Annotated in this window: 67 protein-coding genes and 2 tRNA genes (1 of these 69 cut by a window edge); 33 read left to right on the top strand and 36 right to left on the bottom strand. The window is 37.7% G+C overall.

Annotation, left to right across the window (positions count from 1 at the left end; genetic code table 11):
• From C6988_RS02085 to C6988_RS02050, 8 genes are all read left to right on the top strand, one after another.
• On the top strand, window positions 1–1144 hold the 3' portion of the coding sequence (locus tag C6988_RS02085; protein ID WP_182133073.1) for an aspartate aminotransferase family protein. It extends 32 nt beyond the left edge of the window; the window shows 1144 of its 1176 coding nt (coding positions 33–1176); the start codon falls outside the window, past its left edge; the stop codon is at window positions 1142–1144.
• A complete protein-coding gene (gene lysM, locus C6988_RS02080; RefSeq protein ID WP_182133071.1) occupies window positions 1137–1556 on the top strand; it encodes an HTH-type transcriptional regulator LysM in 420 nt (139 codons plus the stop codon). The genes C6988_RS02085 and lysM overlap by 8 nt, the downstream gene beginning before the upstream one ends.
• Before the next feature lie 115 nt (window positions 1557–1671).
• The gene (locus C6988_RS02075) at window positions 1672–2838 is read left to right on the top strand and encodes a LeuA family protein (RefSeq protein WP_182133069.1); all 1167 of its coding nucleotides are present in this window, start codon (window positions 1672–1674) and stop codon (window positions 2836–2838) included.
• 23 nt (window positions 2839–2861) lie between these two features.
• Entirely contained in the window at window positions 2862–3029 is a 168-nt protein-coding gene (locus C6988_RS02070) for an alpha-aminoadipate/glutamate carrier protein LysW (protein WP_182133067.1), read from the top strand.
• The gene (lysX, locus tag C6988_RS02065; RefSeq protein WP_182133287.1) at window positions 3026–3874 is read left to right on the top strand and encodes a lysine biosynthesis protein LysX; all 849 of its coding nucleotides are present in this window, start codon (window positions 3026–3028) and stop codon (window positions 3872–3874) included. The genes C6988_RS02070 and lysX overlap by 4 nt, the downstream gene beginning before the upstream one ends.
• Before the next feature lie 2 nt (window positions 3875–3876).
• Window positions 3877–5004 carry a M20/M25/M40 family metallo-hydrolase gene (locus C6988_RS02060; RefSeq protein WP_182133065.1) on the top strand — a complete coding sequence of 376 codons (1128 nt, stop codon included), beginning with the start codon at window positions 3877–3879 and terminating at the stop codon, window positions 5002–5004.
• Window positions 5004–6041, top strand: a complete 1038-nt coding sequence (gene dph5, locus C6988_RS02055; RefSeq protein WP_182133063.1) for a diphthine synthase — start codon at window positions 5004–5006, stop codon at window positions 6039–6041. The genes C6988_RS02060 and dph5 overlap by 1 nt, the downstream gene beginning before the upstream one ends.
• Before the next feature lie 42 nt (window positions 6042–6083).
• Window positions 6084–6701: an FAD synthase family protein gene (locus C6988_RS02050; protein WP_182133061.1), complete on the top strand. Its 618-nt coding sequence runs from the start codon at window positions 6084–6086 to the stop codon at window positions 6699–6701.
• 113 nt (window positions 6702–6814) lie between these two features.
• On the opposite strand, the gene C6988_RS02045 is transcribed toward C6988_RS02050, so the two are convergent.
• The 7 genes from C6988_RS02045 to C6988_RS02015 all read right to left on the bottom strand — a co-directional run bounded on the left by C6988_RS02045 (window position 6815) and on the right by C6988_RS02015 (window position 13424).
• Complete coding sequence (locus C6988_RS02045; RefSeq protein WP_255464142.1) at window positions 6815–7315, bottom strand: acyl-CoA thioesterase; 501 nt, start codon at window positions 7313–7315, stop codon at window positions 6815–6817.
• A gap of 30 nt (window positions 7316–7345) precedes the next feature.
• Window positions 7346–8032: a DUF120 domain-containing protein gene (locus C6988_RS02040; protein WP_182133059.1), complete on the bottom strand. Its 687-nt coding sequence runs from the start codon at window positions 8030–8032 to the stop codon at window positions 7346–7348.
• 8 nt (window positions 8033–8040) lie between these two features.
• Window positions 8041–9183, bottom strand: coding sequence for a DNA primase DnaG (dnaG, locus tag C6988_RS02035; protein WP_182133057.1), 1143 nt, complete (start codon window positions 9181–9183; stop codon window positions 8041–8043).
• Window positions 9184–9342: 159 nt separating this feature from the next.
• On the bottom strand, window positions 9343–9693 hold the full coding sequence (gene erpA, locus C6988_RS02030; protein ID WP_182133055.1) for an iron-sulfur cluster insertion protein ErpA: 351 nt from the start codon (window positions 9691–9693) through the stop codon (window positions 9343–9345).
• Between the two features lie 88 nt (window positions 9694–9781).
• A complete protein-coding gene (locus tag C6988_RS02025; RefSeq protein WP_182133053.1) occupies window positions 9782–10543 on the bottom strand; it encodes an enoyl-CoA hydratase/isomerase family protein in 762 nt (253 codons plus the stop codon).
• A 37-nt stretch (window positions 10544–10580) separates the two neighbouring features.
• Window positions 10581–12698, bottom strand: a complete 2118-nt coding sequence (locus C6988_RS02020) for a 3-hydroxypropionate--CoA ligase (RefSeq protein WP_182133051.1) — start codon at window positions 12696–12698, stop codon at window positions 10581–10583.
• 42 nt (window positions 12699–12740) lie between these two features.
• Complete coding sequence (locus C6988_RS02015) at window positions 12741–13424, bottom strand: type 1 glutamine amidotransferase (RefSeq protein ID WP_182133049.1); 684 nt, start codon at window positions 13422–13424, stop codon at window positions 12741–12743.
• 50 nt (window positions 13425–13474) lie between these two features.
• Here C6988_RS02015 and C6988_RS02010 point away from each other — a divergent pair, with 50 nt between their 5' ends.
• Window positions 13475–13852 carry a toprim domain-containing protein gene (locus C6988_RS02010; RefSeq protein WP_182133047.1) on the top strand — a complete coding sequence of 126 codons (378 nt, stop codon included), beginning with the start codon at window positions 13475–13477 and terminating at the stop codon, window positions 13850–13852.
• Window positions 13853–13857: 5 nt separating this feature from the next.
• On the opposite strand, the gene C6988_RS02005 is transcribed toward C6988_RS02010, so the two are convergent.
• Entirely contained in the window at window positions 13858–15132 is a 1275-nt protein-coding gene (locus tag C6988_RS02005; RefSeq protein WP_182133045.1) for a Glu/Leu/Phe/Val family dehydrogenase, read from the bottom strand.
• A gap of 97 nt (window positions 15133–15229) precedes the next feature.
• Window positions 15230–15616, bottom strand: coding sequence for an ArsR/SmtB family transcription factor (locus C6988_RS02000; protein ID WP_182133043.1), 387 nt, complete (start codon window positions 15614–15616; stop codon window positions 15230–15232).
• Between the two features lie 130 nt (window positions 15617–15746).
• Between C6988_RS02000 and C6988_RS01995 the strand changes: the two genes are divergently transcribed.
• The 4 genes from C6988_RS01995 to C6988_RS01980 are packed head-to-tail and all read left to right on the top strand — an operon-like array spanning window position 15747 to window position 18756.
• Window positions 15747–16472, top strand: a complete 726-nt coding sequence (locus C6988_RS01995; protein WP_182133041.1) for an archaeal proteasome endopeptidase complex subunit alpha — start codon at window positions 15747–15749, stop codon at window positions 16470–16472.
• A 59-nt stretch (window positions 16473–16531) separates the two neighbouring features.
• On the top strand, window positions 16532–17224 hold the full coding sequence (locus tag C6988_RS01990) for a class I SAM-dependent methyltransferase (protein ID WP_182133039.1): 693 nt from the start codon (window positions 16532–16534) through the stop codon (window positions 17222–17224).
• Window positions 17221–18378, top strand: a complete 1158-nt coding sequence (locus tag C6988_RS01985; protein WP_182133037.1) for an MFS transporter — start codon at window positions 17221–17223, stop codon at window positions 18376–18378. Before C6988_RS01990 ends, C6988_RS01985 begins: the two co-directional genes overlap by 4 nt.
• A 24-nt stretch (window positions 18379–18402) precedes the next feature.
• A complete protein-coding gene (locus C6988_RS01980) occupies window positions 18403–18756 on the top strand; it encodes a Sec-independent protein translocase subunit TatA/TatB (RefSeq protein WP_182133035.1) in 354 nt (117 codons plus the stop codon).
• A gap of 2 nt (window positions 18757–18758) precedes the next feature.
• Here the strand turns inward: C6988_RS01980 and C6988_RS01975 are convergent, their stop codons facing one another.
• Both C6988_RS01975 and C6988_RS01970 read right to left on the bottom strand, forming a co-directional pair.
• Window positions 18759–19568 carry a DNA-methyltransferase gene (locus tag C6988_RS01975; RefSeq protein WP_182133033.1) on the bottom strand — a complete coding sequence of 270 codons (810 nt, stop codon included), beginning with the start codon at window positions 19566–19568 and terminating at the stop codon, window positions 18759–18761.
• Window positions 19569–19604: 36 nt separating this feature from the next.
• Window positions 19605–19799, bottom strand: coding sequence for a hypothetical protein (locus tag C6988_RS01970; RefSeq protein WP_182133031.1), 195 nt, complete (start codon window positions 19797–19799; stop codon window positions 19605–19607).
• 198 nt (window positions 19800–19997) lie between these two features.
• Between C6988_RS01970 and C6988_RS01965 the strand changes: the two genes are divergently transcribed.
• From C6988_RS01965 to C6988_RS01940, 6 genes are all read left to right on the top strand, one after another.
• Window positions 19998–22511, top strand: a complete 2514-nt coding sequence (locus C6988_RS01965; RefSeq protein ID WP_182133029.1) for a DEAD/DEAH box helicase — start codon at window positions 19998–20000, stop codon at window positions 22509–22511.
• A gap of 254 nt (window positions 22512–22765) precedes the next feature.
• Complete coding sequence (locus C6988_RS01960; RefSeq protein ID WP_182133025.1) at window positions 22766–24079, top strand: PQQ-dependent sugar dehydrogenase; 1314 nt, start codon at window positions 22766–22768, stop codon at window positions 24077–24079.
• Between the two features lie 12 nt (window positions 24080–24091).
• The gene (locus tag C6988_RS01955) at window positions 24092–24922 is read left to right on the top strand and encodes an SDR family oxidoreductase (RefSeq protein ID WP_182133023.1); all 831 of its coding nucleotides are present in this window, start codon (window positions 24092–24094) and stop codon (window positions 24920–24922) included.
• Window positions 24923–24992: 70 nt separating this feature from the next.
• The gene (locus C6988_RS01950; RefSeq protein WP_182133021.1) at window positions 24993–26561 is read left to right on the top strand and encodes a DNA topoisomerase I; all 1569 of its coding nucleotides are present in this window, start codon (window positions 24993–24995) and stop codon (window positions 26559–26561) included.
• Window positions 26562–26605: 44 nt separating this feature from the next.
• Window positions 26606–26794 carry a C2H2-type zinc finger protein gene (locus C6988_RS01945; protein ID WP_182133019.1) on the top strand — a complete coding sequence of 63 codons (189 nt, stop codon included), beginning with the start codon at window positions 26606–26608 and terminating at the stop codon, window positions 26792–26794.
• Between the two features lie 62 nt (window positions 26795–26856).
• On the top strand, window positions 26857–27657 hold the full coding sequence (locus tag C6988_RS01940; RefSeq protein WP_182133017.1) for a PEFG-CTERM sorting domain-containing protein: 801 nt from the start codon (window positions 26857–26859) through the stop codon (window positions 27655–27657).
• A gap of 276 nt (window positions 27658–27933) precedes the next feature.
• Here the strand turns inward: C6988_RS01940 and C6988_RS01935 are convergent, their stop codons facing one another.
• Window positions 27934–28536 (bottom strand): plastocyanin, encoded by a 603-nt coding sequence (locus C6988_RS01935; RefSeq protein ID WP_182133015.1) that lies wholly within the window; start codon window positions 28534–28536, stop codon window positions 27934–27936.
• A gap of 200 nt (window positions 28537–28736) precedes the next feature.
• Between C6988_RS01935 and C6988_RS01930 the strand changes: the two genes are divergently transcribed.
• The 6 genes from C6988_RS01930 (at window position 28737) to C6988_RS01905 (ending at window position 32304) form a co-directional block, all read left to right on the top strand.
• Window positions 28737–29057 (top strand): hypothetical protein, encoded by a 321-nt coding sequence (locus C6988_RS01930; protein WP_182133304.1) that lies wholly within the window; start codon window positions 28737–28739, stop codon window positions 29055–29057.
• A 144-nt stretch (window positions 29058–29201) separates the two neighbouring features.
• Window positions 29202–29918 carry an archaellin/type IV pilin N-terminal domain-containing protein gene (locus C6988_RS01925; protein ID WP_255464140.1) on the top strand — a complete coding sequence of 239 codons (717 nt, stop codon included), beginning with the start codon at window positions 29202–29204 and terminating at the stop codon, window positions 29916–29918.
• Window positions 29919–30053: 135 nt separating this feature from the next.
• On the top strand, window positions 30054–30263 hold the full coding sequence (locus tag C6988_RS01920) for a hypothetical protein (protein ID WP_182133013.1): 210 nt from the start codon (window positions 30054–30056) through the stop codon (window positions 30261–30263).
• Between the two features lie 40 nt (window positions 30264–30303).
• Window positions 30304–30681: a nuclear transport factor 2 family protein gene (locus tag C6988_RS01915; protein WP_255464139.1), complete on the top strand. Its 378-nt coding sequence runs from the start codon at window positions 30304–30306 to the stop codon at window positions 30679–30681.
• 70 nt (window positions 30682–30751) lie between these two features.
• Window positions 30752–30846, top strand: a tRNA-Met gene (locus tag C6988_RS01910).
• A 312-nt stretch (window positions 30847–31158) separates the two neighbouring features.
• On the top strand, window positions 31159–32304 hold the full coding sequence (locus C6988_RS01905; RefSeq protein ID WP_182133009.1) for an NAD(P)-dependent malic enzyme: 1146 nt from the start codon (window positions 31159–31161) through the stop codon (window positions 32302–32304).
• On the opposite strand, the gene C6988_RS01900 is transcribed toward C6988_RS01905, so the two are convergent.
• Both C6988_RS01900 and C6988_RS01895 read right to left on the bottom strand, forming a co-directional pair.
• Window positions 32305–33108, bottom strand: coding sequence for a TrmB family transcriptional regulator (locus C6988_RS01900; protein WP_182133007.1), 804 nt, complete (start codon window positions 33106–33108; stop codon window positions 32305–32307).
• Window position 33109: 1 nt separating this feature from the next.
• The gene (locus C6988_RS01895) at window positions 33110–33526 is read right to left on the bottom strand and encodes a response regulator (protein ID WP_182133005.1); all 417 of its coding nucleotides are present in this window, start codon (window positions 33524–33526) and stop codon (window positions 33110–33112) included.
• A 159-nt stretch (window positions 33527–33685) separates the two neighbouring features.
• Between C6988_RS01895 and C6988_RS01890 the strand changes: the two genes are divergently transcribed.
• Genes C6988_RS01890 through C6988_RS01880 form a run of 3 tightly spaced genes read left to right on the top strand, consistent with a single transcriptional unit; the run spans window position 33686 to window position 35810 of the window.
• On the top strand, window positions 33686–34228 hold the full coding sequence (locus tag C6988_RS01890; protein ID WP_182133003.1) for a hypothetical protein: 543 nt from the start codon (window positions 33686–33688) through the stop codon (window positions 34226–34228).
• Between the two features lie 32 nt (window positions 34229–34260).
• On the top strand, window positions 34261–34911 hold the full coding sequence (locus tag C6988_RS01885; RefSeq protein ID WP_182133001.1) for a hypothetical protein: 651 nt from the start codon (window positions 34261–34263) through the stop codon (window positions 34909–34911).
• Between the two features lie 26 nt (window positions 34912–34937).
• Window positions 34938–35810 carry a proline dehydrogenase family protein gene (locus C6988_RS01880; RefSeq protein WP_255464138.1) on the top strand — a complete coding sequence of 291 codons (873 nt, stop codon included), beginning with the start codon at window positions 34938–34940 and terminating at the stop codon, window positions 35808–35810.
• Here C6988_RS01880 and C6988_RS01875 read toward each other — a convergent pair.
• From C6988_RS01875 to C6988_RS01845, 7 genes are all read right to left on the bottom strand, one after another.
• A complete protein-coding gene (locus C6988_RS01875; protein WP_182132999.1) occupies window positions 35792–37363 on the bottom strand; it encodes an aldehyde dehydrogenase family protein in 1572 nt (523 codons plus the stop codon). The two genes, C6988_RS01880 and C6988_RS01875, sit on opposite strands and share 19 nt — an antisense overlap.
• The gene (gene speB / locus C6988_RS01870; RefSeq protein ID WP_182132997.1) at window positions 37360–38211 is read right to left on the bottom strand and encodes an agmatinase; all 852 of its coding nucleotides are present in this window, start codon (window positions 38209–38211) and stop codon (window positions 37360–37362) included. Before speB ends, C6988_RS01875 begins: the two co-directional genes overlap by 4 nt.
• 43 nt (window positions 38212–38254) lie before the next feature.
• Window positions 38255–39220: a thiamine pyrophosphate-dependent enzyme gene (locus C6988_RS01865; RefSeq protein ID WP_182132995.1), complete on the bottom strand. Its 966-nt coding sequence runs from the start codon at window positions 39218–39220 to the stop codon at window positions 38255–38257.
• Window positions 39221–39222: 2 nt separating this feature from the next.
• Complete coding sequence (locus tag C6988_RS01860) at window positions 39223–39378, bottom strand: hypothetical protein (RefSeq protein WP_182132993.1); 156 nt, start codon at window positions 39376–39378, stop codon at window positions 39223–39225.
• A gap of 4 nt (window positions 39379–39382) precedes the next feature.
• Window positions 39383–39622, bottom strand: coding sequence for an Lrp/AsnC ligand binding domain-containing protein (locus tag C6988_RS01855; RefSeq protein WP_182132991.1), 240 nt, complete (start codon window positions 39620–39622; stop codon window positions 39383–39385).
• A 169-nt stretch (window positions 39623–39791) separates the two neighbouring features.
• A complete protein-coding gene (locus C6988_RS01850; RefSeq protein WP_182132989.1) occupies window positions 39792–39980 on the bottom strand; it encodes a hypothetical protein in 189 nt (62 codons plus the stop codon).
• A 77-nt stretch (window positions 39981–40057) separates the two neighbouring features.
• Window positions 40058–42754 (bottom strand): fibronectin type III domain-containing protein, encoded by a 2697-nt coding sequence (locus C6988_RS01845; RefSeq protein WP_182132986.1) that lies wholly within the window; start codon window positions 42752–42754, stop codon window positions 40058–40060.
• 120 nt (window positions 42755–42874) lie between these two features.
• Here C6988_RS01845 and C6988_RS01840 point away from each other — a divergent pair, with 120 nt between their 5' ends.
• On the top strand, window positions 42875–43315 hold the full coding sequence (locus C6988_RS01840; protein WP_182132984.1) for a GNAT family N-acetyltransferase: 441 nt from the start codon (window positions 42875–42877) through the stop codon (window positions 43313–43315).
• On the opposite strand, the gene C6988_RS01835 is transcribed toward C6988_RS01840, so the two are convergent.
• The gene (locus tag C6988_RS01835; RefSeq protein WP_182132982.1) at window positions 43310–44182 is read right to left on the bottom strand and encodes a methyltransferase domain-containing protein; all 873 of its coding nucleotides are present in this window, start codon (window positions 44180–44182) and stop codon (window positions 43310–43312) included. The two genes, C6988_RS01840 and C6988_RS01835, sit on opposite strands and share 6 nt — an antisense overlap.
• 84 nt (window positions 44183–44266) lie before the next feature.
• Here C6988_RS01835 and C6988_RS01830 point away from each other — a divergent pair, with 84 nt between their 5' ends.
• Window positions 44267–45457, top strand: coding sequence for a hypothetical protein (locus C6988_RS01830; protein WP_182132980.1), 1191 nt, complete (start codon window positions 44267–44269; stop codon window positions 45455–45457).
• Between the two features lie 92 nt (window positions 45458–45549).
• A complete protein-coding gene (locus tag C6988_RS01825) occupies window positions 45550–46287 on the top strand; it encodes a SirB1 family protein (RefSeq protein WP_255464137.1) in 738 nt (245 codons plus the stop codon).
• Here the strand turns inward: C6988_RS01825 and C6988_RS01820 are convergent.
• The 4 genes from C6988_RS01820 to C6988_RS01805 all read right to left on the bottom strand — a co-directional run bounded on the left by C6988_RS01820 (window position 46277) and on the right by C6988_RS01805 (window position 47586).
• Entirely contained in the window at window positions 46277–46447 is a 171-nt protein-coding gene (locus C6988_RS01820) for a hypothetical protein (RefSeq protein WP_182132976.1), read from the bottom strand. The genes C6988_RS01825 and C6988_RS01820 overlap by 11 nt on opposite strands.
• Window positions 46448–46520: 73 nt before the next feature.
• Window positions 46521–46682, bottom strand: coding sequence for a hypothetical protein (locus C6988_RS01815; protein ID WP_182132974.1), 162 nt, complete (start codon window positions 46680–46682; stop codon window positions 46521–46523).
• Between the two features lie 38 nt (window positions 46683–46720).
• Window positions 46721–46807: transfer RNA gene (locus tag C6988_RS01810), tRNA-Ser, on the bottom strand.
• 32 nt (window positions 46808–46839) lie between these two features.
• Window positions 46840–47586 (bottom strand): metallophosphoesterase family protein, encoded by a 747-nt coding sequence (locus tag C6988_RS01805; RefSeq protein WP_182132972.1) that lies wholly within the window; start codon window positions 47584–47586, stop codon window positions 46840–46842.
• Window positions 47587–47697: 111 nt separating this feature from the next.
• Between C6988_RS01805 and C6988_RS01800 the strand changes: the two genes are divergently transcribed.
• Window positions 47698–48732 carry an isocitrate/isopropylmalate dehydrogenase family protein gene (locus C6988_RS01800; protein ID WP_182132970.1) on the top strand — a complete coding sequence of 345 codons (1035 nt, stop codon included), beginning with the start codon at window positions 47698–47700 and terminating at the stop codon, window positions 48730–48732.
• On the opposite strand, the gene C6988_RS01795 is transcribed toward C6988_RS01800, so the two are convergent.
• The 10 genes from C6988_RS01795 to C6988_RS01750 all read right to left on the bottom strand — a co-directional run bounded on the left by C6988_RS01795 (window position 48733) and on the right by C6988_RS01750 (window position 56343).
• Window positions 48733–49251 carry a HemK2/MTQ2 family protein methyltransferase gene (locus tag C6988_RS01795; protein ID WP_255464136.1) on the bottom strand — a complete coding sequence of 173 codons (519 nt, stop codon included), beginning with the start codon at window positions 49249–49251 and terminating at the stop codon, window positions 48733–48735.
• On the bottom strand, window positions 49244–49939 hold the full coding sequence (gene rsmA, locus C6988_RS01790) for a 16S rRNA (adenine(1518)-N(6)/adenine(1519)-N(6))-dimethyltransferase RsmA (RefSeq protein WP_182132966.1): 696 nt from the start codon (window positions 49937–49939) through the stop codon (window positions 49244–49246). The genes C6988_RS01795 and rsmA overlap by 8 nt, the downstream gene beginning before the upstream one ends.
• Window positions 49936–50511, bottom strand: a complete 576-nt coding sequence (locus C6988_RS01785) for a DUF655 domain-containing protein (RefSeq protein WP_255464135.1) — start codon at window positions 50509–50511, stop codon at window positions 49936–49938. Before C6988_RS01785 ends, rsmA begins: the two co-directional genes overlap by 4 nt.
• Window positions 50512–50520: 9 nt before the next feature.
• Complete coding sequence (locus C6988_RS01780; protein ID WP_182132962.1) at window positions 50521–50847, bottom strand: RNA polymerase Rpb4; 327 nt, start codon at window positions 50845–50847, stop codon at window positions 50521–50523.
• Window positions 50847–51149 (bottom strand): 50S ribosomal protein L21, encoded by a 303-nt coding sequence (locus C6988_RS01775; RefSeq protein ID WP_182132960.1) that lies wholly within the window; start codon window positions 51147–51149, stop codon window positions 50847–50849. The genes C6988_RS01780 and C6988_RS01775 overlap by 1 nt, the downstream gene beginning before the upstream one ends.
• Before the next feature lie 329 nt (window positions 51150–51478).
• Window positions 51479–52573 (bottom strand): DNA repair and recombination protein RadA, encoded by a 1095-nt coding sequence (gene radA / locus C6988_RS01770; RefSeq protein WP_182132958.1) that lies wholly within the window; start codon window positions 52571–52573, stop codon window positions 51479–51481.
• An 81-nt stretch (window positions 52574–52654) separates the two neighbouring features.
• Window positions 52655–52837, bottom strand: coding sequence for a 30S ribosomal protein S30e (locus C6988_RS01765; protein WP_182132957.1), 183 nt, complete (start codon window positions 52835–52837; stop codon window positions 52655–52657).
• A gap of 43 nt (window positions 52838–52880) precedes the next feature.
• Window positions 52881–54608: a B12-binding domain-containing radical SAM protein gene (locus C6988_RS01760; protein WP_182132956.1), complete on the bottom strand. Its 1728-nt coding sequence runs from the start codon at window positions 54606–54608 to the stop codon at window positions 52881–52883.
• Window positions 54609–54659: 51 nt separating this feature from the next.
• Entirely contained in the window at window positions 54660–55472 is an 813-nt protein-coding gene (locus C6988_RS01755; RefSeq protein WP_182132955.1) for a dihydroorotate dehydrogenase electron transfer subunit, read from the bottom strand.
• The gene (locus C6988_RS01750) at window positions 55456–56343 is read right to left on the bottom strand and encodes a dihydroorotate dehydrogenase (RefSeq protein ID WP_255464134.1); all 888 of its coding nucleotides are present in this window, start codon (window positions 56341–56343) and stop codon (window positions 55456–55458) included. Before C6988_RS01750 ends, C6988_RS01755 begins: the two co-directional genes overlap by 17 nt.
• 114 nt (window positions 56344–56457) lie before the next feature.
• Here C6988_RS01750 and C6988_RS01745 point away from each other — a divergent pair.
• On the top strand, window positions 56458–57671 hold a 1214-nt coding region (locus tag C6988_RS01745; protein WP_182132953.1), incomplete at its 3' end, for an NOP5/NOP56 family protein.

Here is a 57671-nt window from a genome sequence, read left to right as displayed (position 1 = left end):
CCAAAGATTTCCAGTAACAATTGAAAAAGGACTTGGTTCCCACGTTTGGGATGTAAACGGAAAAGAGTATGTTGATTGCATGGGAGGTTATGGTGTAGCACTAGTAGGCCACAGAAATGAACGAGTTGTTAATGCAATCAAATCACAATTAGATAAAATAATTACAGTTCATAGTTCACTATACAACAAGACAAGAGAAGAATTTCTTGAAACATTAATGAAACAAACTCCAAAAGGATTGTCTCAAGTTCATCTCAACAACAGTGGAGCTGAAGCAATAGAAGCTGCAATAAAATTTGCGCGAAAATTTACTGGAAAGAAAGGAATGGTTGCAATGAAAGGATCATACCATGGAAAATCAATGGGTGCGTTATCACTAACATTTAATCCAAAATATAGAAAGATGTTTGAGCCACTAGTAGAGCAAGTATCATTTTCTTCATTTGGTGACATTAACGAATTACGTTCTACAATTAATGATGATACAGGATTTGTTATAATGGAACCAATCCAAGGAGAAAGTGGAATACATGTTGCACCAGACGGATTCTTGCAAGAGGTACGCAAGCTGTGTGATGAAAAAGGAATCCTCTTAATTTTTGACGAAATTCAGGCAGGTCTTGGCAGAACAGGCCGAATGTGGGCATCAGAGCACTGGAATACAACACCAGATATTATGTGCCTTGCAAAAGGAATTGCAGGTGGAGTACCAATGGGTGCAACCCTTGTCAAACCAGAGATTCTTTCGTGCATGAGCAAAGGAGAACATTCTTCAACATTTGGAGGAAATCCACTCTCTTGTGCAGCTGGTATTGGAACAATCCATGCACTTACACAAGATGGATTGATAAAAAATGCAGAAAAAAATGGAGGAAAATTCATTGACGGTTTGAAAAAGCTACAAGAAAAACACGACATCATCAGAGAAGTAAGGGGAAAAGGCCTAATGATTGGAGTGGAATTGAAATTTGAAGTAAAAGACATTTTGATGGAGGGCATCAAGGAAGGAATTTTACTACTTTACTCAGGCAGAAACATACTACGACTATTACCCCCTCTTGTGATTTCCGAAGAAGATATTACAAAAGTTTTAGATACACTAGATGTATTGCTAACAAGAGAGGAAGAAAGACGTAATGTTTAGAGATAAAATCGATGAAAAAATAATCGAAGCCCTCCGAAACGATTCTAGAGAATCATTTGTAGACATTGGAAAAAAACTAAAGTTATCAGAATCGGCAGTAAGACGCAGAGTAAAAAATCTAGTCGATAGCGGCACGATTAAAAAATTCACCATTGAAGTAGGAGAAGAGAATGCAACAAAAGCAATTATTCTAGTTTCAGTGGATTCAGGGATGGATACATCAAAGGTGTCTACAAAACTAACAAAACTAGACGGAGTAAAAACAGTCTATGAGATTACAGGACAGTACGACATTATTGTCATCATGAGTGCACCAAACATCACAGAAATAAACAGTAGTATTGATGCAATAAGAAAAGTTCCTGGCGTGGTGGATAGCAACTCTGTAATTATTCTCAAAACAATAAGCTAAGCGAGAATCGGATCTTTAATTTTCCTTTTAACTAATCTAGGATCAAAAAGCGTTAAAATCGACGAAATTAGTACGAATATGTTTATATTTACTGACTTGATTAACGAATTCTGCAATGAACGATCCGAATCACTATGCAAACCAGTACAATGCATATTCAAAGAATCCAAAGAAGATACGAATTCTTGACAGCACCCTTCGTGAAGGGGAACAACATCCAGGAGTATCTTTTACAAACAAACAAAGAATTCAGATTGCATGGATGCTTGACTATTTTGGTGTAGACCAGATTGAAATCTCACCAGTAGTATCACAAGATCATAAAGAAGCAACTAAAACAATTATCAAACAAGGGTTAAAGGCAGATATTGTTTCTCATGGTAGAGCGTTAAAAGAGGACATTGATGTGTCCCTTAGCTGTGATGCAAAATGGGTTGCAGGTTATCTAGGCATTTCAGATATTCATCTTAAAGACAAGTTAAGGATTTCAAGAGAAGAGGCACTACGTCGTGCAGTGGAAACCGTAGAGTATGCAAAGTCACATGGTCTTAAAATTAGATTCACAGTGGAGGATGGTAGTAGAGCAGATCCTAAATTTTTGCTTGAAGTGTGCCGAGCAATATCGGATGCAGGTGTAGATAGAATTAGCTTGCCTGATACAGTTGGAATTATGAGACCAATTGGAATGTATAATTTTGTTAAAAAAGTTCGAGATGAAATAGATACACCGCTAGATGCTCATGTACACAATGATATCGGCTTTGCATTAGCAAATGCATTTGCAGCATGTGATGCAGGAGTGGATCAGATTCACACTACTATTGATGGAATTGGTGAAAGGACAGGCATTCCAGCACTTGCCGAAGTAGCAGTGGCTTTAACTTATCTTTACAAATCACCAAATGATTTGAGGCTAGACATGCTACAGGATCTTTCTAGATTGATTGAAGACTATACTTCAATTCCACCCTATGATTCAAAACCAATCGTAGGAACCTCAGCATACAAGCATAAAGCAGGAACTCATCTTGCAGCTATTCTAAGAAACCCTGCTGCATACGAGCCAATCCCGCCAAGAATAGTTGGAAATAGAAGGAGAATTGTTTTTGGAGAACTGGCAGGAAAGACTGGTGCTGCCTATCTAATGTCATTGTTGGGCTTGGAAAAAGACGACCAAGGAGCCAAAGATGTGGCTGCAGGCTTGAAAAACCTTCGAATGGGGGACTTGATTGAGATCCCACTAGAAGACAGGCTGGAAAGAAAGATAATTAATGACAAATAATGGAGAGGAAGTGAGAGATCAAATTGGCAAGTTGTGATGAATGTGACGCAAATATTTCAATCCCAAGCGATGCAGTAGAAGGAGAGATTGTAACCTGCCCAGAATGTGGTGCAAGTTATGAATTAGTTAAATCATCAGGAGGTTTTGATCTAAAGCCCGCCCAAACGGTAGGCGAGGATTGGGGGCAGTGACCCCTGACATTACTGTTCTTTACGATACCATCCGATGGGAAGAAAAAGCGTTACTAGAAGCGGGAAAAAAAAAGAACGTTAATCTAGAAATGTTTGATTGTAAGAAACTTTCATTACAATTAGACAGCAAACGAGATGGTTTTGGAACAGTTATCCAGAGGTGCGTAAGTTACTACAGAAATGTTCACTCTACTGCAGCACTTGAAGGAATGGGAGTCAACGTAATCAACTGTCTCAATACAGGAATTTTTGCAGGAAACAAATTGTATACTCATATGTTGCTAAGAAAGTTCGGAGTTCCAACACCTTACGCTACTGTTGCATTCTCAAAAGAATCTGCAATTGAAGCACTTGAAAAAGAAGGATATCCCAAAGTCATCAAACCAACAGTTGGAAGTTGGGGAAGAATGATATCAAAAATTAATGACAAAGATTCTGCAGAAGGCATCATTGAAGGAAGAGAAAAGATGTATCCAATTTATCAAATACATTATTTAGAAGAGTTTGTACAAAGACCACCAAGAGACATTAGAGCAATTATGGTAGGGGATAAAGTAGTGGCGGCAATTTATAGAAATTCTGGAGATGGAAATTGGAAGACAAACATGGCATTAGGCGGACGAGCCGAAAAATGCGAGGTCACCAATGAATTAGAAGATATTTGTATTAAAGCTAAAAATGCAGTTCAGGGACAAATCGTAGGCGTTGATTTAATGGAAAGCGATGATAGAGGACTGGTCGTTCACGAAGTCAACAACACTACAGAATACAAAAACACAGTTAGAGTCTGTGAAGTAGATATTCCATCACTGATGATTGATTATGCATTGGAATCTAAAAGATAGAAATGGATTCCACGTTTACAGTCACACCACGATTTGCAGTAAAGATGCTAGAGAAAGTTCTACGATTGTACACACCATCCCTAAGTGAAAAGCCAGTTGCGGAATTTCTTGCAGACAAGTGTGATGATCTTGGTTTTGAAGACATTCACATTGATGAGGTTGGAAACATTATTGCAAAGAAGGGATCTGGTTCGCCAAGAATTCTTTTGTGTGGACACATGGATACAGTTCCAGGAAAAATTAAAGTTAGAAAAGAAGGAGACAATCTGTTTGGCAGAGGAGCATCTGATGCTAAAGCCCCATTGATGGCAATGTTATTTGCAGCAGCATCGGTGCAGAACAATAATGGAACAGTGATATTTTGTGGCGCAGTTGATGAGGAAGGAAACGCAACAGGAATCAAAAACCTAGTCCAACAAGAACTTGATTTAGACTATGCTGTGTTTGGCGAACCTAGTGGAATCAGGCAGGTCACCATTGCATACAAGGGTCGTTTGGCAATTAATCTAAAGATCAATGTTGGCGACAGTGCACACGCAAGTGCCCCATGGCTTGCAAAAAACGCGATTGAAGAGTCAGCTGTGTTTACTCAGGAGGTAAAGAGAGCACTAGAAGCAGGACAAGATGGAAAGAAAAAGAGCATGATGCTAACTGCCACCATTACCGAAATCAAAGGCGGTACAAGCCACAACGTAACTCCAAAAGAATGTGAAACCATTTTGGATATTAGAATTCCAGTCGACATGAATTGCAAGATGGTTGAAGAAAAGATTGCAAAATCAGTTCAAGAGGTATCAAGGAAAAGAGAGGTGGAAGCATTCTACTCTATTCTCGATGAGACAGAGCCATTTGAGGCACCGCACAACTCACCACTGGTTCGAGCATTTACCTTGGGAGTAATGGAGGTGGAGCATGCAAGACCAACCTTGATTAGAAAAACAGGTACAGGTGACATGAACGTCATAGGAAACAGACTAAAGATTCCAGTAGTCACTTATGGACCAGGCGATCCCCATCAGGCCCACACCATTGATGAAAAGGTGTCAATTGATGAGTACCTAAGAGGAATCGAAGTCCTCAAGAAGACCTTGCATCATTTAAAAAGACTGCACGATAGAAAAAACCAATAATGCTGTGGTTTATTGGCATCGGAGTTTCTGGACTGAGTTCATTATCCAATGAAACACTTGATGTATTAAAAAAATCAGATATTGTCTACCTTGAGGCATTTACTAGCCCAATAAGTAAAGTAGAGCTATCAAAGTTTAAGAAAAAGATCAAGGGCGAGTTTAAGATTGCTAAACGATGGATGGTAGAAGACGGAAAAGAGATTTTAAAAAATTCTAAAAAGAAAAAAGTTTCATTAATTTCATATGGCGATCCATACATTGCAACTACCCATATAGAGCTAAGAACTCGCGCAATAAATGAAAAAATTAAAACTTATTCCATTCATGCTGCGTCATCCATAACATCTATGGTTGGGGAGTGTGGATTGCACTATTACAAAGTCGGAAGAATTGCAACAATTATGAGCGAAGCAAAATCACTAACAACTCCGTATTATGTCACATACAAAAATTTGATTGAAGGAAATCACACAATTTTGCTTTTAGAGTACAACCAAGACAAGGACTTTTTTTTAAAGCCAAATGATGCATTACACGATTTGCTAGAGACAGAAGCAGAGCAGATAAGAAAAGTAATTAGCAAATCAACATTTGTAATTGTTGCATCAAGAATTGGATTTAAAACTCAAAAAATTATTTGTGGAAGCATTAGCAAGATTCAAAAGGTAGATTTTGGCAAGCCGCCACACACCATAATTATTCCTGGCAATTTGCACTTTACAGAGTCTGATGCATTGAAAGTTTTGGCAAAATGTCTGGATGAACCCATTAGTAACTCTGAGAAAATTAAAAAGATTCCAACTCAAATGCTAGAGAAATATGTTCCAATGGTTAGAGAAGCAATTAAAGAGATTGCCCCGCATTACAAAGACTCAAAGGAATATTGTGAGATACTAGAGAATGCAGAGCTGTATGTGCAAGATGCAGAGAAATTTTTGGAGCAAGGAAAAGATGATGTGGCAATTCTTAGCATAGGTTATGCTGATGGGCTAGTAGATGCGCTACGAATTGCAAAGGGCATGGACCCCAAAATGTAGTATCGATGAGTTAAAGAAAGGGTCAGAATTACATTATACAGTTTGGATGAGATAGATAACTCAATTCTATGTTCAATTTTTGTTTCATCCCTCATTGGGGGGGATCCTGTGAAATTAGTCAGGCAAAAGAGCAATCTTTCGGAGGAATTTGTTAATGATAGAATTTTGAGTCTAAGAAATAATGGGTTAATTGAGAAGGAAAAATACACCCTCACAGAAGTTGGCAGGACTTCCTTGCGTGTGGTATTGACGGGAGGAGTCTTTGATATCATTCATCCAGGTCATATCCACACATTAAATTCTGCAAAAGAGCTTGGTAATGTCTTAGTTGTCGTGGTTGCAACAGATGATACTGCTGAAAAGATGAAGAAGAGAAGACCACTTCACAATCAAAATGAGCGAAGGGTTTTGGTGAATTCTCTTTCAATGGTTGATTTGTGCATTATTGGTCAGAAAGGAGACATCTTCAAGACTGTCGAGTTTGTAAATCCTCAGATCATTGCATTAGGATATGATCAAGTTCACCAGGAAAAGTTCATCACAGATGGATGCAAAAAACTCAATCTAGATATCAAGGTTGCAAGGTTGCAATCCCCTGTGCCAGAGATTTCAAGCTCTAAGATTGAAAAAGAATATGGCGATGCGATACACGATATCTAAAGTTTGTAAGATATTGTTTTGATAAAAATTAAGCAGCATTTGGTACCAAAATTGTTAACAAAATACTCTTAATCCTGCCGGATTCGAATTTAGATTATCAAAATTAGTTTCTTCTAAACGTGAGATTTTTTTCGTTCACTGATTCTTTGCTGCATTCGTTTTTCCCCTTCTTGAAATCGTTTCTTCTCATCATCGGTTTCAAGAATTAGTTCTGGAACTGGTGTCGGTTTGCCATTCTCACCTAATGCAACCATGGTTACAAAGGCAGTATTAGTAAGCACTTTTTTGCCAGTTCGAAGATCTTCTGCCTCAACAGCTACCTCAATTTCCATTGATGAGCGATGGACATAGTTAATTTGTGCATGTAAAACCAAGGCATTGCCAACGTATACTGGTTTTAGAAAATTAACACGATCAATACTTGCAGTTACTGCATTGGATTCACAATGTCTTTGGGCTACAATTCCTGCAACAGTATCAATTTGTTTTAAAATTTCCCCACCAAAGACATTACCAGCAGGATTTGCATCCGTTGGAAACATTCTAAGTATCATCTCAGCCTTGGAATCACTTGATTTTTTTGCGTTCATTAATTCTCCCTTTTTTTGATTCACTCAATGATATTAACTCTCGTACATTTGAAATTATTTTGAATTGATTGGAATTTTAATTACAACTTTGGAGCCGTCAGATAATTTTGCATGCTTGCGAATATTTGTTTTTGATATCAGCTCAATTACAGAAGGATCATGGTGAGTTCTCTCTAGTCTGATTAACTGGCAATCAACTGATTTGTTTAGTGTAGCCAAAAAGCACTTGACCCAGCCATAGGTTCTCTTTCCATCAGAGAATCCTTTAATCAACACTCCATCTAAGGCATCAAATTGTCGGATGGATTCAATGTTTTCTTTTGAATCTAGTTTTACATTTAGAGTACCTGGGAATGGCACATATCCGATTTTACTTTTGAATTGTTTTGTGTAACCTTTAAGCGACATATAGTATGCACCTTCCCCCATTCCAGAGATCAGATTTCCACGAAGCTCAATGTGTGAGGGCGAAGATTTCAGACTAGAATTCAGTATTGTTGAGAGTTTTATCATCTCTGCAAATCCTTTTGAGGTAATTTTTACAGAAGACACCCTACCATTTAGGATTCTTTCTATGAAACCTCCTTGTTCTAATTCCACAAGGTGCTTGGATGCTGCTTGCTGAGATTTTTTTATGTTCTTACCCAGCGAGGAAGTAGTCACTGGTACAAAATTGTATTTTGCGCCTTTTGATAAGAGATAAGATAGCGTAAGAATGTGTTGAATCTTGATATCAGTCATTAAAAATTCTAAACAACGCCTAGTTCTGAAAAGGTTCTTAGAGTTAATCCGTCTGCATTAGTTAGTTTTGCAACTCTATGACCAATTACACATTCTATTCCTGCATTCTTTGCACCCTCAAGTAATCTTTGTGTAATGATTCCATCAAGTACAAGATACTTGACTCCAGATTGACTAGATAATTTGCTAACAAGTTCACTGATTGGTACTTTGAATATCTCTTTTTTGTCACCATCAAGTGCAATTGCTTCTAGAGTTTCATTGAGATTAGGATAAATCTGTGAGGCCAAATCTGCAATAGGTTTATCCTCAGTCTTTGCAGCTGTCTTTGGTTTAGAGCCTCCTTCAATTTCTTTTGCAATTGGACCAAGAATTTCATCAATTCTTGTTGGAGTGAGTTCTTCAACTTCAATTCCAGAATCTGCACGAAGTTCATAATCAATGTTAACAACTGATTTTAGCTCTTTGAGAATAAAACCGCCAGACCTGTCACCATCCAAAAATGCCACAATGTGATCTTTTTTGTTACAGAGTTCCTTTATTGATTCATCTATTCTTGCACCTTCAATTGCAAGTGTATTATCATAACCAGCTCGAAGTAAGTTGATGATATCTGCACGACCTTCAACGAGAATTACCCAACTGGAGTCAAAGACGCCAGAACCACATGGAAGATTTGATGGGCCATATGTCATAACTTTACCAGAGTTGCCTTCATGAACATCTTTTAGCATGGTGTCACCTTCGCTAACAGTTTTCGTTGCCCATTTTTGCTTGATCTCTTTTGCTCTTCGGACAATATCGTCTTTCTTTGCAGCCCTTACATCATCAATTGCATCTAAAGTAAATTTACAATCAAATGGTCCAACTTTATCAATACTCTCAATAGCTGCAGCAATTAGTGCGCAGGTATCAATGTCAGTACTCATTGGAATTAGTGCGTCACCCTTTGTAGTGTTTGCAGTGCTATTGGTGTTTACTTCAATTCTTCCAACTTTGGAAACCCTTTGTAACTCGTTGAGATTCATCTCTGGTCCCAACAGTCCTTCTGTTTGACCGAAGATTGCGCCGATTATATCTGCCCTTTCAACGAGTCCATCAACTTCATAGGAAAGCTTAACATGATATTTGACAATTCCTGATTTTGACATAACATTATCATCTCCTTATACATAATGAGAATACTTCTAGAGTTGAATATATTTGCTTATCGATAGTTTTTACAGAAAATCCGTAAAATCTGCAAAAATTTCTCGAATTTTGAGCTTGGGATCCTCTTCTAAAAGATAAAAATGGAAAAAAGAGAGTGTTTACTCTGTGCTAAATGAATGACCACAAGAACATGATTTGGTTACGTTTGGATTGTTGATTTTGAATCCAGAACCCATCAGACTCTCGATATAGTCGACGTTTGCACCTTGTAGATGGTCGATACTGTAACTATCGATAACGAGTTTTACTCCGTTTTCTTCAATTACCTTATCATCTTCTTCTGGTTGTTTTTCAAATCCCATTCCATAGGATAATCCTGAACAACCTCCACCTTGAACATAAACTCGAAGATACTCAGGTTTCTCAGATTCCTCAGCCATGAACTCTTTGATCTTTTCAGCAGCCTTTGGAGTGACAGTTACAATTTTTTGAGTTTGCTCAGTTGCCATGACCAAAATGCATTCTCAAATTATAATAAGCTTTTCACACGGTACCGACTAGTAATTTAACAAAATAAGAAGGAAAATTAGGGATAGCTTATTTTTTTGACTTGTTTACAAATGCAGTCATTCTTTCTTTACGATCAGGATGTGTAAAGCAGTTTCTCCAAGCCAATAATTCTAGAGACAGTCCAGTGTCAAGATCTGCGTTTCTTCCTTTATTGATTGCAATCTTTGACATTAAAACTCCCATCGTAGAGTTTGCAGCAATTTGTTGAGCCATCTTGTTTGCTTCTTCTATTAGTGATGCTAATGGAACAACGTGGTTCACCAGGCCAATCTCTTTTGCCTCATCAGCTTTAATCATCTTACCAGTGTACACAAGCTCTTTTGCTTTTGCTATGCCCACTATTCTCATCAGTCTTTGTGTACCACCCCATCCAGGAGGGACACCAATTGTTACTTCTGGTTGGCCAAGTTTTGCAGTGTCTGCTGCGATTCTAATATCACAAGACATTGCAAGCTCACATCCTCCGCCAAGTGCAAATCCATTTACTGCAGCAATTGTTGGCTGTTTAACCAATTCGACTGTTGAAGTAACTAGCTGACCTAGTTTTGCATATTCGACTGATTCGTCTGCAGAAATTTTTGACATGTATTCAATGTCTGCTCCTGCAGAGAAGGCTTTTTCTCCTTCACCAGTGAGAATGATGACTTTGATTTTGTCATCGGTTCCAATAGATTCGAATGTTTTGATCAACTCCTTTGCAACATCCATGTTCATTGCGTTGAGTTTATCAGGTCTGTTTATCTTGACAGTGCAAATACCATCAGAAGTAGATGTAGTAACTAGCGACATTGAATATGTGCGATGTGATACTGAACTTAAATGTTCTCTAGGAGTTAGAGATTTTTCCCCATTGGGCCAAAGCAGATGCAGCAGCTACCCAGGTTCTAAGGTCGCTGTAAACTGGAACATTATGTTTCTCAACCAGTTTTGACATTTTTTCAGTGTACGGACCACCATTGCATCCAACTAGTATTGGTTTCTGTTTTTTCTGTTGGAATTCAGCAAGATAATCAACGATTGTTTCTTCGAGTGGGTCATCTTGGAAGACAAACCATGGCATTGCGATATCGACATTTTTCTCATCCATGAATTGTTGAATGACAAATCGATAATCATCTGCAGTAGCACCACCACCAACATCTGCTGGGTTACCATTGTGAATTGGCACTGCTGGTGGGAAACGATCCTTCATCTTTTTGATTAGAGCGGGAGACATCTTTCCAATTGTAAGACCATGCTTTTCTAGTTGGTCAATTGCACCAATCATTGGGCCAGCGCCATTACTAGTCATGGCGACACGGTTTCCTTTTGCAGCAGGTTGCCATGCCAAAGCCTTTGCCACTCCGACAAGATCCTGATAACTATCAACTGAAATAATTCCTGCCTGCTTGAATGCACCCATGATAATTGCATTTGAACCACCAAGAGAACCAGTATGAGATGCAGCCTGTTTTGCACCTGCAGCTGTTCTTCCACTCTTCCAGATTACAATTGGTTTCTTCTTTTCTTTCATTACACGCTTTGCAGTATTGATGAACTTTCTACCATCTCCAAATCCTTCTACGTACAAGGCAATAACTTTGGTTTGAGGATCATTTGCAGCATACCAAATCATGTCTGCCTCATCAACATCAGAACGATTACCAAAACTTATCATCTTTGATAGACCAAATGAGTCAGCGCTCTCCAACATGCTAATTCCCATGGTTCCACTCTGTGAGAAGAATGCTACATTTCCTAATTTTGAGCGAACCATTCTTTCTTGGCCTTGGAATGCACAGTCAAGACGATTAGCAGCATTAAACATTCCAATGCAGTTAGGACCAATAATTCTGATATTGTGTTTTGCAGATAATCTTGCAACTTCAGCTTCATATGCTGCTCTTTCTCCACCTAGCTCCTTTCCTCCACCAGAAACAATTACAACATTGTGAACTCCTTTCTTTGCACAGTCTTCTAAGACTGGAGGCGTTACTGACAAGTCAACTGAAACCACAACAAGATCAACTGGATCTGGGATTGCAGCTACGGAAGGATAACATTTTTGTCCAAAGATTTCTTCGGACTTTGGATTAATTGGATAAACTTTTTGTTTGAAATCATAATTTACTAGACTGTCTAAAATAGAGTTGCCAATCTTTCCAGGAGTTGCTGATGCACCCACTAGTGCGACTGACTTTGGTGTAAAGAATTGCTCCATGTGTTCTGCATTTGGCTTTGTTTTAGAGATAGCATCTTTTTTGATCTCTTTTTTGAGTAGAATTTTTGCATCAACTACTGCATATGATTTTGGATACACAACAACTGGGTTAAAGTCAATGCTATCAAAGTGAGATGCATTATCAACACCTAATTTTCCAATCTGAACAAGTGCTTTTGATATCATGTTAAGATCAATGGGTTTGCTTCCACGGAAGCCTTTGAGCATTTTAGAGCCCTTTAGCTCATTTAGCATTGATTTTGCATCAGATGTGGTAATTGGAAGCATTCTAAAGGCAACATCCTTCATTACCTCAGTCAGTATTCCACCCATTCCAACCATAATTACTGGACCAAATTGTGAGTCATTTTGTAAACCAACGATTAGCTCTACACCCTTGTCAACCATCTTTTCTAAGAGAATACCTTTTACTTCAACGCCTTTTTTCTTGGATAATCTACCATACATGTCATTGAATGTCTTTTTGACATCAGCAACATTGTCAATTCCAACTTTGACGCCACCAACGTCAGTCTTGTGAAGAATTTGTGGTGAGACGACTTTCATAACAAGAGGAAATCCTAGCTTCTTTGCTTGCTTTACTGCCTCATCTGCAGATGTTACAAGGGCATAGCCTGGAACTTTAATGCCATATGATTTTAGAATCGATTTTGATAGTTCTTCTGTGATAACCTTGTGACGGGTTTGAATTGTTTCATCAAAGATTTTTTTCACAGAATTCATAAGTCGATCGGTGAGGGCGAAATTCAATATATTAAACTTTGGTCAAAGGTCAAATTCTGTTTTGAAGTTTTTGTAGAATTTTCTTAAATTATCATTAACAAGTGCGATATTTTCATCAATATCATCACGAATTTTCTGAGGATTAATGTACGGGATTTTGTCAATCTTTTCTTGAGTATTATCCAACCAAAGATTCACCATGGAATCATCAACCTCTAGATGAAACTGAAGACCTACAGCAGTTCCAATCTGAAAAGCCTGATTTTGGTATACTGAAGAGTGGACCAATCTTTTTGCAGAACTTGGAAGATCAAATGTGTCACCATGCCAGTGAAATACTGTAAACGGATTATCAAATCCAGAAAAGAGTCCAGTTTGTGATTCTGGAATTAGGTCATGATAGAATCCAATCTCTTTTTTTAAGCCAGGAAAAACTTTAGCACCAAATGCTTTTGCAATTAACTGGGAACCTAGACATATTCCTAAGACAGGTTTTTGTTTTGAAACGTATCTACGAATCATCTCTTGTTCTTTCTTCAAGTAATCTCTATCATCGTTTGCAGATTCTGGTGCACCCAGAACAAGTAGAAATGAATATTCTTCATCAGGAATCTTTTCATGCTTTGCATTAATTGATGTTACATCAAACCCATCAGATGCAAGAATTTTTCCAAGGAGCCCTGAGCCCTCAATACGAGTGTTCTGAATTGCAAGAACATCACTCATTTGTTATTATCCACCAAAGTTCTTAATATGTTCAAGTGACTATTGTTATCGTGCAAGTTTCATTACAAGAGATTCAAGATATTCAAAACTTTGTAGATATGCTAAACAATCAAACCCAAAGTATAGTCGTAGTTGAAGGTAAACGTGACGAATTAGCCTTGAAAAAGATTGGATTTTCAGGAAAGGTAATTCAATTTCATAAATTTGGAGGAATTACAAGGTTTTCTGATCATATTGCAAATTATGATACAGTAATAATGCTTCTTGATGGTGACAGAAAGGGCGGATATCTGACTGCACGTATAATCTATCAGATACAAAGAAGGACTAGAATCGATTTATCGTACAAGAAAAAGCTTGTAGAGATTACAAAAGGAAAGATTCGATTTATCGAACAACTAGTATGTTATGAATCGTATTTGGTATAGAAGATCTAAGGCCAGATACCTTTTTGGTTGAATGCTTCTACTACTCTACCAACTGCTAAAACCATTGCAGCTCGTCTCATGTCAATTTTATGTTTCTTTGATAGTGCATGTGTATCTCTAAAGCCTCGAGTAATGTTTGCTTCCATTTTGTTTGCAACTTCTTCAAATGACCAATAGTATCCCATGTTGTTTTGAACCCATTCAAGGTATGATATGCATACTCCGCCAGAGTTTGCTAAAATGTCTGGCACAACAATAATCTTCTTTTGGTAAATTATTGGATCTGCTTCAGGTAATGTTGGACCGTTTGCAGCTTCGGCAATAATTTTACATTGTAATTTTGCTGCAATCTTTTTATCGATTTGATTCTCCAAAGCACCAGGAATCAAGATATCACATTTTGTTGTAAGTAATTGCTCAGTGGATACCTTTTTGCTTCCAGGGAATCCAACCACAGAGCCCCTGTTTTTCTTGTATTCGATTAACTTGTTAACTTTGAAACCATTTTGCACAATTATGGAACCCTTAGAATCACTTGCTCCAATAACTTTAGCGCCCATCTTCTCAAGATACTCACCTGCAAATGTTGATGCGTTTCCAAATCCTTGTAATACGACTTTGGCACCTTTGAGTTTTAGTTTAATTGATTTTGCAGCTTCTCTAACACAATAAGCAGCACCTAATCCAGTTGCAACATTTCTAGCCAGAGAGCCACCCATGGAGATTGGCTTTCCAGTAATTACACCTGGAGAGTATTTGTTTTCATTTAATTTGCTAAAGGTGTCCATGATTTGCGTCATCTCTTTTCCAGTTGTGTAGACGTCTGGTGCAGGGATATCTTTTCCTGGACCTATTACTTCAGATAACATGTAAGCAAATCTTCGAGTAATTCTTTCTAGCTCACCCTCGCTAAGTTTTTCTTTTTTAGGATTAACAAAAACACCACCTTTACCACCACCTAATGGAACATCTACTACTGCACACTTCCAAGTCATCCATGATGATAGTGCCATGACTTCTCTTTCCATGTACTTTACGCCACCTTCAGGGTCAAAGTATCTGATTCCACCTTTGTATGGTCCACGGTCATTGTTGTGTTGGCTTCTAAATCCAGTAAAGACGCGAATCTTTCCGTTATCCATCTTTACTGGCAGTTTAACTCTAAGTAATCGATTTGGCATTGTAAGGTAATCACGCATTCCTTTGTCTTTTATTCCTAAAATGTCACATGCATCGTGAACTTGTTGTGATGCATTCTCAAATGGATCTACATTTGCCAAATTAACCAACTTGATGATCTTAGAATTGTATTTAAACGCTGTCCTTAGCTGAACTTGGAAATTTATTTTTGATCGCTAATTGATAAATTTTCAATGATTAGATGTACACTTTTTTGAATGTCATCTGTCTCTCTAATTTTTCAATTGCATCATCTAATGCTCTAATGTTTATTTCTAGAAAATTAGATAGATGATACATCGCACCATATTTTTCTCCAATTTTTGAGACGAGGTTATTTTTTTCAAGAACCCTCATGTGATGTTGAACTGCCTTGTAGTCCAAATCAAGTTCTTGCGATAGTTGATGTGTGTTAAGAGGTTGCTTGAGAAGCATCATTACAATTCGTAATCTTGTAAATCCTCCTCTTGTACTGGTAAAAAGATACATCAAGAGTTTTTTTGTTTGCCGATCAATCTTTCGTTCAGGGCTTAGTTCTGAAGATCGTAGGACTTGTCGGAATTCCATTAATTGTGAAATACTCATACTTTCTATCATGCATGATTGTTGAAAAAAGCATAAAACAGTATTTCCAGATCTATACCATATCATACACAGTAATGAGACTGGAGATAACAATTACCCTTAAATTGACTTAGCATGAACTCGTTTTGAAATGATGGCATCACGCGGTTATGATATGACGCCTACCATGTATTCACCAGATGGTAGGATTTACCAAGTAGAATATGCCATTGAGACAGTCAAGCGTGGAACCCTAGCAATTGGGATAAAATCCAAAGAGGGTATTATCATGGCAGTTGAGGAAAAACCACGTGCATTGCAGACATCAAATATTACTCAAAAAATATTCCAAGTAGACCAGCATATTGGGGTGGCCGCAGCAGGATACATTCCAGATGCCAGAGTCCAAGTCGATAATGCAAGATTCTTCTCACAAGGAAACAAGATGACCTATGATGAGCCAGTAGAAGTAGAAACAGTTGCAAAGCACCTAGCCGACCAGTGTCATCAGTTTACACAATATTCTGGAGTCAGACCATATGGTGTGGCACTAATCATTGCAGGAGTTGACCAGAAGGGTCAATCAATCTATGTTACAGATCCTAGTGGAACGTTTGTTCCATATGCAGCAGTTGCAATCGGGGCTTCAGCGGATGAAGTAACAGACTTTTTGGAGAAAACATACAGTGATGACTTGAGTTTAGAAGATGCAGCAGCACTTGCAGTAGCTGCCATCAGCATTAAAGCAGAAAAGAAAGATGGTGTAAAAAATATCAAGATGGCAAAGATTACTACCGAGAAGAAAGTTTTAGAAAAGATCACAGAAGGCGAGATTGAAAAATATCAGCAAATTGCTAGTCAAAAATTCAAAGTATAGTTTTGCTCTTTAGTTTTGCTAATAAATTAAAAAATTATTTTGACGAGGTTTTAATCTAAATGGGATTAGGTAGTAGCTACTGGGCAGAGGTAATTCAAGTACTAAGTGAGATCATTCCAGTTTATGATAAAGTAAATTCATACATTTCATTGGGAAAAGACAAGGAACACAGAAGGCGTGGAATTTCGGGCAGAGTTCTTCCAGGGAATAAAATTCTTGATGCAGGCTCAGGCTTTGGTAACATGTCAAAAACTGCATCAAAGATTTGCAATGAAGATATCATAATTACACTGTATGACCCACTAGTTCCAATGCTAAAAAACACAGGGACATTTTTTCAAAAAACACCAGACATGTCTTGTGGAGTTTTTGAACACATTCCATTTCAAGATGAAAAGTTTGATGCTGTACTTTGCGGTTATTCATTACGAGATGCCATCAGCTTGAAAATTGCAATCTCAGAGATTCACCGAGTGCTAAAGGATGGGGGCAGATTTGTAATAGTAGATCTTGGAAAACCTGATGAGTCATTTATCAGATTTGGAGTTTCATTTTATCTTAGAATGATTCTTCCAATAGTGGCACTAATTGCTGGAGGCAGACTAGGCTTGAAGTTTGGAACACTGTATGGAACATACAAGAGATGGCCAAAGAACAAAAAACTCGAAGAGATGTTAAGGGAGAAATTTTCCAAAGTAGAATTTGAGAAAGATCTTATGGGCGGGGCAATAATGGTTGCCGCATACAAATGAAAAGAGCTTTAATTTTAGTAAATGTAACTGGACTCTTAGTTGGAATCTCTTATGGATTACACGGCCCAATGCTGCCAGTCTTTGCAAAAAATGTAATCGGTGCATCATACACAGAAATCGGACTCATCGGATTTGCAAATTTTATTCCATACATGTTTATCCCGTTGTTTGTTGGATTACTGCTAGATAGATTCAACAACGGGTATCTCTTATCTATAGGAGTCGTAATCAACTCAACCTCTGTGTATCTGTTATCCATTGCACAGTCAGTTCCTGAGATAATGGGATTTAGAATTATGACAGGAATAGCACATGCATTCTTTTGGCCCCCAAGTGTGGCAATCATATCCAATGTCAGTGAGGGACGACAGCGAGTAAGAAACATTGCAAGGTTTACAGGATTCTTTGTTGCAGGATTCACCATTGGGCCCTTGATTGGCTCTATACTTTTGGAGAATCTTGATGTATCATTAAGAGTAGTGTTTCAGATTGCAGCATTCATTCTTGCGTTTGCAATAATTTCATCACTATCATCATCTAGATACAAGATACGCGAGCATACTACCAAGTTTTCTTTTGATGCAATAAGGGAGATGAAAAAATTCCCACATGTGATCATAATGCTAATCTACTGCACATCTACATTTGGCATAATTTTGACTGTGTACCCTGCGTTTCTAAATGATAATTCTATGAGCGATGTACAAATCGAGATGTTATTTTTCATATTTGGTATTTCTCGCATTGTAACACTTTTAGTTGCGGGAAAGTTGGCAAGAAGAACCAGTCACACTCTGATTGCAGCCACTGCATCAATTGCCACAGGATTGTTAATATCGTTTGGTGCAGAATCAATCATAGAGTTTGCGGTTGCATTTTTGCTTATGGGATTTGGGTTTAGCATCTTCTTCCCATTGACTATAGAAATAATCCTGAGTAAAACAAGAAAGGAGTTTTCAGGCACCATCATTGGATCATATGAGACAATCTTTGGAATAGGATGGGCCATAGGTCCAATTTCGGCAGGTTTTATTTCTGAGATTCAAGCAAACAGTACCCCATATCTGATATTTTTTGTAATAGGAATAGGAGTGACGATTCTTTCGATAATCAAGCATAAGGAATTAGAACCACAGAAGAATCCAAATCTTTAATTTAAGATTTGAGTAATTTTATGCGTGATTGATTTTTCCCTAAATGTTGCAGGCAGTGAATGGATAATCATTATTTTTGTGGCACTTGTGTTAATTCTTGGAACTAACAAGCTGCCAGAAGCAGCAAAAAAATTAGGACGTGCTTCTGCTGAATACAGAAAAGCTAGAGATGAAGTACAGAATCAGATGAAGGACTTTAGCACACAAAATGTTCAGGTCTCAGGTCCTGTGCAAAACGAAAGAGAAAAGCTAGAGATGATTGCAAAATCATTGGGAATTAATTTTGCTGGAAAGACAACAGATGAGCTAAGAGAGATAATTTCAACAAGGATTGGAAAACCAATTGAGCCAAAGTCAGAGTCAGAAAAGACAGAATAAAATTATTTTTTAATTCTGTAGATGTTTTTGTCTAATCGCTTTTTTGCAAAGCTATAGTATTCCTTTACAATCTCAAACCCAAGAAACTTTCGTCCGTTCTTTTTGCTAATCACTGCAACCTGTCCAGAGCCAAGGAATGGATCCAGTACAAGATCACCCCGCTTGCTAGAATACTGCATGATCTTTTCAATTATTTCTGACGGAAGTTTCGTCGGAGTCTTTTCATCACCAGTCCAGTACTCTCTTTTTATTTCCCAGACATCTTCTTTGTCCTTATAGTGGAGACTACGGCCTTCTTTATTTTTGGAATCTTTTTTGAATCTAGAAAATGGATAAAACTTTCTCTTCTTTGGATTCTTGCAGACATAGAGGCAATGGTAATGTGACGTGACAAACTTTTTCTTTGTCACTACACCGAATTGATACTTCCAAATTAGATGATTAATCGTTACAAAACCAACGTCATCTAAAGCCATTAGAATATCCTTGAGATTGTTCCATCCAGAGAAGACATACATGCTTCCCGAATCCTTTAGGATTCGAAATGCTTCTGACATCCATTGAAAAGTAAAGTCATAGTAATCCTCAGGTTTTATTTCGTTATAGCCCTGCATGACTCGTGAAGCTGTTCGGTTGTAGTTTGCCTTTGTAGCTTTGAAATTTATTGCAAATGGAGGATCAGTTACTATAAGATCAATTTTCTTGTCAGGTATCTCACTCATTCCCTGAATACAGTTTACATTGTAGATTTTGTTTGGAGTGAGTGATTTCAATTTTAGATTTGTTATGGAATCCTTGCTTAATAATGTCATGAAAAATAAAGATGGAATAGTTGTTGTAAAATTCTGCTATCGGTATTCCATCTTGCCTTTGATTTTGTTGACTAGAGCCATCTCTTCTTTGAGATGCTTTGCAAGTAGCTTTTCGTGTTCTCTCTTGTGCTTCCAGTATGCGTTTAGAACAGCTTGTCTTGATTTTGCTTTTTTGATAGCTGCTTGAAAGCTTCGATGAATCTTTGCTACTTCGTTTGTGTAACTGGCCATGCTTCTAGTATCAGTACATGATAGATAACTCTGGCATGTTTACCAATTTAAACACCTGATGAGTTTACCTTGACTCGGGATTTTGCAGTCGAGGCATGGTACAGGTATACAGTAGTGCGATCAATGAGGTATGCCCCCAGATACAGCTCAAATGAATTCTCAAACAATAAATCCATTCACAGTCAATTATGAGACACCATGAAGTACAGCTGCCCTAACTGCAAGACGAGTCTGGAGATACAAAGGACATTCAACAAGAAGATGGTAATTTTTTGCCCAGGTTGCAAGCTAGAAGACATTTTAGAATTTACAAAAAATCTCGATGAGGCTTATCTGAATTTTCTAACAAGATTTGACAAGGGAAAGATACCAAACAAGGACCAGATGCAGCAAGGACTGCAACAGCAGGGGATAATTCGCGATGAGACAGAAATCAAAAAGATGATTGGCACTGCAAAGCTAGACGAGGTTACAAAATCTGTACTGTACTCAAAGAAGGATTACGTGTCATTTTACAAGGTAATGAAAAAACCAGAGCCAGAAATGGGTCAAAAGGTATCAGAATTTGGATTGGACAGTGAAATATCAAAATATTTGTCTGAAAAAGGAATTGACTCATTTTACAAATTTCAAGAAGATGCAATATCGGAGATCATCTATGGGAATAATGTAATCATTGAGGCCCCAACTGCATCAGGAAAGACTGAAGCATTTTTGATTCCAATTGTACAGAAGATTCTATCTGAGAAGGAGAGCTTTGGGAAAATATTTGCACTGTTTGTATATCCGACAAAGTCACTTGCAAGAGATCAGTTTCCAAAAATAAACTCGCTTGCACAAAGAGTTGGAATCAAAGTTGGAGTGTTTGACGGAGACACAAAACAGATAGAGCGCGCAAAAATTCTAGATGAACCACCAGAGATTATCGTAACAAACTTTGATGTGCTGCACTACCACATGTTCCACCAAACAAAGTTTGCGTCTCTTCTTGGATCAATAAGGTTTCTTGTTGCTGATGAGACACATGTGTACACCGGAATATTTGGCTCGAATGTTCACTACATCATCAAACGGCTAAAAAGAATTGGAAAAAAAATTCAGTTTGTTGCAGCATCAGCTACTCTCGATAATGCAGTAGAGTTTACAGAAAAGCTGTTTGGAGAAAAGATGAATCTCATTCACGGTTCTGGAAACAAGAGCGAAACAGACTTTGTTATGCTTTTTCCCTCCTTGAGAACACAGCGTGCCCTGATGGTTGATTTGACAAAAAAGCTTACACAAAAAAAACACAAGACGATGGTGTTTAGCAACTCGCACCTAAACTCGGAGCTTCTTGCAATGCAGGCAAGAAAGCAAAAGATTGGCATCAAGGTTCACAGGGCAGGGCTGATGGCAAACTATCGGAGGTCTGTTGAAAAGGCATTCAAGGAAGATGCGCTACAGGCCATATCATGCACGCCAACACTTGAGCTTGGCATTGATGTGGGAAACGTTGACGGAGTGATATCATCTACAATTCCTGTAAACAGACTGGTTCAAAGAATTGGAAGGGCTGCAAGGAAAGGACAGAGAGGATATGCATTTCTGGCATTGGGAAATGATCCTATATCTCAGTACTACAAGAACCATCCTGATGACTATTTTGATGACACAGAAAAGACGTACATTGACCCAAAGAATCCTTTTGTAGAAGAGTTTCAGATGCTGGCTATGGCTTGTGACAAGCCAATCTCGAGGCATGAGCTAAAAGAGCACTCAGATGTCATTGAAAAGCATCTCCGAGACGGAAACCTTGTCTTGGTAGAAAACAGAATTGTTCCAAACTATGACACGGTGCACAAACTGCTAAGCGAGTTTAGCATTAGAGGCATAGGAAGCTCAGTTGACATATTTCTTGATGGAAGAAAAGTAGGAGATAGAATTTTGCCGATTGCATTAGAGGAACTGCACAAGGATGCAATCTACTTTCTTGCAGGAATCAGATACAAAGTAAAAGAGTTCGAGTATCCTGAAAAAAACTTTGCAAAGCTTGAACGCATTCCAAGAGACTATCCATACTATACCAAAGCGCTAACCGAAGAGTGGCCTACAATTGAAACAGTGTATGAGCAAAGGAAGGTCTTTGGGATGGAAGTTGCATTTTGCAAGCTGCATATACAAAAGAGCGTTTACGGTTATGTCAACATCGAGCTAGGCCAAGAAGTATCGCAGGGAAAGAAAGTTCTTCTCGAGAAGAAGCTAGAGTATGACTTTGTAACTAAAGGAATAGTATTTCATGCACCAAGACCTGAAAAAGAGATCGCAAAGTCTGAAGACCAAGAGTATGTTGAGGCAAGCGGATACCATGCAACAGAGCATGTGGTAATAGAAGGAAGCAACATGATTACCGGAGGTGTATCGCAGGACCTTGGTGGAATCTCTCTAGGAGCATCAGGTCTGATATTCATTTACGATGGTGCAATTGGTGGAAATGGCGCAAGCAAAGCACTCTATGATAGATTTGAGAAGGCCCTTGAGCGCAGCATGTACATAGTAAAAGAGTGTCCTTGCAAAAACGAGGCAGGGTGTCCCAGGTGCACATTCTCGTACAGATGCGGAAACAACAACGAGTATCTTCACAAGTACTCTTCCCTTGAAGTTTTGCAGAGAATCAATAATGGTGAGAAGACAGTACTAGAGGATCCAACTGAAGGCGACAGACCGCTTGTGTAAAATTAAGAATCTTGTGATAGAGTTTTTGTGTGGCCGGGATCTTCTTTACAAGCTTTGATAATTCTAGAGTTTAGCTCATCTTTTTCTTTTTGAGATAGTTCTTTCTCCATTCCACCCATGCTCCCAGCATGCAATTTTTCCTAACTGCATAAAAACGATCCCCTGATTTTCAGCCTCAATTGTAAAAAAATTGTCCGATATTACACCTAAAAGAAATCCTTCAAGATTATATTGTTGTTGAAGAGAGTTACATCATGAAAGGAATTTTCATAATATTTGCAGCACTGCTGATTGTAATTATTCCAACATCTTATGCGCAGGAATTTCCCGAATATGGAGTCAAGGTGGAAACTGTTGCAGAAAATCTTGAAGTTCCTTGGGCAATTGCATTTGCACCAGACGACAGAGTCTTCTTTACCGAAAGAATTGGCAAAGTAAGAGTGATTCAAGACGGAGTTCTAAATCCAGAACCGGCACTAACACTAGATGTTGCAGGAACAGAAGGCGGTTTACTTGGTATTGCGTTAGATCCAAATTTTAGTGAGAATCATTATGTGTATCTTTACTACACATACAATGATTTCTTAAACACGTACAACAAGGTTGTTCGTTATACCGAATCAGATAATACATTACACGACGAGTTTGTACTGCTAGACAAGATTCCAGGTGCACCATGGCATGATGGCGGAAGGATAAAGTTCGGTCCTGATGGAAAACTGTACGTTACACTTGGCGATGCATCAGATTACAGTCGCTCACAGAAAATGGATTCTCTTGCAGGAAAAATTTTAAGAATTAATTCAGATGGAAGCATTCCCAAAGACAATCCGTTTGAGGATTCACTCATCTATTCACTTGGACACCGAAATCCCCAAGGTCTTGATTGGGATTCTTTAGGAAATCTTGTGGCTACAGAACACGGACCGTCAGGGGAGAGGGGATTTGCACACGATGAGGTAAATGTGATAGAGTCAGGCAAAAACTATGGATGGCCAGAGATAGTTGGCGATGAGACAGATGAAAAATTTGTCTCCCCAATACTTCACACAGGAGATGAAACTTGGGCGCCATCAGGTGCTGCGTTTTATAAATCAGATAAAATTTCAGAGTGGAGTGAAAAGTTTTTTGTAGCTACACTTCGAGGGGTGCATCTTCGAATGATTGATTTTGATCTTGAAAATAATGCAGTTTTATCGAGTGAAGCATTATTCTCGGGAGAATTTGGAAGGCTACGAGATGCAAGCGTTGGTCCTGACGGACATCTGTACATTTTGACAAGCAACAGAGACGGAAGGGGAGGACCCGCGGTAAATGATGATAGAATTCTCAGAATTGTCCCCCTAGTAGAAAAGACATCACTCGAACCAGTTGCTACTCCAAAAAAACAGATGGATTCAGGGGTGGACCCCCACATGATTCAGTGCAATGAAGGACTAAAGCTGATCTTCAAAGCAAACGGATGGGTTCCAGCATGTGTGAAGACATCCAGCTATCAAAAATTAATTGATATTGGCTGGGCAGCAGATCATCATCCTGATGACCATATGATAAATATGTCAAAGTAAATACCTTGAATCATGGAAAAAGTTGCAGTTGTAACTGGCAGCTCGAGTGGTATCGGCCATGAAACCGCACTAGAGCTTGCAAGAAACGGATACGTTACATTTGCCACAATGCGAGATGTACAGAAGGGTAAAAAAATTCTAGATATTGCTAAAAAAGAAAATCTAAAGGTTGAGGTTTTAGCGCTTGATGTAGACAAGAAAGAATCGATTGAATCGGCGATAAGTGAGATCCTAAAGAAGAAAGGAAGAATCGACATTTTAGTAAATAATGCAGGATACGGTTTGTTTGGTTCTCTTGAAGATGTATCAGTTGAGGAATTCAAAGCACAGTTTGAGACAAACTTTTTTGGAATAATAAGGCTCATTCAACAGGTCGCACCAATTATGAGAAAGCAGGGTGACGGATTTATCGTCAACATCAGCTCTGTTGCAGGAAAGATTGGATTTCCAGGATCTCCTGCATACATTAGCTCAAAGTTTGCACTAGAGGGACTGAGTGAATGCTTGAGGTATGAGCTTGGTCAGTTTGGTGTAAAAACAATTATCATTGAACCAGGGGTAATCAAGACAAACTTTTTTGATTCAATGAAGGTTACAGAACCAAAAACAGATTCGCCATACACTGAGATAACACATAAGGTAATTGCAGGAATTAAGATGATGGCAGAGATGGGCACCCCTCCAATAGAGGTTGCAAAGGCCATCAGCAAGGCAATATCAGATAACCCCCCACTACCAAGGTACGTTGTAGGAAATGATGCATCAATGTTTCTTGAAGCAAAGAAGATGAAGACAGACATTGAGTTTGAAAATTATTTGAAAAAAGAGCTCTTTGGGGCATGACAAGACCTACGTTAAATTGATATACGCAAGATTCTGAATTTATCAAAGTCTACAATTTTGGGAAAAAATCATGAAATGGAAAACACTACAGCATAACGGAATACTGTTTCCCCCAGATTTCGAGTCTCAGGGAATCAAGATAAAGGTCAAGGGAGAGAAGGTGGGCCTTGACTTACTCCAAGAGGAGATGATATACCAGTGGGCAAAAAAGAAAGACACACCATACGCTCAGGACAAAGTTTTTCAGAAAAACTTTACAGCAGACTTTGCAAAGACACTAGATCCAAAGTTCAAAGGAATAAAGTATGAGGATATTGACTTTTCAGAAGCTTTCAAAGTTGTAGACAAAGAAAAAGACCTCAAAGAGATGATGACAAAGGAAGAAAAAAAATCACTTGCTGCAAAAAGAAAAGAGCTCCGTGAAAAGATGAAAGAAAAGTACGGCAAGGCAGTAATGGACGGCCAAGAAGTTGAGGTTGCAAACTACATGGCAGAGCCTCCAGGAATTTTTATCGGAAGAGGGGAGCACCCGTTAAGAGGAAAGTGGAAGAAGAGAGTCACTCCAGAAGATGTCATACTAAATCTAGGAAAGGATGCAAAGGTGCCGCCAGGTAAATGGGGCAAAATAATTCATGACCAAAATTCCATGTGGCTTGCAAGCTGGATGGATGATTTAACACAAAAAAGAAAATACGTTTGGCTTGCAGACACCGCAGGATTAAAGCAGGAGCGAGACCAAGCAAAGTACGACAAAGCAACAAAGCTTGCAAAGGAGATTGAGAAAATAAAGAACAGCATTGTCAAAGATATGAAGAGTAAGGATCCTAAGCTAAGCAGGATTGCAACTGCATGTTATCTCATTTACAGAACTGCAATGAGAGTAGGAGACGAAAAGGATCCCGATGAAGCAGACACCGTTGGTGCAACCACTCTAAGAAAAGAACACATCAAGCTAACAGGAAAAGCAATAGAGTTTGATTTTCTAGGAAAGGACAGCGTGAGATGGCAGGAGACAGTTCCAGCTGAAGGACAGGACAAGCAATTTTACGATAACTTGGAGAAATTAATTTCAAACAAAAAACCCAAAGATGAAATCTTTGATGGAATTACCTCAAGACACGTTAATGCGTACTATTCCAGCATAGTGAAGGGATTAACAGCTAAAGTGTTTAGAACGTACCTAGCATCAACTGTTGTAAACAACTATCTCAAGAATCATGATAAAGTGAAAACAAAATCACCAAATGAAAAGTTGTATCATGCAAAGATGGCAAACCTAGAGGCTGCAAAGATGTGTAACCATAAAAGAACTATTCCAAAGACATACGAATCTGCACTGCAAAAGAAAAAGGAAACCCTGAAGAAGGCAAAGGAATCCACCCCAAAGACAGAGAAGCAAAAGGAAAAGCTCAAAGACAGAATTGAAAAATTAAAGCTGCAAATTGACCTATCTGAAAAGACCAAAGATTACAACCTTGGCACATCATTGAGAAACTATATCGATCCTCGAGTCTTTAAGGCATGGACAGATGAGGTGGGCGCAGAGTGGGAAAAGCTATACACAGCAGCATTGCAGAAAAAGTTCCTCTGGGTAAAAAATGCCGATGTAAAGTGGAAAGACATCTCCCAGCAGTACTAGTCTTGAAAGGTTAATCTTCTTCCTCGGCGTTATAGAAACAACGTATGGTAGGCCTTTTTGGCAAAAGTAATGGTACAAAGTGCAAAAAGTGCGGCACTGAGCTTCATGATCCTGAAAGACTAAAGCGACATCAAGAAAAGGCTCACGGGGACAAGAAGAACATATGCGAAGAATGTGGTCAAGAGTTTCTCTCCTCAGACAATTTGAAAAAGCACAAGAAAAAATGCAAGTGAGTAATTGGTACAGATACAAAACATAGCCAAATTTTATAACCTCCAAGAACATCTCGTCTAATATGAAAACAAGCGTTTTGTTTGTGCTAGCAATTTTCACAATAGGCGTTTTCACGGTAAACTATGCTTATGCCGCACCAGGCATTGAGATTTCAGGATACAAAACAAACATCAACCCAAGTGACAGCATTCTGATAGTTGGAACCGCTGAAGGAATCACATCTTACAAGAGAGTGAACCTCTCAGTGTATGACCCAACTGGAAAGCTAATCTACTCACCTAACTTGATGGTAAGCGGAGATGGAAGCTTCAACTATTTGATACATCCAACTTTACCATCATTCATGTCAGGCGCATACAAGGTAGTAGCCAGTCACCCAGACTTGCAACAGACATCTGAATTCACATTCACAGTAGGAGGAGCTGTATCGGCCCCGACACCTGCACCAAAACAGCCTGCAAAGATTACACTTGAACATGTAATCACAGGAGGTACTTTGCTTGATGTTATGGCAGATGAGCAAGCAAAGTCACTGGTTCTAGGTATTGCATCTACAGGTGACGGACAGATAGTTGTTGACTTGCCAAGAGAAATTCTTGATGCAAGACTTGGAGGTTGTACAGGAGACGATGATAGTCTGTTTGTACTAGTTGACGGTGAAGAAGATAGCTTTGAAGAAACCAAAGACGCCAACATGCGACAAGTTACAATCAACTTTGCAGGCGGAACTGAAGAGATAGAAATTATCGGCACCTGTGTTGTTCCAGAATTTGGAGCAATTGCATCAGTGATTATGATAATTGCAATAGCAGGAGTCATTATGATTTCAGCAAAATCAAAGTTTGGTATGCCCAAACTCTAATCTTTTTTATTTATCAAAATCATGCAGCGCTGATTCGTGGTAGCTGGCATAAAAGATGAATAGGATCATCAGAAAAGGTGGAGCAGTTATCACACTGTAAATGAAGTGGCTGGCTACAGACTTCACAAAACTTTTTCACAGAAAGTGTTAGTCCACAGCATCTGCATGAATCTATTCTCATGGTTACTGCTCTAAAAAAAAGTATTAGACGTTTGGTGTGTAGTTTCTGCACACCCACGGTAAACAGACGGTAACCATTGTTTCCACTCCAAACAATCAGACTCTGCCCTTTTGATTATGCAAAACTCCTCGCTCAAGCATCCATTGGATTCCAATTGAAAACTCATCGTTTGTCATTCCACCAGATGACCACTTTGCAGAGTTTGATTTAATCCAGATAGGAATTTCGGTAGGAGATGGTGCTTTTGGAGGTTTTGAGAAGGGAACCTTGATCATGTCTTTTTCTAAAAGAAACTGCAACGTGTTGATGTACTCTTGATCAGAGATGCTAGATGAGGTCCAAAGTTTTGTCGTATGCTTGAACCAGTTTGGAATTTGCACAATATCATATCCTACAGTTACAACAAAAGAAGTTCTCAACGCATCACCAGAGGATGTTGTTGCCATGCATCTAACAGTTGTCTTGCCAACCTTGAATACAGAGCCTGATGTCTTATCGCACTGAACATGCAATGTGCCACTTGAGTCACTAGCTTTTACATCAAATGATACAGGTATTGGAACTTTAGAGACACGGTAGATATCACCACCTGATGAGATTTGTGGTTTAACATCACTATTTGATAATGCATATGCACTAGCACTCATTGAGCTAATCATCAATGTCATTACAGACAAAATTAGAACAAAATTGTTCATTTGATACCATACCGTTGCATCTTGTTTTGATCGCAACTTTAGTTGGTTTTATGCAGTTAAAGCTTACTATGCAATTCTATTTTTCAATGAAATAAAAGAAAAAATGATCAAAATCAAAAAAAAATTAACAAATAAAGTTGTCAATTATCAAAAAAAACTATACAAGCACTACTTTTATCGTTTGATCTTTGCGTTTTAACATGGCTGCAAGAAGAAAAAGAACAGCTAGACGAACAGCTACAAAGCGAAGAGCTGCAGGTGGAAAGAGAAGATCTGCAGGTGGAAAACGCAAGAGCTCAAGAAGATCTGCTGCTGGAAAGCGAAGATCATCAAGAGGTAGCGGAGCTAGCAAAGCTAAGAGAAAAGCAGAAGGTGTTGCCAGAAAGAGAAAGAACGAACTTCAAAAGGCACTAAACAAAATAAAGTCTTTGAAGAAGGCAACAAGACAAGCTGAGAAATCAGCACGAAAGAGAAAATCTGCTTTCACACAAGCTGCAAAAAGAGCAAAAAGTACCCGATAAGGGTCTTTCTTTATTTTTTATTATTTTTATTCATTTCAAAAAATTAGCATATATCATATAGTAATACTTTATGAGTGGCTTACGTCATGTTTAACTTATTCAAACAGACACTAAGATATAGTCCCTACATACGTATGGTCCACATTGAAACTAGCAAATAGAAGTAAACACAGAGGAGTCATTGGCGTCGAAGCAGCTATCGTAATGATTGCATTCGTAGTTGTGGCAGCCGCACTTGCATTTGTAGTGTTAAATTCTGGATTTTCAGTTACTCAAGAGGCAAAGACTGCAATCATTTCAGGATTGAATGAAGCATCAAGTAGCTTGGAGGTTGCAGGTAAAGTCACAGGAGTGGCTTGTACAGAATCAGCACAAGGATGTGGAACAACGCCATACCTAAATGCCACTGGAATTCCACTTCGAATCGCATCAGGTGGAGACGTAGTTAATCTCGATGAGGACTATATCCAAGTAAGATATCTAAGCAACACAATATCATATGATGACATTTACATTGGACCAATTACTACTGCAACTGCAACTAGCATAGAAGGAGGCTTTGATGCCGGAATTACTGCACTATCAGAATTGGTTGCTGGACAAAATCCAGTTGATGGTGGATTAACCACTGGGACATATGCTTTCACATATTGGAGTGTTTCTAGAGGAACACAAAATGCAATATTAGATCAAGGAGAGCATGCAACTTTGGCAATTGGATTTGATAGTGATGAATCTGTTGAAGAAAGACCAGGAGCACTAGATAAGATAAGAGTAGAAGTAGTACTTTCAACGGGTGCAACACTAACAGTTGAGCGAGATATTCCAACACTATCTAACAAAATTATTGATTTGGGATAATTCGTTTTTCCATTTTTTAATATTATCAAAACTATACATACTAAAGAATTCATATTCATTTGGAGATGAAGTCATTTTCTAGACTGCATTGAAAAAATTCAGAACAAGACCTTACAGTGCAGCTCTTGTGAGAATATGGTGATTTTTGAAATTATTTCAGATGTAGAATGTGATTGGGGAAAGCACACAATAATTCAATGCCCAAAATGCGAAGATTTGTTCACAACTGATGGCCCATGTCAGGCATTTTCAAACTTGATCAGATTGGCAGAGTTTAACAAGACGTTTTTGACAGATGATGAATCACGAGAATATTCAGAGTCCATCCATCCGTGTGATTTTTAATCTGAAGGATTATACCATGTATTGGAATCATCCTAACAGGATGACATCAAATAAGGAAATCATAAAGAAATTTTATGATTCCTTCAAAAGGAAGGACACACTGAATGATTTTTTCCACGACGACATAGAGTGGATTACTATGAAGGGCATGCCCAATGGAGGCAGATATGTTGGATTCAAAGCAATAATGGAAGATTATTTTCCAAAGATGCTATCCAATTTTGGTGAGTTTCACGCATTGCCAAAAGAATTTCTTGACAGAAAGGATAGAGTAGTAGTTTTCGGAAATTACCATGTAAAATCCAAATCAGGCAAGGAAGGCAGAGTACCTTTTTGCCACGTGTATACATTGCATGAACAAAAGATTGCAAAGTTTGAGCAGCATATCGATACAAAAAAAATTCAGGAATATCTTTAGAATTAGTGCTATTGAGTCATTTTTGAGGTTTAGAATCATTTAATTTGCAATATTTTACGCATAATCTCATGCCGGGGTAGCTCAGCCTGGCCTAGAGTGCCAGCTTCTCCAAAGAAGGCAATACTCATAATCTGGAGGTCGTGGGTTCGAAACCCACCCCCGGCATTACAAGCTACCACGTGGAAAAATAATCCTCATACCGGAACGTATGTCCAAAAATCGGTATTGGTTTTCGTTAGGATCTTAGAACTAAAACTGTACAGTTTTTTACTTATTGTTTAGAGTTTTCTGCCTTTTTTTCAGTTGTTTCTTTGTTGCTTTTTTTCAGTTTTGAAAAGATGTTTTTGAACATAGGGCTACAATCAATGACCCAAATATAAGGCAAGGAATTAGCTTTTTACAACTCAAGCACTCAATAAAAAATGAACTAGGTGCTATAGCTACCTCTTATTTAGACGAAAAACCATGAGGATATACTTGGCAAAGGATCCCATAGCTTTTCATAAAAAACTAGGAGGAAAAATTTTTGTCCAAAGCAAGCTAGACAAGATTACTCAAAAAGACATCAAGCTAATTTACACGCCCGGGGTTGCCAAAGTTTGCAAAGAGATTAGCAAGAATCCAAAGCTAAAGTACACACTAACATCCAAGTCAAACAATGTTGCAATAGTTACAGACGGAACAAGGGTTCTTGGTTTAGGAAATATCGGACCAGATGGTGCGTTACCTGTAATGGAGGGCAAGGCAATGTTGTACCGCAAGTATGGAAACGTTAGCGCATATCCAATCTGTCTTTCAACTACAAACAAAAAGGAAATCATAGATACAGTAATTGCAATAGAGCCGGTCTTTGGTGCAATTAACATTGAAGATATCGAGTCTCCAAAAGTTTTAGAAATTGCACAGGAATTAGACAGTAGATTAAACATACCGGTATTTCATGACGATGGTCAAGGAACTGCAATGGTTGCCTTGGCTGCAGTAATTAATTCACTAAAATTAGTCGAGAAGAACATCTCAGAAATAAAAACTGTAATAGTAGGTTCAGGTTCTGCAGGATATTGGATTACAAAGTTATTTGCTCATGCAGGATGTAAAAAGTTAGTTGTAGTAGACTCTAAGGGAGTAATTTATCAGAAAAGAAAAAACACTAACAAATTCAAAAAAGAGATTGCAGGCATCACTAGACCAAAAGAGAGAGGATCATTGCATGAATGTTTGATAGATGCGGATGTTTTTGTTGGAGTTTCAGGAATAAAGAATTTGCTAAAAAAAGAGATGATACAAGGTATGAAAAAGAATCCAATAATCTTGGCGTTGACTAACCCAGACCCAGAGATTACGCCACAACTAGCCAAACAATCTGGGGCAAAGATTGTAGCTACTGGCTCGTACAATTACAAAAATCAAGTCAACAATGCACTTGTTTTTCCATATTTTATGCGGGCCATACTGGATCTTAGAATAAGGAACATCACATTAGATGTCCTGTACAACTCATCAATAGCAATTGCAGAGACCTTATCCAGAAAGGAGTTATCCCCAGATAGGATTATTCCAGACATTAGTGATAAGAGACTACAAAGTAGAGTAAGAAAATCGCTGAAGAAATCTATCAAATAATTACTGATTAGGCATTATTCTTCGCGCACGATTCCATAAAAGAATACAGAGTCTGCTAATGTTGCTGACCATTTCTGGAGAATTTGTATCCAGTATGGAATCCTTAGAGTCATTATGGCCGGAGGTTTCATCTATTAGCCCAGACATGATTAATTTTCTCCTTTCTTCTACAATCATCCTACTCTTTGAGGGAAGAATTCCATATCGTATTTCCTCAGCTTCGAATTTTTGAAGTATCGATTCCTCTTTTGGATCAGATTTTTCGGTCAAAATTCTAACTTTGATATTTTGCTTCTTGGCTTTTTTTACTATTTCAGGAATTTGTGTGTAATACATTCTTATCAAATCTTCTTTTGAGGAAACAATGTAGACAGTATTTCTTGCATTAGAAATTAATTTTGCAATATGAGCATATACTATGTTTCTACCTTGCACAATGTTTAGCTCATGCTCTTGAGTAGAAGAATTATCAAAAGAAACAGACTTTAAAGAAGAATTAACTCGGGGAATGAGTTTTTTCATAGTTTCTACTTCACACTCTTTTTTTTGAACTATGTTATTGAGGCATTCATCAGGTTTGGCGGCAATACATTTTACAGGATTTGAAAAAGTAAACTTTACTACACCTAAACCTTGTAGATGGTCTAACATTCTGTAGACTTTTCCTCTATCTAACTCAGTCTTTTTTGCTAATAATCCGACAGGAATTGGCCCATATCTCAACATTGCCAAGTACAATGTGGATTCATCAGCAGATAATCCAAAGTACTCAAGATCATAAAAAAGATCTTGCTGTTCATTCACTTTACCGATGTAACCTCACTACATTAATTCCAAGTGTTTCATTAATTGCATTTAGTAGTCTATCGATCTGATATGGTTTTTGTATTATAGCGGAAACACCCTGCCTTTTCAAAAGAGATACATTTACTGATTCAGAACCAGAGTACACAATAATTTTGGAATTCGCTTCAAAATTTTTAATCTCCCTTACTGCAAAAAAGCCGTCAAATTGCGGCATAATCAGATCAGTAATTATCACGTCAGGTCTATGATACTGGTATAGTTCTATGGCATCCATACCATTTGAACCAATTCCAACTACGCTAATGTTATTTAATTCCAATAATTCTTTTAGGACTGTAGTGATGTCTGAGTCATCATCAACTAGCACTACTCGTATCTTTTGATTTAATTTTTTAGTGGGTGGATTTTCTGTCAATATTTTCTTACATTTTGCATAAATTATAAAAAGTATTAAAATCTGATCTATTTTTTGCAAAAAAATCTCATAGAATATGAAATTTAGATACAGTGTCTAAAATAGAATACAAATTAGTGCACTGCAAGTATTTATTTAACAAAATGAAAGTAATAACATATGAGCTCTCCTCAATTGCCAAAAACAAGTGTCACATTCAGACTAGATCCTGAGAAACTAAAACTCCTACACGAAGAAGCCAGTAACAAACAGATTTCACTTAATACTCTCGCAAATCAAATCATCAGCTCATATGTTGACTGGCATTCATCAGCTTCCCAAGCGGGTTTTGTGTCATTAAGAAAACAGTTGATCATGAGACTCCTAGAAAAATTTTCAGGAAAGGAAATCCTTTCCATCTCAGAAGAAATCGCAGGAGCTACTACTAAAGATATTGTCTTACTGTTAAGAAAAAAATACACGATCGAATCATCATTAAATGTAATTGAAACTTGGATAAAAATTTCAGGATATCCTTACAGCCATCAAATTGATGGAACATTACACAGTTTTATCATTCAGCACGAGATGGGCCCAAAATGGTCGATATATCTATCAGGTTTGTACAAACACATCTTTGACTGTTTTGGTTTAAAGAAAGTTGACTTTGATTATACAGAAAAATCCTTATCGTTTGAAGTCGATACAGAAAAACCCACATAACATTAATCAAGCATTAGCAAGTCAACAAATTATTGGTTTTTCAGTATTTTGTGGAGACTGCTAGTTTTGCAGATTTTGCAAGATATGTGTGCGCACTAAGGGAGCACCCACTGAGGGTTTACCAGTTTTCTTACAAAAAAAAGAACATCTTTTCAACAAGAAAGATTCTATCAAAGTCAATCTTACATCTCTTCACAGTATCAGAAAAAGACGGCAGATACATCTCCTATGATCCTCTGGGTGGAAAGGAGACATTTTCTATTGTAGATGAAATTACAAGGGCAGGAAATTATGCCCCAATTGTAGAGCTTGATTCGTTACCATTTCCGATAAAGCTGACAAAGACAATAAAGGACAAGTTCAAGCCAATCAAGGTGCATGAGCTAGGCGACCTTGCTAGGCTGACATACGACCCAGAGTGGCCAGAAGATTATGAGTTCACACTGCTTGCATTTCCTAAAAAGAAAAAATGGTACATCGGATACATTACAAAGTTTGATCTTGAGGATACGTTTTTCTGTTTTAATTATGTAGAGCAAGATAATGAGCCTCCTGCTCCATACCTAAAGTATTCAGGCCATAAGGGAGGAAAGGCGGAATTTACAAACAAGTTTCAGCATGGGTATCCATATCTGCCTGTAGTAAAGCTAAAAGCTGCGCATCCAATTTTTGGACTAAAATAAATAATTAATCAATCCAATTACAGTAGATGTCATTTGGAATAGAATTAATGGAAAAAGTGCTTTTCAAGTTTGCCAAGCAGTGGATAGCAGGAAACACAATTGATGATGCCTTAACTTCTGCAAAGGAAGCATACAAGAATGGACGAAATGTGATCATTAACAAGCTTGGAGAGTATCATACATCAAAAAGCCAAATTTCTACAACTGTAAAGGAGTACCAAAAGATTTCAAATTCATTAAGAAAGTGGAATATCCGAGGAGCAATCTCTGTAAAACCAACTCAAGTAGGTTTATCAATTAGCCAAAGAGAATGTCATAAAAATTTTGAAAAGATTATTCAAAATGCCCGAGAGCAGCACATCTTTGTTTGGATAGACATGGAATCAGCTGATCACACTGATGAGACAATTGAGATATACAATTCCTTTTTCTCTAAATATGAAAGACTGGGAATTGCTTTGCAGGCAAATCTAAAGAGAACTGAAGATGATCTGAAAAATTTAATCGAGATAGGTGCCAAGATACGTCTAGTAAAAGGAGCATACAGTGAGAATGCAGAGATTGCATTCAAGTCAAAAGAGGAGGTTGATAAAAATTTCATGAGGCTTGTAAGGATTCTTTTCAAAAACGGTAACGAGTTTGGTGTTGCAACACATGATGGAAAAATTATATCTAAAGTAGAGCGATTATCAAAAAGATATCCTAAAAAATTTGAATTTCAGATGCTTAGAGGAATTCGGGATGACATAAAACCAGGCCTAATAAAGCGAAAATTTGTTGTATCAGACTATATCCCTTATGGCACAAACTGGCTACCATATTCCATTAGAAGAATCAAGGAGAGAAAGCGAAACATTTTGCTTTTGGGAAGCTCACTTATTCAGTCACAGCGGGTTTGAGTCTGGGCACGCATAAACTGTTGCAGATACTGCTCTCCACCCGCACCTTTACCTGTAGAACCGGAATTTTTCCAACCTACAAATGGCTGACTAGATACTAATGCAGCAGTTGTTGCACTGGCAGAACGATTGGCATAAACAACACCTGCTTGAATCTTTGAGAAAAAATCATCTAACTGTTTTTGATCATTGCTAAAAATTCCTGCAGTAAGGCCATACTCTGTTTGGTTTGCAAGCTTTATTGCATCATCAAAGTTTTCAAATCTTTGTACACACAAAAAGGGTAAGAAGAGTTCTTCTTTCATTAGCTTGTGGGATTCAGGAAGTTTAGTTACAATTGTAGGCTCTATAAAATATCCGTGCTCAAGACCAACAGCATTAATTACAGAGCCGCCAGCAAGTACTTGGCCATCTTTTTTTGCAACGTTTACAGCATCTTCAAATTTTGATTTTGCATCTTGGTTAATCACTGGTCCCAGAAATACTTCTTTTTGCCAAGGCATTCCTATCTTTAGCTTTTTTGTTTTTTCAACAAGTTTTGAAACAAATTGATCTGCAATTTCATTTTGCACGTAAACTCTGGAGCATGCACTACACTTTTGTCCTCCAAAACCAAATGCTGCATTTAATACACCATCTGCTGCTTTATCCAAATCAGTATTTTTTGTTACGATTACAGGATTTTTACCACCCATCTCTGAGATAAAGGGTCTTGCAGATGATTTTGTAAATTCCTTAAATCCAGACATGCCGACTTCGCGTGAACCAGTAAACGCAATTCCATCAACATCTTGACTCTCAATCAGAGTCTGACCAACAACGCTTCCAGAACCAGTCAAAAAGTTGAGTGCTCCTGCAGGAAGTTTTGGGAATATAATTTTTGCAAATTTGTATGATGATAATGGTGCATCGCTTGCAGGTTTTAGTACTGCAGTGTTACCGGTGATTAGTGCACCAGTAGTCATTCCAATTGCAATTGCAGATGGAAAGTTAAACGGTGCAATAATACCCCACACTCCAAATGGTTTGAGAACAGTTTGGGTCTTTTCATTAGGATTGGGGTGAAATGTGGGTTTGCAGAATCCTTCATTTTTTTCTAGTTGGTAGGCATAAAATCGCATAAAATCGATTGCCTCATCAACATCACCCATTGCTTCAAGGCGATTTTTTCCGTTCTCAAATGTCATGAGTGCAGCCAAGGAGAACTTTTCCATTGAGAAGATGTTTGCACAGTCTCTAAAGATCTCGGCTCTTTTTTGGTATGAGATATTACTCCATTTTTCAAAGGATTCTTTTGCTGAAGCAATGGCTGATTGGGTATCCTCAATGGAAGCCTTTGGAAATTTTGCAATTGAGATTCTAGTATCTGCAGGGGATTTTACTGTAAAACAAAAATCAGAAAAGACTTCTTTGCCATTTACAATTATTGGATATGTTTTTCCAAAATTATTTTGTACTTCATCTATTGCTTTATCAAAATTTGCATGAAACTCGTTAGTAGAATTATTTTGCACTGCCTTGCCCCAAGTAAATTCATTTTCAAATTCAGTCATTGTGTTTCACCTGATGAATAAATAACTTCAGAGATGATTCGTGATGCAAGATGTGATGTTCTGTCTTTAACATCAAAACTCGGGCAGACTTCCATTATATCCATTCCAACTATACCTTTAGCTGCAATTGCTTTTAAAATATACATGGCATCCGTACTGCTCAAACCCATTGGAACTGGAACAGAAACTCCAGGTGCAAACGCAGGATCTATGCAATCCATATCAAATGAGACATACACATTCTTTCCAATTTTATTCAAAACAGATTCTGTGATTTTTTTTATGCCTTGCTCTTGAATATCAAAAGGAGTTATCACTTGCAAGTTGTATTTGTTGATGTTATCTAGTTCTTCTTGTTCTGGGGTTCTAATTCCTATCTGAATGCTTGAATCAACATCAATGTTTGGAATTACATCATGTACCACAGAACCATAATAGTTTGTAGTGGAACTTACAAAATCAGGATGTGCATCAAAGTATACTAGTGAAATTTTTTCAAAGCGGTTTGCCATGGAATGAATAATTTGTCTAGTGATAGAGTGATCCCCACCAATTGATATTGGAATTTTTGAGGAAGAAGTAATTTTATCAAATGTTTCATCAATCTCCACTCTTGTGATGTTTCCAAGATCAAAAACTTTCTTGGTACTACCAGTAAATGGACGCCCTAACGAAGTTTTTCCGCTCCGCTCAAAAGAATCACGCTCATTTGAGATCTGCCTAATTCTATAGGGGGCTTCTTCAGTGCCCTTTCGTAGTGCGTGAGATTGGGATTCATCAGGGATTCCCACAATGACATAATTAGCTTCCTCAAATCTTTCTGTATTTGCCCAACAAATCTTATCCATGAAGACCTTACACCATTACTGAATTTGTGTCTTGATTATTACCTCAAATCTCTAAGGAATCAAGCATTTTTGAGACGTCAGTAGTAGGCTTGCTATTTTCCTCAATTTTCTGATATGCCGGAGGATTTTCCTTATAATTTGGGTTATTTTCTGAGAGCCTTCTATCACATGTTGAAATCAATGGATTTTGGTAAAACAATCCTATTGGAATTTTGTCACCCCACTCAAGTGATCTGATTAGTGCTTGAGTTAATTTTTCATTGAGTTCTGCTTGAGAGTTTTGCCTTACAACTGGGTCATATCCTGTCTCTTCAAGATCATATAATCTTGGAATGGGTTTGTTTGTTTTAGGATCAATGTTATCAAATCCCGAATACCAATCCCTCGTGTTAATGTCATTATATGTAGGACAGGGCTGGAGAACTTGAATAAAGGAAAGTCCTTTGTGTTTTATTCCTTGCATTATGATATTCATCAAGTGCTTTACGCTATACGAATAGCTTCGTGCAATAAATGTAAAACCGCTAGCTATTGCAAGGCCTATAGGATTAACGGAGTAATTTGGATTGGGGTTGCCAAGTGATTTTGTTTTGTCTCCAAGTTTCAGTGTGGGAGATGCCTGACCCTTTGTTAATCCGTAAACACCATTATCATAAATCAAATAAGTGATATCGATGTTACGCCTTCCTGCTGCAACAAAATGTCCTGCGCCAATTCCTAATCCATCTCCATCTCCAGCTGTACCAACTACAGTTAATTCGGGATTACACATCTTTGCACCCTGAGCTGCAGTCAATAATCTTCCGTGAGGAAAATGAACTCCATTCACATTTACAAAATGAGAAGTTTTTCCAGAGCATCCTATACCAGAAAAAATTACTGCCTTATGTCTTGGAATTTCCAAATTTGCAAGCGCCATTTGAATTGCATTAACAATTCCAAAATCCCCACAGCCTGCACACCAATCATTGTGTACATTGGTCTTAAACTCTGCAAGTTTTTGTGCCAAAGTTATCCTCCAGTTGCTGCATCAAAGAGGGCACATTCACATTCATCACGCTTTCCACAATAAGGGCACTTGCAATGACAGTGAGGCAGTTTTATCTGACATGAATCGCATTTTAGATAATCATCATCATCTTTTTTGAACGAAAGACTTTGTTTCATCTTCTTAGATTTGTCCCCCTATTCCCATCAAAGTTAGTGTGGATCTAATGTGAGGCATCTTTCTAATCTTCCAAGTTATGGTCTCTCGTAGTAATTCTGCAGTATCACATACAACTTCTACAATGATATCGTAAGCACCAAATGTTCCATGGGCCTCTTTGACACTATCTTGATTTCGTAAATCTCTGAGAATTTCTTCTTCTTTATTTAGTGCACAATTGATTAAGACATAGGCTTTTTTCATTATCTGACCCCCGTTGGATCACTTTTTGATGCTGTCATGCTGTCTTATGCTCGTAAAAGTATTTTAAGGCAATCAAAGAATTTCTATATGAATGCAAAGAATAGATAATATTAACTGAATATTTGTAAAGTAATTAATAAAAAATCTGTCTAAATTAATTATTCAATACCTACTTTCCTGCCAAAAATCCTTCTTCTTTATTAAAAATGGTTATTCCTGAAATCATCGCAATTCCACCTACAGTCCAAATTGAAGCTCCTTGCCAAAATTCAACTTGTACATCCACTATTCCCGCTGCACCAAATCCTATTCCTATGGCCATTAAAGCAATTCCCATCAAAACGAGTTTTTTATCCATTACTCCGTATTGCCTTTTTCTATATTTATGGGAAAGATTGATTATCATCTAGTGCTAATAATTTCCAAAGTTGATAATTACTCTCCTAATTTCAAGTGCTTTCTTACCTTGATTGCAACCACTGCTGGTGCTGCAATGTACATTCCAAGGTTCAATGCAATGACAGAGATTCCAAGCAGTAACACTTGTTCTTCTGAGCCTTGGTCAGCCAATGTCATTATTGATAGTGTGGATACCATCGGAGTGATGAATGCCTTTACAGCTTCCCTGAATGCTGGGTTTTCTCTCTCCCAGTCTGCAATTGTTGGTGAGAAGGAGTAGTAGATACCATTGAATCCAGTGATAAATGATGTTCCAGATTCAGTTGATAGTAAAGTGTTGTCTCTTACTTCTCTGAGAAGCTGTACTTGTTGTGCCATCTCGGTTCCATATGCTGCAGTTGCGATAAGGCAGCCACCTCCGGGATTAGCAGAAATTTTTTCACACGTGCCGTTAATCAAAGTGGTTTGAGGTCCACAGACTCCAAACTCTGGCTCTGGAGGAGGCTCTGCACCAACCACATCATAGATAGTATGGTTTGGAAAGTTTTTATCAAACCAAGCTTTGTATGATTCTTCTTCATTGTATCTATCTACATAGTACTGTGGGTCAACTTCAGGATCTGGAAATCCTGGAATGACTGTTAAAGGATCAGTGGATGGTTCAGGTAATCCAACTACTTCATAGATGGTAAAGTCCGGAAAGTTTTCATCAAACCAAGCTTTGTACTCTGGTTCATTTTGGTATCGCTCTACATAGTATTGAGGATCCTTTGTGGGGTCAGGAAATCCCGGAATTCTTTTTGTTGGGTCAGGGTTAGGAATAAACTCTGTTGTAATTGTTACAAGATTTGAGGGGTTGCTTGTGCCAATTACATTTACGGCTGAAACTCTATACGAGTATGTTGTAGATGATTTTAGATCAGAGTGAGTGTAAGTTGTTTTTGTTCCTGCATTTTGTGATAGCGTTACAAAGGCACCTGAGCCAGTCTTTGATTCTATTTTGTATCCTGTAATTTCAGTTCCACCATCTATGGTTGGAACTTTCCATGTTAGCGTAACTTGGTTTGGTGAAGACAAGACAGCTTCTAATGCAGTTGGAGGTGATGGAGTAGTTCCGGAAATTTTTGGTAGAGATGATGAGCTGGGAGTTGCTGTTGCGCTATTTGATGCAGCACTTGTTCCAACAGAGTTTATTGCATAAACTTTGTAGGTGTAAGACGTCCCTGGCTCACGTTCCGGATGTGAGAAGGCTCTAACTGAGCTCTCTGTGTTTTGAAGTAGAGTAAAGTAGGAACCAGCGCCAACTTTGGCATCGATTCTATATCCAGTGACATCAGTTCCACCATTATTGATTGGAGCATCCCAGGTAAGGTCAATTTGAATGGGTGAGCTTGCAGCAGCCTTGAGGTTTCGTGGTGGAGAAGGAACGGTGTCAGTTACAGGCGGTTTTGATGCAGAGGTAGGAGTCGCAGATGCTTCTGCGGATAAATCACTAGAGCCTAGTGAATATCTTGCAAATACTACAAAGGTATAGGTTTTGTCAGTTTCAAGGTCAGTCACAGAATAGCGTGTATTTTTATCACTTGTCTGCTCTATAGTCTGATAAACTCCAGTTGTAATTTTTTCCTGTATTGTGTATCCTACAATGCTTTGTCCGTAGGTTTGTGAAGGTGCCTGCCATTCAAGATCAATTTGTGTTGGGGAAACATCTGTGGCAATCAATTGAGTTGGAACAAAAGTATGTTTTGGTTGTGCAGTACTTTCAGGCGAGGCATTGCTTAATCCAACAGAGTTTATCGCATAAACTCTGTATGTGTATTTTGTATCAGTGTTAAGACCAGTGTGTTTGAAGAATCTGTTTGGACCATTATCCTCTACTAACACATTGTATGAACCAGTTCCAGATTTTACTTCAATCTTGTATCCTGTAACAGGTGGCCCATTGTTTGCTGCAGGCTTGTTCCAGCTAAGTGTTATTTCACTTGGAGACACAGGTAATGCAGACAATCCACTTGGTGAATTAGGAGCGAGTTCCTCAACAGGGGGCGCTGATGCTTCAGATGTACTAGCAGATACAGTTGCTGAAGAGTTGCTAATTCCAACAGAGTTTATTGCAAATACACGGTAGGTGTATGTGGTTCCAGTTACTACGCCAGTATCAGAATAACTAGTGGATGCCGTGTTGTTTACTAGAACAGAATATGATGTAGAGTTTGACTTTTTTTCAAGCTTGTAACCAGTTACTTGTGGGCCATTATTAGCTGAAGGTTTTTTCCATGTAAGGTCAATCTGAGTAGGCGACATGTCATTTGCTGTAAGATCAGTTGGAGGATTTGGTGGAATGTGTTGGGGTGGAGATGATGATGCAGAAGTAGTAGCTACTGCTTCAGAAGAAGGCTCACTTGTACCAATGGCATTAATTGCAGAAATACGATAAACATAGGTTTTATCGGTTTGTAATCCGGTGTGGAAGTAAAAGGTGCTATTTGAGCCAGTGTTTGCAACTAGAACATTATACCCATCTGGAACGATTTTAAACTCGATTTTGTATCCGGTGATTGGAGAGTCGCCATCATCGTTAGGAGCACTCCAATAGAGGTCAATTGCCGTAGGAGATATGTCATCTGCTAAGAGGTTTTTTGGAGGATCAGGCTCAGAGGCCGCATATACAGACGTGCTTAGACCTAGAGATAAAAGGCCAAATGCCAATAGTGCAAAAATTGCTAAATTCACGATTAGTCATTACAGGCGGCGTTTAGATAGCTTCGAATTAATTATTTTAGAACTAGTGATTGAATTAAGTTAAGGCACGCCCAAGGAATTGTTCTTAAGAGAAGTCTACCAGGTATAGTTATGGGTGTGGTGGAATCTGCATCAATCAATGACATTTCAGACATGCTTGAATTACTAGAGGAATTAGGAAGACCAAAACCTGAAGACAAGTCAGATTCCGAATTTTTCCGCTACATGCTAAAAAGATACATCGAAGATAGCGATAAGGAAATTCTAGTTGTAAAAGACGACTCTAAAGTAATCGGGATGGCAAGTATGATGTTTTTAACAAGATTAAATCAAAAAAGACCTGAGCTGTACATACCAGAGTTAATCGTTTCAGAAAAACATCAGCGAAAAGGACTAGGAAAGATGCTAATTGATTCTTGCATAAAACAAGGCAAAGAAAAAAACTGTCATAGAATAAGACTAGAGTCAGGAAATCAAAGAACAGATTCCCATGAATTTTACAAAAAGATTGGCTTTGAGCAATCTGGTCTATCGTTTACAAAATCACTATAATTTTTTTGCAAGCACGACATCTACCAAGTATTTTAGTTCAGTTCTTTTTGCTATTTGTAAATTCCATGGAATAAATGATTCCTTTTTTGTATCACTAGATATTGAAAAAGAATATTTTTTTAGTTCATCCCTAAGTTCTTTTTCGTTTACAGTATGCTTTACAGAATTTTTACCCCTATCAAAATCATACGGGTCAGAAATTATTAGATAACCCTTTTGCATCTGAGATGATATAGTTTTGATCAGATCAATTGGTTCTATAATTTCAAGAAGATTTAGGGCAAGTATTAAGCCAAATTTTTGATTTGCAAAAGGATGTAAAAGAGAGTCGGCCACGAAGAAATCAGCATTAGATAATTTCTTTTCTTTTGCAGTCTTTATTGCAAAAAATGATTTATCAATACCAAAAACTTGATTGCTTGTCTTTGCCATATGTTCAGAGATGGTACCTATAGAACAACCATGCTCCAAGGAGACATCAGATTCAATCTGATTTAATATCGACTTTATCTTTGAATAAAATTTTGATTTTGAATTATTTTGGTAAATTGTTGCCCATCTTTTCTCAATTAGAGTCTGATCCTCCACATTTTTTTCTACTTCAGAAAGAGTTTTTTTGATATGAGATTTTAGTTTGGAATTTTTTGCCTCATTGAATAGTTGACCTCCTAGTTTTTTTCTTCTGCTCAAATAGGATACAAAATCATTCCAAAGAATCGCAACACCAGATACAATTGGATACAAAATATCACACTTTTTACAAAGTAGAAATCCTTCCTTGATTTCATCAGAACATGAAAAAACATCTAGCTCAAGTGGCCCATTGCATCTAACACAAAAAATGAAATTCAGACTTGATTGATGCATTGTAAATTTTATCTGCAAATTTGGATTAATACGTATTCACAAAGCTAGATAGTGTTAAATTTAGTTCTAAAAAATCAAGTCACTATGGGAGAGTATGAAGAGTTTGCTGAGGCATTAATGGATCAATTATCAGTGGAGATTAATGAGGAAAAAGAGATTTCAGAGCTATCCAAAAAAATTTCAGAAGACTCTAGTTTTACAGTAAAATTTGAAGATATTGAAAAGTCATGCCAACAAATTTTTGACTCACTCAAAGAAAAGATCTCCCAATATGTTGGAATTCCTGTTTCAAATGATTTGAAGATAACATATCCGGATTTGCATGATTTTAAAATGCTAAAAGGAAAAAAGGTCTTTGCAGATGATGCTGGCAGAATATTTACTGACAAGCTATTTGATGCAGTTGCAAATGAAAATTTAGAAAAGATTTCTAATTTGATAAAGGAAGATACTGCAAAGTTTTTAGTTTATTCAACTTATGCCAAAGGATACATCTCAAAGATATCAACTACCTATGGAGACTATCTTGACTCTAAAATTTACCTAAACAAATTTGTTCTTTCTAGCTATCCACAAATAATTTTGTACAAACAGGGTCCACCCTATGAATCAAGAGCAGAGTCAGTCAGATCAGGATACACTGGTGCACTAAAGATGACGATGCTTGAAGAAACAGTTCATTCCCTTCAAGAAAACCTTCACAGAGTAAACAAAGAAGCAGTAATCAAGGTAAATACTCTAAATGAAGAGCTTGCAAGGATAATTTTAGCCTTAGATGATCAGACTTCATCAAAGTTATCAGAGTATCTTCAGCTTCCTTCTGTTCCTGATGAATTCCCAGTTGCAAGAAGAGCAAATCTGTTTTTTATGCTAAATCCAGATAATTTTATCGTAAACGTGCTAGGGCCAGATGTTATGACGTTTACTAAAGTGGAAGTAGACCCGAAAATTTCTGAAATGGTTCCTGAGTTATTAGACATCTATCAGAGATGGCTAGGTCCAATTCAGACCCATCATGCTGCATTTACTACGATGGAAGGCATGGCAGAATTTGCAGTACAAGATATTCTCAGAGATGACGACGATTTTCAAAATTATCTTACAACGTTTATGGGAACTGATTATTCTTCATACAGAGTGAGAAAAAGTATGGGTAAGGACTTTACATCATCTGTTTTTGAAAAGCACGGAAAGCAGGCATTTAAGATGTTAATTGAGAACCATCCTTCCACTAGAGAGCTAAAAGACCCATCATCATACCTGAAAAGAATTTAAAAAAATTGGAAGAAAAGTTTGACCCTTTTTTAGCAGAATGGATATCTTTTACAAAAAGTGATCAGTATAATTTAGTAGAAAAATGTCTCAAGATGGCACAGATTCTAGAGTATCCAGAGCTTGACATTAATTCCTATGTACAAAAAATAAATGAGATTGGCAAGGCACTCAAAGTTTCAGTAACTGAAGTAAAAAATCCCACATACCTAATCTCTATGCTAAATGAAGTGTTGTTTGATAATTTTGGATATCAAGCAGATGAAGAAGATTACTATAATCCAAAAAACAATTTTCTAAACGCTGTAATTGATAAAAAATCAGGAATACCAATTACTTTGTCAATTCTTTATGTAGAAGTTGCAAAGCATATTGGTTTAGAATTAAAGATCGTAGGATTTCCAAGCCATGTTGTAGTAAAATACAACGAAGAGATGATCCTCGATCCATTTTATGGTGGAAGGTTATTAGAAATTACAGATCTTCAGGAAATTTTAGATAGAAACTTTGGTGAAGGAGTGGAGTTTGAGCCAAATTTTTTAGATGAGATAACAACAGAAATGATTCTCATTAGGCTTGCAAGAAATTTGAAGAACTCTTATGCGCAGTCTTATGCCTATGAGAAATCCCTAAGATGTACCAATATGGTTCTTGCATTGGAAAAGAATTCGCCTGAAGATATCAGAGACAAAGGAATTCTTGAAGAACGAATGCTAAATTCCGATGTAGCCCTAAAATATCTGAATCAATATCTGGAGATGAATCCAAATGGAGAAGACGTGGATTTTATTTTAGAATTAATTAAAAGTATCAAAGATAAGTCTAGTCAATAATAGACGAGATATCTCTGCCTTCTTTGATCATTCTTATTTCATGTCTTGCAATCTTGTTGCGAAGGGCCTTTTTGAAGACATCAAGTTCGCTTCTTAGAGATGCGACCTCATCTTCAAGTCGTGCGACTCTCTCATAGATGGTTTCTGCTTCTTCACTCATGATGTTGTAAAAGGAGAATTTTTCCTTAAAAAGTTATGGGTAATTTTGTTGAGGCCTTTGTTAGCTTTTTGAACTACAAATCAAATTCTTGATTGCATGCAGGACATTTTGCTCTCTCTTTTCCTGTTTGTCCTATAATGAATATTCTACCAATAGTTTTGCACAGTGGACACATTCCAGTAGTGACATTCTTTGGCCCAGTCTTGATAATTTTTTGGGTCTTTCTACGCCCCATTCTTAAAAATCCATGAAACGGTCTATTAAGTCTAAGGATGGCGCGGAGAGGGGGATTTGAACCCCCGAGTCCTTGCGGACATGGGATTAGCAATCCCACGCCCTACCAGGCTAGGCGACCTCCGCACACGCATGCTAAACTTAATCTGTAAATAAATTCATTCTTCGCCAAATCTAGAGTAGTTTTTTACGATATCCTCAATTGGAACACGTTTTCCACCAACAATCTTCAAATCAACTTGAACTTTTTTGTTCTCGATTTTGATAATATTGTATGTATTCTCAAACAACCCACGGACTCGTTCAGATGTTGCAGTTCCAGCATTTACAATTTGTAAATTTTTAAAATTCCAAATCCATGGTCGGTGTTTATGACCACATAAAATAAGATCTACATCTGTATCAAGAATTGTTCTCAACACATCACCGGCATCAATCACAGTTAATCGATCAGAGCCAGTGTCTGGAATTCCAATAAGATGGTGATGCATGGCCAGTATCTTTACACGGTTTTTGTATTTTTTCATTGTTCGCTCTAGCCACAAGTTTTGTCTGTATCCAACCTCACCTTCATTTCTATCAGGTCTGGAAGTACCAAGAGTAACTACAACTACATCTTCTTCTAATTCGTTAATTGTTTCAAAAGGAAAGAATTTTTTAAACACAAGATAACCGGTGTTTCGATAATCATGGTTTCCACTAAGGGCTATGACTTTTTTTGTATTAAATTTAGATACTAGTTCTTTACACTTTGTATATTCACTTACCAGTCCCTCATTTGTTAAATCTCCTGTAATTATGATTGCATCAGGCTTTAACTCGTTTACTTCTTGTAGAACTTTATCAAAGACTTCTTGCTGAAATTGAGAACCAACATGCAAGTCAGAAAGTTGAACTAGTAACATGACAAAATTATTTTCAATTGCTCTAATAAATTGTCTCTATACAAAATTCGTAGACTAGAGGGTTATTTTCAGGGTAGAGTTAAATAAGTAACATCATGACTTGCAACTGACATGGCAAAGAAAGCAGCCATCATGAAAGGAGATGGTATAGGTCCCGAAGTAGTTGATGCCATGCTTAAGATGCTAAAAGAATGCAACATGCAATCAGAATTAATTTTATGTGAAGCAGGTTCTGAACAATGGGACAGAAACGGCAGAAAGGACAAATCCTACATTCCCGATTCAACCATGAAGGTTTTAGAAGAGACTGATGCATGTTTTAAAGGACCAACCACTACAATACCAGTTCCAGGAGCACCAAGAAGTGTTGCAGTAACCCTCAGACAAAAATTTGAATTATTTTCCAATATAAGACCATGTAAGACATATCAGAGACTAACTCCAAATAGAAATCTTGATTGTGTTTGTTTTAGAGAAGCAACTGAGGGCCTATACACCGGAGTAGAGGCTACACTAACAGACGATGTTGCAATTGCCATCAGAAAAATTTCAAGACAAGGATGTAGAAGATTCATCAAGGCATCATTAAAGTGGGCAAATGATTACAATATGAAAAAAATGGTTGCCATTACCAAAAGAAATATTCTAAAACAAACAGACGGAATATTTTGGGATGAGATACAAACTGCACTAAAAGATCATCCAGACATTGAGTTATCAGAAATTTACATTGACAATATGGCCCAACAGCTAGTAGTAGCCCCTGAGCAATTCAATGGGGCAGTACTTGTTAGTACAAATCTCTTTATGGATATTATCTCAGAGCTTGCATCAGGATTAATTGGTTCAATAGGATTAATCTATTCTGCAAATATGGGTGAGAATTACGCAATGTTTGAGGCAGCTCATGGAAGTGCACCATCTTTTGCAGGACAAAACAAAGTTAATCCTACTGCTACTGTACTATCTGGTGCATGGATGGCAGAATATCTGGGTGAGCCAGATATTAAAAACGCAATCTTTGATGCAACAAATCAAGTAATCAATGAAGGAAAATACGTTACATTTGATATTGGTGGAAATGCAACTACAACACAAATGGCAGATGCAATTACAAACATTGCAAAAGAAAAGCTAAGAAAATAATTATTTTACCGCTTCAACAACAATTAATTCTTCGAAAAATAATTTCTTTGTTGCAAAAATTCTTGCTTTCAAACCCATCTTATTTGTCTCCTCCACAAGTTTTGTAAAATTTGACAGAGACGAAGTTATAAAGAAAAATTTCCCCCCCTCCCTGATGCTTGGAATTGCAGATTTGATTATTTGTAATGGAATCTCAAGGCCTTCTTTTCCACCATCGGTTGCAATATCAAGTATTTCATCAGTAGCAAGATAGGGAAGATTGCAAATCACAAGATCAAATTGTAAATTAATTGCATCTGCCCCAAAACAACACAAAAGATTCTGCGATGCATATGTCTGGTTTTTTAAAACATCAAGATTGATGTCTGTTCCTACAACAAAATCAAATGAACGCTCAAGTACTTTTGTTAGGTATCCGGATCCAGTTCCTATTTCAAGGGCAGATTTGCCTTTTTCATTTTTAATGCAGTCCTCTAAGAAGAAAGTGTCTTCTGCAGGATCATATTGCCCTTTATGCAATTTGTTTTGCAATTTTTATTATCTCATCTCCATCTATTTCATCAAGGCGCTTTTTAGAATCAGAAGTAATATCGAATCGTTTTAGAATGTTCTGAAGTGTCTTTCTCCTGTACGAAAAGAGCCTGTTTACAGCATGAATCATTTTCAGAGAAAGAGTTCTCTTGGATGTAATTGACAAAACAACGGAATCAATTTTGGGTGGAGGATTAAAATTTTCTTTTCCTACATGGAGTACCTTTTCTATATCCAGACAATATTGTGCAAGAATGCTTATTGCTCTTTTTTCAGTATTTGAGAGTAATTTTTCTGCAAATTCTTTTTGAACCATTATTACTGCACGGTCAAATTTTTGCTGAGTTAACCATTCAATTGCCTCTCTACTCTTTGAGTAAGGCAAATTAGAGACAAGCACATCAAATTTTTCTCCAGTTTTGAATCCGTCACCATGTTGCAATTCAAGATTTGGTAAATTGCTGAATTGTTTTTTTGCCTTCTCGTAAAGCATTTTGTCTGCATCAATTGAGATTACTTTTTTTGCATTTTTACATAATAGGCTTATGAGAATTCCCTTCCCAGTTCCTATCTCCAAGACAGTATCTGTGTTAGTTATCTTTGCTGCACGGACTATCTTTTCTGCAATGGAATTAGATGTTAGAAAGTGTTGTCCTAGTCGCTTTCGCTTTATCATTTTTTGACGAAAAGATTCATTCTAGTTTCGCCAGTTACTTCTTCTAGGATTCTTTGAGAGATATGCTTTATTGGTTCTTTTAGCCCAACTCGTTCTTGTATATCATCAAAACTAGTGAATTTTTTCTTTTCTCGCTCTTCTAGCATTGTTTTCATGTATGTTTTACCTATTCCAGGAATAAGTTCAAGTGCATGAATTCTTGGAGTTAATGGCTGTGCATTGTTTAGATAATTTACAAATCTCTCTTCGTTTTCTGTAACAATGTCTTCAACTACTCCAGGTAATTCGCTTTGTGCAGATGAGGAAATTTTTTCATACTGTAGTTTTCCCAACACCGACAAAACTTTAGTTCTTCCATCTTTTCCAATGTATATTCGCTCTCCAACTTCAAATGCTGAATTTGGTATTCCTAAAATTTCTAATAGAGTTAGCCTGTCTTCACCTATGGCAGTAACAATTATTCCTTCACGACCACGAACAGTGGATGATTTTCCCCTTGCGTTAAAATCCAATACGTAAGCGTATTCTTCATATTTTCTAGGGGGTACATTGGCCCTTTCCAAAAAAGTCACCTAAAAGAGTTAGGAGTTCTCCTTGATTATCTTCAGCATTTTTTCTAGCGTTTCAGCAAGAATTAATTTTTTCCAACCAAATGTGAAAGAACGTAGTTCTGCCAATGTAGTTGGTCTAATGTTTACGATTTCTACAGCTTCTTCTTCAGTAAGATCACATTCTTTTACTAATTGCTGTTTCATTTTTTTTGCATCTTTTGGATCAATCTTTACAAACTTGGAAACATAATCATATGTCCAGCGTTGAATTTGGTCCATTGATTCTGGATCTCCTTTCTCAAGAATCTCCTTGACCTCAGAAATCGAAATAGCCTGTTTCTTCTTTATCTCTTCCATTATTGAACACCGAACGGTTTGATATGGTCAAATCTAGTGATTAAGGTTTTCGTCTTGTTACCTAGTTTGACGTCCAGGGTTACTGCACGTCTTCCAACTTCTGTGACTGTGCCCACCTTTCCATGATATCGTCTGTGAGGCATTCCTTTATGCTGTCTGGAATCAATAATGACTAGTGCTCTCTCCCCTACATTATATTCTCGTAGTAGAAATGAAACACCTCGTTGGGAGCTTTTTGTCATGACTGACCTGGATTTATGCTTGAATCCATGTGAGCGGCCAGATGGCTTTTTCGTTGTCATATCTGAGTAAAATCTCGAATAGCCCTATTTTAACACTTACCGTGAAATCAAGCCTACCGATCAAAGTATTCGAATAATGAAAAAGTAGAGGATTATTCCTCTAGGGTGTAGAGCTCATGCTTTAGTTTCTTTATTTCGTGCTCTATTATGCGCTTTTGAATTCTTACCATTAGATTCATTGGAATTATATCAAAAAAAATAGGAAAAACGCCAAGCGTAGTAAAAGTTGATTTTTTGCCATAACTTTTGTATTTTTAAGGATAGGATTTTTTTAAAAATTAAAAAAGAAAATGATTTGTTGCCCGATGGGCAACAACAGGAGAAAAAAATTATTCGTTTGTTGGTTCTGATTCGTCTACACTAGATTCCGTTGGTTCTGCAGATGGTTCTTCTTTGACGTCAGTTGTTGTTTCTTCTTTTTTGCTAGTCTTTTTTGTAGTCTTTTTTGTCTTTTTTCCATCCTCATCAGGATCAATTACACCGGCTTCACCCAATGCAAAGATGACTTCTTCTTCAGGATGATGTGGACTGTCTACCATTCTTGCAATTCTCTTTTTGCCAGATTTCTTAAAGTAGATTCTATAGGTGCTTGTATGTGCCACAACGTTTCCTCCAATTGGTCTTGTAGGATCACCAAAGAAGACATCAGGAGATGCCATAACTTGGTTTGTTGCAATTGCAGCACAATTGTATGTCTCTGCTATACGGGATAGCAGATGCACAAAGTGATTGAGTTTTTGCTGTCGTGCAGATAATGTTCCTCGTCCAAGATATTCAGAGCGGAACAAACCTACAGCAGAGTCTGCAACGATTAGTTTGATGTTGTGTTCTTCAATTATTGGTCCTGCCTCTTCGAGAATTAGTACTTGATGTGCACTGTTGTATGCTCTAGCAACAATGATTCGATCTAGAACTTTTTCTGGATCCATCTCATTTGCTTTTGCGATAGCAACAATTCTTTCTGGTCTAAAGGTATTCTCAGTATCAATGTACAAGACACCTCCATCCAGACCACCTTCTTCTTTTGGTTTTTGAACATTAACACACATTGTGTGGCAGAATTGTGTTTTACCACAACCAAACTCACCATAAACTTCAGTAAGGGCTTGTGTTTCTAAGCCTCCATCCAATAATGTATCAAGACAGTTAGTACCCGTGGTGATTTTTCCGATATCCTGTCTTCTTTTGTAGATATCAGTTGCACTAACAAAGTCTTTTGCAATTAATCCTTCTTCGACTAGTTGCTGTCGTGCTTTGTTGACAATTTTATCTGCAGTGTCTTTCTCCATGCCAGTAATTTCGGCAATTTCGACTGGACCTCGGACTATGAGATCCATAATATTGTGGATTCCTGCGTCAGTTAATTTTCTTGTAGTTACAGGGCCTACACCCTCCAAACTATCTAATCTTAAATCTTCTACCATACCGTAAGGTACGGTACTAGTACTTTATAAGGATGTTGTTTTGTTAAATTATTCTAAAAGAGTTAGTTTAGCTAAAAAGATCTAGCGACGTCTTTTTCTTTGTCCGGGTTTGTTTTGACCAGGAATACGACTGAGTACAAATCGCTTCTTAAAGTTGCTCTTGTTTCTAAGGCTAGAGTTAGTACCGACTTTTTTTCTTCCTTCAACTTTTGGAGTTTGTCCTCTAACTTTTCCCGCTTTAGTAAGCGAACCGTGAGTTGCCATAATTAATCATGATTTGATGTGAATTTATGTATTTGTATAAAATTTACCAATAATTGGCTTTGATCTTCTCAATTACTCGCTCGTGTTCACGGCTCTTTCGTCTGGCATATCTCTCCATTGCGCCCAATGGAACGCCTCCCAAGGATCGTGCAATCATGTTAAAGAAGTATTTCTTTGGACCTTTTTGACCTCCAGTCTTTGTCATGAATTTTTGAATACCATACTTGAAGTTGTGTTGCCAAGTCTTGTACATGACACCAAGTTGTGCCGGGTCCATCTCGTTTCCAATGTTAAAGAATTCAGATTTTTCTAGCAAGCCAATTGGGACAAATGTCAAAGGTGTTGTAGTAAACATGGAATCAGGTTGTTCTTTTTCTAATTCGTTAATTATCTGAATTGTCTCCCATGAATCTTCTGGGGTCTCATCATTATCTAGACCCATAATCAAGGTAAATGCTGGAACCCAATAGTGTTCATTAAGAGTTTTTACTCCTTCTTTTACTACCCAGTGCCATTCTTCTGGACGGTATGGAGCAAGTTTTCTATCAGCATATTTTTCAATTAATCGTAGACTGCCAGTCTCAAATCCACATTGAACACCAATCAAGTTCTCTGGTCCTGAGCGAATAATTTTTGAGATGTTTGGAATTAGTTTTTCATCAGCAATTGCACCTGCAAGAGTTCCATGAGTTGGGTTAGTGTGTTCAACGCCAGTAGACATTATTGCAGTAAACAGATCCTCTAATGCCTCTCTGTTTGGCTCCATGCCTTTGCTTGTCTTTGGATCCATTCCATAAACAAAGATGTCATCACTATGTATCCATGCAGATTTTTCTCCACCTTTTTTGAGGTTTATCTCAATCTCTTTTTTGACTTTTTCAGGTGGATAGTATCTTAATGCTCTAAGTGTAACATCACAAAACTTGCATCCACGTCCACATCCCCTCATTACTTCAACCATTCCATGCATACTTGGTTCTACAATATCTGGAATATCTTCAAGGTCTGGTCTGTCCCAAAAGTTTACAAATCTTCCATGTAGTGTACGACCTTCACGTTGGAATTCTTTGATGTTTACTTTGAAATCACTTCGTTTTCTAAATGGATTCATGTTTTCAAAGTCACCATTAATCAAATAATTGAAAAAGCGTCCTGCATGTCCATCAATTTCAGGGGCTATACCTCCAAGTTCTCCTTCTAAAATTGCATATAGTCCATACTCCTCGATTTTTTCAGGATCATAGTTGTATTGCCAAGTTCCAGAAGCACCAGCAATAACTTTGGCATTGCTTCCATTCTTCTTCTTTGCGGCATTAATTCTCATGTGTAAATCTCTGTTGTAAAATTCATCGTATGACATCTGCTTTCGTCCATAAGTAAAGGTCATAGTAACAGGTCCCATTCCAAGTGGATCCATTTCGTATGTTCCAACTACTTGGGTTTCAGGTCCGATGAATTTCTCAATATGATCAGGATGTGCTACAACTACGTCTTCTCGTCTAAAGCCATCACGTAGCAGTCCTGCCTCAACTTTTCGTAGTCCGTACGGAGCATAATTTGCAACACCGTTTGTGTGTTCTATTGGATTACAGATAAAATCAAACAAAATTTTTGGAGTCACTTGGTTTTTGAGAATTTTATACCAAAAGCTCTTCTTATCACGATGTGGGTCTAGTGCAGGAGCACAGCCAAAAAATGTAGCTAAAGAAAGGTGTCGATATGGCGACATGAGAGTACGATCTGCTGTCAATACTATCTTTGGATGTGCCATTCCCTTGTGGGCAATAATTTCTTAATTTATTTTAAACCTTCCTAGCCAGTCTTAGTAATTTTCCAAAATTCCAGCCTTGTTTCTGTAAAAATGACCAAATTCAGGATTTGAAGAGAGATAATCGCCATCAAAGATCGTTCCGTCCTTGCACACTAGGTTTTCACCCACACAGCAGCTACCGCATATTCCTACACCGCATTTCATCATTCGCTCAAGACTTGCCTGTACAAAGAGATTATTGGAATTTGCAATTTGTACTGTCTTGTACATCATTTTTTCTGGCCCACAGGCGTAAATTCCATCAAACTTTACTTCTTTACATAATTTTTCGACTACATCGGTGACGAATCCCTTGGTACCATAGCTTCCATCATCAGTTGTGACGATAACTTTGTGATTATTTTTTTGCAGAAGATGATTTGCCAAGTCTTCAAAGAAAACTTCATCTTTTGTTTTTGCTCCCATTACAACAGTGACATCATCTGTTGGTTTAAGATGAGTGATTAATCGCATCAAAGGAACTAGTCCAGTACCTCCACCTACAAGTAATAATTTTCCTGACTTAATATCAAAAGAATTTCCATAGGGTCCCCTCACACCAATTTGTTGGCCTGGGCCAATATTGTATAGACCAGTAGAGGCAGGACCATGTCTACGGACAGTAAATGCAGCTTTTCCCTTATCTTGTGAAATCATGACACTCATTGGCAATTCGTTAATTCCAGGAATCCACACCATCGCAAATTGCCCAGGTAAAACATTAGACATTACATCATCAGAAAATACCAAAGTTCTAACTGTAGGTGTTTCATCTATTACTTTCTCAATAGTACAAATTGTAGGATGATTATGATTTCTTTGCACGACCTATCATCTCCTCAATTTTTGTAATGCCTTTTCTTTCCATGTATTTTTCTATACCAACATTGATTTCATTAAATATTTCAAGCCAGTTGTCCCCAATCGCACTGCCAATTTGAATTGCGGATGCTCCAGCTAAAAAGAATTCTATAGCGTCTTCCCATGTAGATATTCCTCCGCATCCAATTATTGGAATATCATATTTGGATGATATTTCAAAAACACATCGAAGTGCGACGGGTTTGATCGGAGTGCCAGATAATCCTCCTATTTTGTTGCTGAGAATTGGTCGTTGTGTTTCAACATCAATTGCCATGGCACGTAAAGTGTTAATTGCAGTTATTGCGTCAATTCCCGAATCAATGCATGCTCCAACAGTATTAAGATAATGAGTAGTTCCCAATCCAACCTTAGCTATAACAGGCACATCAGTAGATTTTTTGACAGTCTTTACAATTTTTTTAACAAGTTCAGGATCATCACCCACTTCTAGACCCACTTTTGCTACATGGGGGCAGGATAGATTTAGCTCATATGCAGTAACGTTACAGTTTTCAAATTGAGATACCATGAATTCAAAGTCTTCCCCAACAGAGCCAACAAGACTGACAATAATTGGAACGTCCTTGTTTTGAGAAATCATCTTTGCAAAGTTAGTTGCTCCAGGGTTTGAGAGACCAACTGCGTTAATCCATCCACCTCCTTTTACGCTAAATATCGTAGGATTTGGATATCCCTCCCAGGGTTCTTTGCTCAGTGACTTTGTAACTACAGCACCAGCCCCTGATTGATGAATTCTCTTAAAGACATCTAGTGAAATTCCTAAAATTCCAGAAGCGAGCATTATTGGACGCTCTAATTTGATAGGTCCCAAGGAGGTCGCAAGAGAAGGCTTCACTTTTAAATCTAGTTTGACTTTGGAATATAATAGTTGATTCTAGTCTTTGCTGGTACCTTTTTTAATGGAATGATTTGAAATCAACTAGTTATGCAGACAGTCGTTTTGACAGAGATGGGAATCGCAGTATTCGAGGAGAAAAAATGTAAGAAATCATTTCCATTCTCAAATCCATCAAAAGAGTACATTTCAGTACGAAAAGGAGAAGCTGGAATTGATGATCTGATTGATTATGTTGCAAATCTTGACGGTGTGATCTCTGTAAGTGATGAAGCATTGTTATCAATTTTGAAAAAAAATTCTATTGATGCTCAATTAATGAGTGAGGATGGAGTAAATGAAATTCATGCTTCAAAGCCTGAAATTCTCGTAACAGCAGGTTTTGCAAAAGATCAAAACGATGCAATGGTAAAACTTCGTGACTTTGCTATTCAGTTATCCTCATCAAAAGTTACCGAAGTATCAGAAAGTCCAGACTTGCACATCATTCAGGCTATTAACACATTAGATGACATTGATAAGATTGGAAATGGAGTTAGTTCTAGATTAAGAGAGTGGTATGGGCTACATTTTCCCGAATTAGACAACATTATTGATAGTGTATATGGATATGCACAGATTGTTTTAGCAGGTAAAAGAACTCAACTAACAAAGAATGTATTTGTCGATGCAGGATTTCCAGAATCAAAAGTTGAGATGCTGCTTTTAGTAAGTGAAAAAAGTAGAGGAGGAGATATTTCAGATGAAAATCTAGTGATTGTGCAGTCATTGGCAAGACAAATTGTTGAATTACATGATTTAAGAAAAAAGTTAGAATCACATATTGAAATTCAAATGAATGAGATTGCTCCTAATTTTGCTGCAATTCTTGGAACTGCAGTGGGGGCAAGAATTCTTGCCAGAGCAGGTGGATTAAAGAAACTTGCATCAATGCCTGCCAGTACAATTCAAGTTCTTGGCGCAGAAAAGGCACTATTTAGATCATTAAAGACAGGTTCCCAACCACCAAAACACGGATTGTTATTTCAGCATGCACTAGTTCATGCAGCACCAAGATGGCAGCGGGGAAAGATAGCACGTGCAGTAGCTGCAAAGGCTGCAATTGCTGCACGAGTTGATGTGTATGGTGGAGGCCTTAACAAGACATTACTTGAGAAGTTAAACATTCGAGTTGATGAGATTGGTAAAAAGTACAAAGAGCCCACTGAGAAAAAACCAACTCCAAGAGGGGATTTTCGTAATGATAGAGGAGAGTCAAGAGGAAATCGTGACTTTAGAAGAAGTGATAGAGGAGAGTCAAGAGG

The organism is Nitrosopumilus sp. b1, from assembly GCF_014078545.1.
Lineage (GTDB): Archaea > Thermoproteota > Nitrososphaeria > Nitrososphaerales > Nitrosopumilaceae > PXYB01.
Note: the sequence above shows the minus strand (reverse complement) of the source record. Positions and strands in the feature narration are given on the sequence as shown.

Coding starts and splice junctions, on each gene's coding strand:
- C6988_RS01780 (WP_182132962.1), bottom strand. CDS start 50,847: ATGGAAGAGATAAAGAAGAAACAGGCTATTTCGATTTCTGAGGTCAAG.
- C6988_RS01840 (WP_182132984.1), top strand. CDS start 42,875: ATGGGTGTGGTGGAATCTGCATCAATCAATGACATTTCAGACATGCTT.
- C6988_RS01855 (WP_182132991.1), bottom strand. CDS start 39,622: ATGAAAAAAGCCTATGTCTTAATCAATTGTGCACTAAATAAAGAAGAA.
- speB (WP_182132997.1), bottom strand. CDS start 38,211: ATGGATAAGATTTGTTGGGCAAATACAGAAAGATTTGAGGAAGCTAAT.
- C6988_RS01930 (WP_182133304.1), top strand. CDS start 28,737: ATGGCTGCAAGAAGAAAAAGAACAGCTAGACGAACAGCTACAAAGCGA.
- C6988_RS01890 (WP_182133003.1), top strand. CDS start 33,686: ATGAGCTCTCCTCAATTGCCAAAAACAAGTGTCACATTCAGACTAGAT.
- C6988_RS01965 (WP_182133029.1), top strand. CDS start 19,998: ATGAAGTACAGCTGCCCTAACTGCAAGACGAGTCTGGAGATACAAAGG.
- C6988_RS01775 (WP_182132960.1), bottom strand. CDS start 51,149: ATGACAACGAAAAAGCCATCTGGCCGCTCACATGGATTCAAGCATAAA.
- C6988_RS02060 (WP_182133065.1), top strand. CDS start 3,877: ATGGATTCCACGTTTACAGTCACACCACGATTTGCAGTAAAGATGCTA.
- C6988_RS01990 (WP_182133039.1), top strand. CDS start 16,532: ATGGGATTAGGTAGTAGCTACTGGGCAGAGGTAATTCAAGTACTAAGT.
- C6988_RS01815 (WP_182132974.1), bottom strand. CDS start 46,682: ATGGGGCGTAGAAAGACCCAAAAAATTATCAAGACTGGGCCAAAGAAT.
- dnaG (WP_182133057.1), bottom strand. CDS start 9,183: ATGTCAAAATCAGGAATTGTCAAATATCATGTTAAGCTTTCCTATGAA.
- C6988_RS01800 (WP_182132970.1), top strand. CDS start 47,698: ATGGCAAAGAAAGCAGCCATCATGAAAGGAGATGGTATAGGTCCCGAA.
- C6988_RS01995 (WP_182133041.1), top strand. CDS start 15,747: ATGATGGCATCACGCGGTTATGATATGACGCCTACCATGTATTCACCA.
- C6988_RS01830 (WP_182132980.1), top strand. CDS start 44,267: ATGGGAGAGTATGAAGAGTTTGCTGAGGCATTAATGGATCAATTATCA.
- C6988_RS02000 (WP_182133043.1), bottom strand. CDS start 15,616: ATGAGTATTTCACAATTAATGGAATTCCGACAAGTCCTACGATCTTCA.
- C6988_RS01765 (WP_182132957.1), bottom strand. CDS start 52,837: ATGGCAACTCACGGTTCGCTTACTAAAGCGGGAAAAGTTAGAGGACAA.
- C6988_RS01825 (WP_255464137.1), top strand. CDS start 45,550: ATGGCACAGATTCTAGAGTATCCAGAGCTTGACATTAATTCCTATGTA.
- C6988_RS01960 (WP_182133025.1), top strand. CDS start 22,766: ATGAAAGGAATTTTCATAATATTTGCAGCACTGCTGATTGTAATTATT.
- C6988_RS01915 (WP_255464139.1), top strand. CDS start 30,304: ATGACATCAAATAAGGAAATCATAAAGAAATTTTATGATTCCTTCAAA.
- C6988_RS01985 (WP_182133037.1), top strand. CDS start 17,221: ATGAAAAGAGCTTTAATTTTAGTAAATGTAACTGGACTCTTAGTTGGA.
- rsmA (WP_182132966.1), bottom strand. CDS start 49,939: ATGATAAAGCGAAAGCGACTAGGACAACACTTTCTAACATCTAATTCC.
- C6988_RS01955 (WP_182133023.1), top strand. CDS start 24,092: ATGGAAAAAGTTGCAGTTGTAACTGGCAGCTCGAGTGGTATCGGCCAT.
- C6988_RS01950 (WP_182133021.1), top strand. CDS start 24,993: ATGAAATGGAAAACACTACAGCATAACGGAATACTGTTTCCCCCAGAT.
- C6988_RS01850 (WP_182132989.1), bottom strand. CDS start 39,980: ATGGATAAAAAACTCGTTTTGATGGGAATTGCTTTAATGGCCATAGGA.
- C6988_RS01760 (WP_182132956.1), bottom strand. CDS start 54,608: ATGGCACATCCAAAGATAGTATTGACAGCAGATCGTACTCTCATGTCG.
- dph5 (WP_182133063.1), top strand. CDS start 5,004: ATGCTGTGGTTTATTGGCATCGGAGTTTCTGGACTGAGTTCATTATCC.
- C6988_RS01945 (WP_182133019.1), top strand. CDS start 26,606: ATGGTAGGCCTTTTTGGCAAAAGTAATGGTACAAAGTGCAAAAAGTGC.
- C6988_RS02075 (WP_182133069.1), top strand. CDS start 1,672: ATGAACGATCCGAATCACTATGCAAACCAGTACAATGCATATTCAAAG.
- C6988_RS02025 (WP_182133053.1), bottom strand. CDS start 10,543: ATGTCGCTAGTTACTACATCTACTTCTGATGGTATTTGCACTGTCAAG.
- C6988_RS01970 (WP_182133031.1), bottom strand. CDS start 19,799: ATGGCCAGTTACACAAACGAAGTAGCAAAGATTCATCGAAGCTTTCAA.
- C6988_RS01975 (WP_182133033.1), bottom strand. CDS start 19,568: ATGACATTATTAAGCAAGGATTCCATAACAAATCTAAAATTGAAATCA.
- C6988_RS01860 (WP_182132993.1), bottom strand. CDS start 39,378: ATGAAACAAAGTCTTTCGTTCAAAAAAGATGATGATGATTATCTAAAA.
- erpA (WP_182133055.1), bottom strand. CDS start 9,693: ATGGCAACTGAGCAAACTCAAAAAATTGTAACTGTCACTCCAAAGGCT.
- C6988_RS01805 (WP_182132972.1), bottom strand. CDS start 47,586: ATGTTACTAGTTCAACTTTCTGACTTGCATGTTGGTTCTCAATTTCAG.
- C6988_RS01880 (WP_255464138.1), top strand. CDS start 34,938: ATGTCATTTGGAATAGAATTAATGGAAAAAGTGCTTTTCAAGTTTGCC.
- C6988_RS02015 (WP_182133049.1), bottom strand. CDS start 13,424: ATGAGTGATGTTCTTGCAATTCAGAACACTCGTATTGAGGGCTCAGGG.
- C6988_RS01940 (WP_182133017.1), top strand. CDS start 26,857: ATGAAAACAAGCGTTTTGTTTGTGCTAGCAATTTTCACAATAGGCGTT.
- C6988_RS01935 (WP_182133015.1), bottom strand. CDS start 28,536: ATGAACAATTTTGTTCTAATTTTGTCTGTAATGACATTGATGATTAGC.
- C6988_RS01820 (WP_182132976.1), bottom strand. CDS start 46,447: ATGAGTGAAGAAGCAGAAACCATCTATGAGAGAGTCGCACGACTTGAA.
- radA (WP_182132958.1), bottom strand. CDS start 52,573: ATGGTAGAAGATTTAAGATTAGATAGTTTGGAGGGTGTAGGCCCTGTA.
- C6988_RS01875 (WP_182132999.1), bottom strand. CDS start 37,363: ATGACTGAATTTGAAAATGAATTTACTTGGGGCAAGGCAGTGCAAAAT.
- C6988_RS01920 (WP_182133013.1), top strand. CDS start 30,054: ATGGTGATTTTTGAAATTATTTCAGATGTAGAATGTGATTGGGGAAAG.
- lysM (WP_182133071.1), top strand. CDS start 1,137: ATGTTTAGAGATAAAATCGATGAAAAAATAATCGAAGCCCTCCGAAAC.
- C6988_RS02040 (WP_182133059.1), bottom strand. CDS start 8,032: ATGACTGATATCAAGATTCAACACATTCTTACGCTATCTTATCTCTTA.
- C6988_RS01835 (WP_182132982.1), bottom strand. CDS start 44,182: ATGCATCAATCAAGTCTGAATTTCATTTTTTGTGTTAGATGCAATGGG.
- C6988_RS02020 (WP_182133051.1), bottom strand. CDS start 12,698: ATGAATTCTGTGAAAAAAATCTTTGATGAAACAATTCAAACCCGTCAC.